At 42.6% G+C, this 57,671-nt stretch carries 55 protein-coding genes and 1 tRNA gene (2 of these 56 cut by a window edge); 25 read left to right on the forward strand and 31 right to left on the reverse strand.

Annotated elements, in window-relative coordinates; translation table 11 throughout:
- The 16 genes from FC093_RS01150 to FC093_RS01225 all read right to left on the reverse strand — a co-directional run.
- Positions 1-739, reverse strand: the 5' portion of a protein-coding gene (locus tag FC093_RS01150; protein WP_137259901.1) for a glycoside hydrolase family 5 protein. 401 nt of this gene lie to the left of the window's left edge; the window shows 739 of its 1,140 coding nt (coding positions 1-739); it begins with the start codon at positions 737-739; the stop codon falls past the left edge of the window.
- A 648-nt stretch (positions 740-1,387) separates the two neighbouring features.
- A tRNA-Phe gene (locus tag FC093_RS01155) sits at positions 1,388-1,460 on the reverse strand.
- 75 nt (positions 1,461-1,535) lie between these two features.
- Positions 1,536-2,972 carry an asparagine--tRNA ligase gene (asnS, locus tag FC093_RS01160; protein WP_137259902.1) on the reverse strand — a complete coding sequence of 479 codons (1,437 nt, stop codon included), beginning with the start codon at positions 2,970-2,972 and terminating at the stop codon, positions 1,536-1,538.
- 220 nt (positions 2,973-3,192) lie between these two features.
- A complete protein-coding gene (locus FC093_RS01165; protein WP_137259903.1) occupies positions 3,193-3,792 on the reverse strand; it encodes a nucleotidyltransferase family protein in 600 nt (199 codons plus the stop codon).
- Between the two features lie 10 nt (positions 3,793-3,802).
- Positions 3,803-4,927: an XdhC family protein gene (locus FC093_RS01170; protein WP_137259904.1), complete on the reverse strand. Its 1,125-nt coding sequence runs from the start codon at positions 4,925-4,927 to the stop codon at positions 3,803-3,805.
- 11 nt (positions 4,928-4,938) lie between these two features.
- Positions 4,939-6,126, reverse strand: coding sequence for a molybdopterin molybdotransferase MoeA (locus FC093_RS01175; protein ID WP_137259905.1), 1,188 nt, complete (start codon positions 6,124-6,126; stop codon positions 4,939-4,941).
- 107 nt (positions 6,127-6,233) lie between these two features.
- Positions 6,234-7,223: a GTP 3',8-cyclase MoaA gene (gene moaA, locus FC093_RS01180; protein ID WP_137259906.1), complete on the reverse strand. Its 990-nt coding sequence runs from the start codon at positions 7,221-7,223 to the stop codon at positions 6,234-6,236.
- Between the two features lie 52 nt (positions 7,224-7,275).
- Entirely contained in the window at positions 7,276-7,686 is a 411-nt protein-coding gene (locus FC093_RS01185) for a molybdenum cofactor biosynthesis protein MoaE (RefSeq protein ID WP_137259907.1), read from the reverse strand.
- 9 nt (positions 7,687-7,695) lie between these two features.
- Positions 7,696-7,932, reverse strand: a complete 237-nt coding sequence (moaD, locus tag FC093_RS01190) for a molybdopterin converting factor subunit 1 (protein WP_137259908.1) — start codon at positions 7,930-7,932, stop codon at positions 7,696-7,698.
- Positions 7,933-8,104: 172 nt separating this feature from the next.
- Positions 8,105-10,345 (reverse strand): xanthine dehydrogenase family protein molybdopterin-binding subunit, encoded by a 2,241-nt coding sequence (locus FC093_RS01195; RefSeq protein WP_137259909.1) that lies wholly within the window; start codon positions 10,343-10,345, stop codon positions 8,105-8,107.
- Positions 10,346-10,808: 463 nt separating this feature from the next.
- Positions 10,809-13,022, reverse strand: a complete 2,214-nt coding sequence (locus FC093_RS01200) for a xanthine dehydrogenase family protein molybdopterin-binding subunit (RefSeq protein ID WP_137259910.1) — start codon at positions 13,020-13,022, stop codon at positions 10,809-10,811.
- Positions 13,023-13,179: 157 nt separating this feature from the next.
- Positions 13,180-14,169 carry an FAD binding domain-containing protein gene (locus tag FC093_RS01205; protein WP_137259911.1) on the reverse strand — a complete coding sequence of 330 codons (990 nt, stop codon included), beginning with the start codon at positions 14,167-14,169 and terminating at the stop codon, positions 13,180-13,182.
- Positions 14,166-14,786, reverse strand: coding sequence for a (2Fe-2S)-binding protein (locus tag FC093_RS01210; protein ID WP_137259912.1), 621 nt, complete (start codon positions 14,784-14,786; stop codon positions 14,166-14,168). Before FC093_RS01210 ends, FC093_RS01205 begins: the two co-directional genes overlap by 4 nt.
- 214 nt (positions 14,787-15,000) lie before the next feature.
- A complete protein-coding gene (locus tag FC093_RS01215) occupies positions 15,001-16,167 on the reverse strand; it encodes an NTP transferase domain-containing protein (protein WP_137259913.1) in 1,167 nt (388 codons plus the stop codon).
- A complete protein-coding gene (moaC, locus tag FC093_RS01220) occupies positions 16,148-16,630 on the reverse strand; it encodes a cyclic pyranopterin monophosphate synthase MoaC (protein ID WP_137259914.1) in 483 nt (160 codons plus the stop codon). The genes FC093_RS01215 and moaC overlap by 20 nt, the downstream gene beginning before the upstream one ends.
- A gap of 289 nt (positions 16,631-16,919) precedes the next feature.
- Entirely contained in the window at positions 16,920-17,174 is a 255-nt protein-coding gene (locus FC093_RS01225) for a DUF4834 family protein (protein ID WP_137259915.1), read from the reverse strand.
- Between the two features lie 326 nt (positions 17,175-17,500).
- Here FC093_RS01225 and FC093_RS01230 point away from each other — a divergent pair, with 326 nt between their 5' ends.
- Both FC093_RS01230 and FC093_RS01235 read left to right on the forward strand, forming a co-directional pair.
- Positions 17,501-17,770 (forward strand): HU family DNA-binding protein, encoded by a 270-nt coding sequence (locus FC093_RS01230; protein ID WP_137259916.1) that lies wholly within the window; start codon positions 17,501-17,503, stop codon positions 17,768-17,770.
- 110 nt (positions 17,771-17,880) lie between these two features.
- On the forward strand, positions 17,881-17,997 hold the full coding sequence (locus tag FC093_RS01235; RefSeq protein WP_137259917.1) for a 30S ribosomal protein THX: 117 nt from the start codon (positions 17,881-17,883) through the stop codon (positions 17,995-17,997).
- 72 nt (positions 17,998-18,069) lie between these two features.
- On the opposite strand, the gene pdxH is transcribed toward FC093_RS01235, so the two are convergent.
- Together pdxH and FC093_RS01245 are read right to left on the reverse strand one after the other, a co-directional pair.
- Positions 18,070-18,714: a pyridoxamine 5'-phosphate oxidase gene (gene pdxH, locus FC093_RS01240; protein WP_137259918.1), complete on the reverse strand. Its 645-nt coding sequence runs from the start codon at positions 18,712-18,714 to the stop codon at positions 18,070-18,072.
- A 153-nt stretch (positions 18,715-18,867) separates the two neighbouring features.
- The gene (locus tag FC093_RS01245; protein ID WP_137259919.1) at positions 18,868-19,326 is read right to left on the reverse strand and encodes a hypothetical protein; all 459 of its coding nucleotides are present in this window, start codon (positions 19,324-19,326) and stop codon (positions 18,868-18,870) included.
- Between the two features lie 294 nt (positions 19,327-19,620).
- Between FC093_RS01245 and FC093_RS01250 the strand changes: the two genes are divergently transcribed.
- The 6 genes from FC093_RS01250 to FC093_RS01275 all read left to right on the forward strand — a co-directional run bounded on the left by FC093_RS01250 (position 19,621) and on the right by FC093_RS01275 (position 24,816).
- Positions 19,621-20,619 (forward strand): AAA family ATPase, encoded by a 999-nt coding sequence (locus FC093_RS01250; protein WP_137259920.1) that lies wholly within the window; start codon positions 19,621-19,623, stop codon positions 20,617-20,619.
- A 134-nt stretch (positions 20,620-20,753) separates the two neighbouring features.
- Positions 20,754-21,113, forward strand: a complete 360-nt coding sequence (locus FC093_RS01255; protein WP_137259921.1) for an endonuclease domain-containing protein — start codon at positions 20,754-20,756, stop codon at positions 21,111-21,113.
- Positions 21,103-22,032, forward strand: coding sequence for a DUF58 domain-containing protein (locus tag FC093_RS01260; RefSeq protein WP_170970955.1), 930 nt, complete (start codon positions 21,103-21,105; stop codon positions 22,030-22,032). The genes FC093_RS01255 and FC093_RS01260 overlap by 11 nt, the downstream gene beginning before the upstream one ends.
- Positions 22,029-23,111, forward strand: a complete 1,083-nt coding sequence (locus FC093_RS01265) for a protein BatD (RefSeq protein ID WP_137259922.1) — start codon at positions 22,029-22,031, stop codon at positions 23,109-23,111. The genes FC093_RS01260 and FC093_RS01265 overlap by 4 nt, the downstream gene beginning before the upstream one ends.
- Positions 23,083-24,090, forward strand: a complete 1,008-nt coding sequence (locus tag FC093_RS01270; protein ID WP_137259923.1) for a vWA domain-containing protein — start codon at positions 23,083-23,085, stop codon at positions 24,088-24,090. The genes FC093_RS01265 and FC093_RS01270 overlap by 29 nt, the downstream gene beginning before the upstream one ends.
- Before the next feature lie 93 nt (positions 24,091-24,183).
- Positions 24,184-24,816: an alpha/beta hydrolase gene (locus FC093_RS01275; protein ID WP_137259924.1), complete on the forward strand. Its 633-nt coding sequence runs from the start codon at positions 24,184-24,186 to the stop codon at positions 24,814-24,816.
- 57 nt (positions 24,817-24,873) lie between these two features.
- On the opposite strand, the gene FC093_RS01280 is transcribed toward FC093_RS01275, so the two are convergent.
- A complete protein-coding gene (locus FC093_RS01280) occupies positions 24,874-25,371 on the reverse strand; it encodes a hypothetical protein (protein WP_137259925.1) in 498 nt (165 codons plus the stop codon).
- 335 nt (positions 25,372-25,706) lie between these two features.
- On the opposite strand from FC093_RS01280, the gene FC093_RS01285 reads away from it, so the two are divergent.
- The 3 genes from FC093_RS01285 (at position 25,707) to FC093_RS01295 (ending at position 27,645) form a co-directional block, all read left to right on the forward strand.
- On the forward strand, positions 25,707-25,895 hold the full coding sequence (locus tag FC093_RS01285) for a hypothetical protein (protein WP_137259926.1): 189 nt from the start codon (positions 25,707-25,709) through the stop codon (positions 25,893-25,895).
- Positions 25,896-26,062: 167 nt separating this feature from the next.
- A complete protein-coding gene (locus FC093_RS01290; protein WP_206106480.1) occupies positions 26,063-26,590 on the forward strand; it encodes a VOC family protein in 528 nt (175 codons plus the stop codon).
- 245 nt (positions 26,591-26,835) lie between these two features.
- The gene (locus FC093_RS01295; RefSeq protein WP_137259927.1) at positions 26,836-27,645 is read left to right on the forward strand and encodes an SDR family oxidoreductase; all 810 of its coding nucleotides are present in this window, start codon (positions 26,836-26,838) and stop codon (positions 27,643-27,645) included.
- Positions 27,646-27,724: 79 nt separating this feature from the next.
- On the opposite strand, the gene FC093_RS01300 is transcribed toward FC093_RS01295, so the two are convergent.
- From FC093_RS01300 to FC093_RS01325, 6 genes are all read right to left on the reverse strand, one after another.
- Positions 27,725-29,515, reverse strand: a complete 1,791-nt coding sequence (locus FC093_RS01300) for an AMP-dependent synthetase/ligase (protein WP_240743143.1) — start codon at positions 29,513-29,515, stop codon at positions 27,725-27,727.
- A gap of 652 nt (positions 29,516-30,167) precedes the next feature.
- On the reverse strand, positions 30,168-31,175 hold the full coding sequence (locus FC093_RS01305) for a tetratricopeptide repeat protein (RefSeq protein ID WP_170970956.1): 1,008 nt from the start codon (positions 31,173-31,175) through the stop codon (positions 30,168-30,170).
- 7 nt (positions 31,176-31,182) lie between these two features.
- Entirely contained in the window at positions 31,183-32,415 is a 1,233-nt protein-coding gene (locus tag FC093_RS01310) for a DUF1015 domain-containing protein (protein WP_137259929.1), read from the reverse strand.
- Between the two features lie 334 nt (positions 32,416-32,749).
- Positions 32,750-33,016, reverse strand: a complete 267-nt coding sequence (locus tag FC093_RS24495; protein ID WP_206106481.1) for a DUF433 domain-containing protein — start codon at positions 33,014-33,016, stop codon at positions 32,750-32,752.
- Positions 33,017-33,217: 201 nt separating this feature from the next.
- Entirely contained in the window at positions 33,218-34,288 is a 1,071-nt protein-coding gene (serC, locus tag FC093_RS01320) for a 3-phosphoserine/phosphohydroxythreonine transaminase (RefSeq protein ID WP_137259930.1), read from the reverse strand.
- 371 nt (positions 34,289-34,659) lie between these two features.
- Positions 34,660-35,043: a DUF4783 domain-containing protein gene (locus tag FC093_RS01325; RefSeq protein WP_137259931.1), complete on the reverse strand. Its 384-nt coding sequence runs from the start codon at positions 35,041-35,043 to the stop codon at positions 34,660-34,662.
- Between the two features lie 113 nt (positions 35,044-35,156).
- Here FC093_RS01325 and gpmI point away from each other — a divergent pair, with 113 nt between their 5' ends.
- The 7 genes from gpmI to FC093_RS01360 all read left to right on the forward strand — a co-directional run bounded on the left by gpmI (position 35,157) and on the right by FC093_RS01360 (position 42,524).
- On the forward strand, positions 35,157-36,683 hold the full coding sequence (gene gpmI, locus FC093_RS01330) for a 2,3-bisphosphoglycerate-independent phosphoglycerate mutase (protein ID WP_137259932.1): 1,527 nt from the start codon (positions 35,157-35,159) through the stop codon (positions 36,681-36,683).
- Positions 36,684-36,902: 219 nt separating this feature from the next.
- Positions 36,903-37,448 carry a DUF4230 domain-containing protein gene (locus FC093_RS01335; protein ID WP_170970957.1) on the forward strand — a complete coding sequence of 182 codons (546 nt, stop codon included), beginning with the start codon at positions 36,903-36,905 and terminating at the stop codon, positions 37,446-37,448.
- Between the two features lie 10 nt (positions 37,449-37,458).
- Positions 37,459-38,100 carry a DUF4230 domain-containing protein gene (locus FC093_RS01340; RefSeq protein ID WP_137259934.1) on the forward strand — a complete coding sequence of 214 codons (642 nt, stop codon included), beginning with the start codon at positions 37,459-37,461 and terminating at the stop codon, positions 38,098-38,100.
- Positions 38,101-38,367: 267 nt separating this feature from the next.
- On the forward strand, positions 38,368-39,555 hold the full coding sequence (kbl, locus tag FC093_RS01345) for a glycine C-acetyltransferase (RefSeq protein ID WP_137259935.1): 1,188 nt from the start codon (positions 38,368-38,370) through the stop codon (positions 39,553-39,555).
- Between the two features lie 29 nt (positions 39,556-39,584).
- On the forward strand, positions 39,585-40,403 hold the full coding sequence (locus tag FC093_RS01350) for a class D beta-lactamase (protein WP_137259936.1): 819 nt from the start codon (positions 39,585-39,587) through the stop codon (positions 40,401-40,403).
- Between the two features lie 293 nt (positions 40,404-40,696).
- Positions 40,697-41,710 (forward strand): VWA domain-containing protein, encoded by a 1,014-nt coding sequence (locus tag FC093_RS01355; protein WP_137259937.1) that lies wholly within the window; start codon positions 40,697-40,699, stop codon positions 41,708-41,710.
- Between the two features lie 205 nt (positions 41,711-41,915).
- Positions 41,916-42,524 carry a tetratricopeptide repeat protein gene (locus tag FC093_RS01360; RefSeq protein ID WP_170970958.1) on the forward strand — a complete coding sequence of 203 codons (609 nt, stop codon included), beginning with the start codon at positions 41,916-41,918 and terminating at the stop codon, positions 42,522-42,524.
- Positions 42,525-42,787: 263 nt separating this feature from the next.
- Here the strand turns inward: FC093_RS01360 and FC093_RS01365 are convergent, their stop codons facing one another.
- The 3 genes from FC093_RS01365 to FC093_RS01375 form a co-directional block, all read right to left on the reverse strand.
- On the reverse strand, positions 42,788-44,947 hold the full coding sequence (locus tag FC093_RS01365) for a glycoside hydrolase family 3 C-terminal domain-containing protein (protein ID WP_137259939.1): 2,160 nt from the start codon (positions 44,945-44,947) through the stop codon (positions 42,788-42,790).
- Positions 44,948-44,993: 46 nt separating this feature from the next.
- Positions 44,994-45,344, reverse strand: coding sequence for a nuclear transport factor 2 family protein (locus FC093_RS01370; protein ID WP_137259940.1), 351 nt, complete (start codon positions 45,342-45,344; stop codon positions 44,994-44,996).
- Positions 45,345-45,509: 165 nt separating this feature from the next.
- Complete coding sequence (locus FC093_RS01375; protein WP_240743144.1) at positions 45,510-46,886, reverse strand: glycosyltransferase; 1,377 nt, start codon at positions 46,884-46,886, stop codon at positions 45,510-45,512.
- A gap of 217 nt (positions 46,887-47,103) precedes the next feature.
- Between FC093_RS01375 and FC093_RS01380 the strand changes: the two genes are divergently transcribed.
- Positions 47,104-47,529, forward strand: a complete 426-nt coding sequence (locus FC093_RS01380) for an iron chaperone (RefSeq protein ID WP_137259941.1) — start codon at positions 47,104-47,106, stop codon at positions 47,527-47,529.
- A 159-nt stretch (positions 47,530-47,688) separates the two neighbouring features.
- Positions 47,689-47,937 (forward strand): hypothetical protein, encoded by a 249-nt coding sequence (locus FC093_RS01385; RefSeq protein ID WP_137259942.1) that lies wholly within the window; start codon positions 47,689-47,691, stop codon positions 47,935-47,937.
- 390 nt (positions 47,938-48,327) lie between these two features.
- Here FC093_RS01385 and FC093_RS01390 read toward each other — a convergent pair whose 3' ends face one another.
- Positions 48,328-49,038 carry a DUF892 family protein gene (locus tag FC093_RS01390; RefSeq protein ID WP_137259943.1) on the reverse strand — a complete coding sequence of 237 codons (711 nt, stop codon included), beginning with the start codon at positions 49,036-49,038 and terminating at the stop codon, positions 48,328-48,330.
- 240 nt (positions 49,039-49,278) lie between these two features.
- On the opposite strand from FC093_RS01390, the gene FC093_RS01395 reads away from it, so the two are divergent.
- The gene (locus tag FC093_RS01395; RefSeq protein ID WP_137259944.1) at positions 49,279-49,830 is read left to right on the forward strand and encodes a GNAT family N-acetyltransferase; all 552 of its coding nucleotides are present in this window, start codon (positions 49,279-49,281) and stop codon (positions 49,828-49,830) included.
- A gap of 3 nt (positions 49,831-49,833) precedes the next feature.
- Here FC093_RS01395 and FC093_RS01400 read toward each other — a convergent pair whose 3' ends face one another.
- Complete coding sequence (locus tag FC093_RS01400) at positions 49,834-50,655, reverse strand: SGNH/GDSL hydrolase family protein (RefSeq protein ID WP_137259945.1); 822 nt, start codon at positions 50,653-50,655, stop codon at positions 49,834-49,836.
- Between the two features lie 128 nt (positions 50,656-50,783).
- Between FC093_RS01400 and FC093_RS01405 the strand changes: the two genes are divergently transcribed.
- Positions 50,784-51,515 (forward strand): DUF4230 domain-containing protein, encoded by a 732-nt coding sequence (locus tag FC093_RS01405; protein WP_137259946.1) that lies wholly within the window; start codon positions 50,784-50,786, stop codon positions 51,513-51,515.
- A 182-nt stretch (positions 51,516-51,697) separates the two neighbouring features.
- Here the strand turns inward: FC093_RS01405 and FC093_RS01410 are convergent, their stop codons facing one another.
- Entirely contained in the window at positions 51,698-52,705 is a 1,008-nt protein-coding gene (locus FC093_RS01410) for a polysaccharide deacetylase family protein (RefSeq protein ID WP_137259947.1), read from the reverse strand.
- Between the two features lie 283 nt (positions 52,706-52,988).
- On the opposite strand from FC093_RS01410, the gene FC093_RS01415 reads away from it, so the two are divergent.
- The 3 genes from FC093_RS01415 to FC093_RS01425 form a co-directional block, all read left to right on the forward strand.
- The gene (locus FC093_RS01415) at positions 52,989-56,177 is read left to right on the forward strand and encodes a PAS domain S-box protein (protein ID WP_137259948.1); all 3,189 of its coding nucleotides are present in this window, start codon (positions 52,989-52,991) and stop codon (positions 56,175-56,177) included.
- 147 nt (positions 56,178-56,324) lie between these two features.
- Positions 56,325-57,164 carry a 3-keto-disaccharide hydrolase gene (locus tag FC093_RS01420; protein WP_137259949.1) on the forward strand — a complete coding sequence of 280 codons (840 nt, stop codon included), beginning with the start codon at positions 56,325-56,327 and terminating at the stop codon, positions 57,162-57,164.
- A gap of 83 nt (positions 57,165-57,247) precedes the next feature.
- Positions 57,248-57,671, forward strand: partial view of a Crp/Fnr family transcriptional regulator gene (locus FC093_RS01425; RefSeq protein ID WP_137259950.1) — the 5' portion only. The gene runs 161 nt beyond the window's last position; only the first 424 of its 585 coding nucleotides appear in the window; its start codon is at positions 57,248-57,250; its stop codon lies off the right edge, out of view.

The raw sequence follows: 57,671 nt of genomic DNA on the forward strand, positions 1-57,671 counted from the left end.
CGCGGCAGCTTTGCGCTATGTCCAGATCGGTAATTTCGGGTATTACGTCGCTGCCCACGTTGTTGCCATCGGCAATTACCAACCGGTCGGGCGTTTCTTTACGAATGGCATCAAGCGCACCCTTCGCCACTTTGCGGTACACGTCCCCAGGCACAGCGCTACGCTTTGAGTGTTGATCGTTCATGTCTTCGCGCATACTGGGCTCGTTCACCAGGTCGAAGCTTACCAGCTTGTTCGATACATTTTTATACCTTTTTGCCCACATGTTCCAGTGATAATAAAACGCATCCTGCGCTGCTGCATCCCTCCACAGATTGAAAGGTTCATTAAAGCCGGCGTTTACACAATAACCGGGTGCCCGGTGCAGGTTGATGCTCGTGTGCAGGTTGTATGTATGCGCCATTTGCACCAGCTTGTCTATTTTATCAACGGCTTTGTCGTCGATCTTATAAGTATCTTCTGCGGTAATGTCTTTGGTTCTATCTATGTTGAGATAACAGGGATAAGCAATGGGAATGCGCACAAAGTCAAAGCCCCAGTCGCGCATCCATTTAAAGTGCTCTTCGGTAGTGGTATTGTGATTATTGGCAGGAGCCGGATTAAAGAAATCCAGCAGGTTAAAGCCACGCCACTCGGGTAGTGGATTAGTCGCTTTATTGGTAAAGGCAAGAGAGGCTCCGGCAGTAGCTACAGCAGCGGCTGCCATACTGGTGTTTTTGAGGAATGCGCGGCGTTGCATATCATTAGTGATGTTACAGGTAAATAAAAGTTGTTCATCTGCTTTACAGCAAGCGGGATAAAGATAGTGGGAAGGTGTAGTTTATCCAAAGAGCAGGCTTTCCTTTACCATTAAATAAGTACAGGTATCTGATGTGTTTTTCTAATGCGATAATAAGCGCTGGTTATAATTGCATCATTAGCCGGCAGATGATTGTGACTTCCGTTCCGGTGTATGTTCTGGATTACATTTTCCTGAATATCGGATATTTCTGGTTAAAAACGTCACGGTGTGTTTATCACTATTTGGTTTAAAAGTATAGCTACTCAATGGCTTCAACCGATGTGGTTAGCTACTTTACCTATTTTAACAGGATAACCTGGTTCAAATAATTACTTTCCCTTGCACTTCAATGGCTTAGGCTATACTGAAGTAGGATGGCTCCCATAAACCACCAACTATTTCTTAGTATGTTAGTTTTTTCTAAAAAGGAAAAGCGATGCATTAAGCCTTCGGAATTTGAGTATCGACAATTATAGGATTTTATAAGGAAGACGACGGATGCAGAAATGTTGATCCTGCGATAAAACTAATAGACATGTTTGACCACGGTTGTACCAAATAAAAAAGCAGCTATGAAAAACTATCATAACTGCCTGATTTAAAGCGTGGTGTGGGGCGGGATCGAACCGCCGACACAAGGATTTTCAGTCCTTTGCTCTACCGACTGAGCTACCGCACCATCCGTAAAGGGCTGCAAATATAAGCCGCATTTACAAATATCAAAATTCAATTTGCAAAAAATAGCAAGCCAGTGTTAAAACTCACAGTTTTGCGGGGTACGGGCAAACGGAATCACGTCGCGGATGTTGGTCATGCCCGTTACAAACTGCACCATGCGCTCGAAACCCAGTCCAAAGCCCGCATGTGGCACCGAGCCAAAGCGACGCGTGTCTAAGTACCAGCTCATTTCTGCTACCGGTACATGCATTTTCTCCATACGACTGATCAGTTTATCTAAGCGCTCCTCACGCTGGCTGCCACCCACGATTTCGCCAATACCCGGTGCTAAAATATCCATGGCGGCTACCGTTTTACTATCCTCATTTTGCCGCATGTAAAATGCTTTGATACCTTCGGGATAGTTGATTACAATTACCGGCTTTTTAAAATGCTTTTCTACCAAATAACGCTCATGCTCACTTTGCATATCTATGCCCCATTTCACCTCGTACTTAAACTTTTTCTTTTTATAAGCAGGCGATTGCAGCAAAATATCTATTGCTTCGGTATAGGTAATGCGTTCAAAATTATTATCCACCACAAAACGCAATTTTTCCAGCAATCCCATTTCGTTGCGCTCTGCCTGTGGCTTGCTTTTTTCCTCTTCTGCCAGTCGTTGGTCCAAAAAAGCAAGATCATCCGCATTGTTTTGCAACACATAATTGATGAGGTATTTGATGAACTCCTCGGCTAAATTCATATTGTCTTCCAAATCGTAAAACGCCATTTCCGGCTCTATCATCCAAAACTCCGCAAGGTGGCGGGTAGTGTTGCTGTTCTCTGCACGAAAGGTAGGACCGAATGTGTAAATGTCACTAAACGCCATGGCGCCCAACTCGCCTTCCAACTGACCGCTTACAGTAAGATTGGTACTCTTGCCAAAAAAATCTTCTTTAAAATCAATGGAACCGTCTTCTAAAGTCGGCGCACTATTCAGCGGCAAAGTGGTTACCTTAAACATTTCGCCCGCGCCTTCGGCATCCGAAGCAGTGATGATAGGAGTGTGCAAATACACAAAACCTCTTTCGTTGAAAAACTGGTGCACGGCAAATGCCAGTGAGTGCCGCACGCGAAACACGGCACCGAATGTATTGGTACGAAAGCGTAAATGCGCAATCTCCCGCAAAAACTCAAGGCTGTGTTTTTTAGGCTGCAACGGATATTTTTCGGCATCGCTATCACCCAGTATTTCTATGCTGTTGGCTTTCACCTCTACGCTTTGCCCTTTGCCAATGCTCGGTACCACTTCGCCCGTTACTTTCACCGAAGCACCGGTGGTAATACGTTTTAGTGTGTCATCGTCTGCTAATCCCAATGGTACTACTACCTGCAGGTTATTATTGGTGCTGCCATCGTTGAGTGCTATAAACTGGTTGTTTCTAAACGTGCGTACCCAACCCATTACGGTTACTTCCCTGCCTGTTTCGCCGGCATCGAGTATGCTTTTTATTTTTGTCCGGTTGTTGAACATACAAACTCCAAAATTTTTGCAAATAACCTAAAACTGCTACACAATTCCATATACAAATATTACCGCAGGCTTTAAACCGGGTACACCTAAGCTTTATTTTGCAACAAATTGAATTGATTTTTTGTTTGGAAATGCGCACACTACCGCTTTACAATACGGAAGTTTTGCAATTACTACAGATGAAAGTTTTAGTTCTATATTGAGCAATTATCCTTGCAAATTATTCTTTTCCTTCCCTAAACCGTTCTACATCTCTTATGGTATCAATATCAATTATACCTTTCTCAAAAGGTACCAAAGCCACATCTTCCTGGTGTTGAAGCATTATCTTTTTGGCGCCGGTATCTCCACTCAAATGCATGAGTGCATCAAAATACTTGTTACTAAATAAAGCTGGTACACCCTCTGTTTCAGCGTAGGTACTGGCAACAATGCCTCTACCTGTTTGTTCCTGTTGTGCTATCAACGTTCGCAGTAAAGCAGCATCTGCATAAGGCTGGTCGCAAACCATCATTATTGCAGCAGTAACCGTATTTTCAGCCTGCTGCAACGCTTTTATTCCAGCAGCAATAGAAGTGCCTATGCCTTGCTTCCAATGATCATTATGAACAATAGCAGTGGGTGAAAAATGAAAATGTGCTAAATGTGCCAGAATAGCATCAGCATGAGCGCCGAGCACCACTACAACCGGCTGGCAACCTGCGTCTTGTGCTGCAGCTACGGCATGTTGCAACAATGGCTTGCCTTCGTAAAGTATGGTTTGCTTAGGCGTGCCCAGCCTTACAGAAGCACCTGCTGCCAATATAACTGCACCAGTCATAATAATGTTGTTATATATGAGAGTGAATAGTATGTAGTTTGCTTCTTAACGGCGAACCATTGCTACCTGCCATTACTGCTTTTATCTCTGCCAAAACAGATAAAGCAATCTCTTCTGATGTTTCGGCACCCACATCCAGCCCCATTGGACCATAAACAGATTGAAGCTGCTGTGGTGTTATTTCCATGCCCTTTTCCTCTAATTCATGCAACATTCTGTCCAGCTTTTTCCTGGGGCCCAAAACGCCTGTATAAGGCAACTGCAAAGGCAACAATTGCTGTAATAAAGCTATGTCGTAATTGTAATTATGCGTCATTAATACAACAGCAGTTTTAGTGTCGAAGGATACGTGAGCGAGTGCGGTATCTGCTTTGGCAATGATTACCTGTTGTGCTAACGGAAAGCGCTGTTGGGTAGCATAATTACTTCTGCCATCAACTACTGTTAGCTGCCAGCCTAATACCGCCGCCATTTGCATAACCGGCAGTGCATCGTTACCGGCACCAAAAAGGATTAGTGCAACAGGTGGGCTTATCAATTCTATAAAGCCGGTAAGTATTGTATGACTACAATATTCTTTTATGGCAGAGCGATTTTCCTGCAGGGCTGCCTGCATATCGCGGAGCAGTTTTTCCTTTAATTCCGGTTGTAAGCAGGCACTCTTTATTACTCCATCTTCCGTAAGCAATAAGCAGGTGCCCGGCTGCGCAGCTTTGCGGTCTTGTAAGGAAAATAAGGTCGCAATTACTGCGCTTCTTCGTTTGCCGGTAACAATTTTCAGCAATTCAACCGGGTTGTTTTCATCTGCTGTATTAATTGGTTCAATCAATATATGCACAATGCCATTGCAGCCCAGTTGCACACCAAGTTTGGCATCATCCTCATCCGTGGTATCATACGTTGCCAGCATGGGCTTTTGCTGTTGCATTACCAGCAAGGCTTTGCGCAAAGCATCCCCTTCGAGGCAGCCGCCGCTAATGGCACCGGTAAGCATGCCATCATCGGTCACCAGCATGCGTGCACCTGGCCGGCGGTACGATGAGCCTTCTACACTTACTACCGTTGCCAGCGCACTTTGCCTGCCCGCTTTTACTGCTTCGTTATATGCCTTAATGATGTCTGTTATTTCTTTCATGCACTTTATGCTTAGCAATACGTTACTTCAAAAATATCACCTTCCTCAAAGGTATCCTTTTCTGCAGGTAATGTAATAATGCCGCCTGCATTGATAAGGCTTGGCATGTCTCCTGAGTTAGCTCCAATGATAGGATTTGCATAGCATATTCCTTCCTGATACTCCAGCGTAACCAATACATGGAAAGAGAGCTTGGGCTGGAAACTTATTGGCTTTTCTAAACGGGCTGTTATCTTTTTTGTTGCGCGATGCAATGAAGTATGCAGCCATGTTTTGAAGTGAATATGATAACATACAAAAGTAGAAACAGGATTGCCCGGAAAGCCAAATACCAGTTTGCCATTGGCAAAAGCACCAAACAAAAAAGGCTTGCCTGGCCGTTGCGCCACCCGGTGAAAAACAGTTTGCATGCCTAATGAAGTAAGTACTTCTGGTAAATAATCAAACTTGCCTTTTGATACGGCACCGGATAAGAGCAGTACATGACATTCATTGAGGATGGTTGTAAGCTGTTCCTGCATTGCCTCTTTATCATCCTTTAAGTGATGCAACTGCGCTGCGATCCCTTCCTGCTGCAATGCAGCCGCGAGCATATATACGTTTGATTTTCGTATCTGGTGTGGTAAAGGTGTTGCTGCGATATCAACCAACTCATCTCCGGTAGAACATATGGCAACAACAGGATTTTTATACACCATAACTTTATGCAAGCCAACCGTTGCCATAATACCAATATGTGCTGGTGTAATGACAGTGTCCTTTGGAATTAAAACAGTTTCTTTTTTACAGTCTGTACCTTGCAGATGTACATTTTGATATTGCCTGATACTTGGTGACTGTACCGTGGCAATGCCATTTGTTATATTACATTCCTCATAAGGAATTACGGCATCGGCACCACCGGGCAAAACAGCACCGGTCATTACTTCTATGCAATTAGCATCGTCTTTTAGTACCTGTAAAGGCGTTCCGGCGGCTTGTATATTTTCTATGTAAAAGTCTCTTTTTCCTGCATCAAAAGCTTTGGTATTAATGGCAATGCCATCCATGGTTACGCGATGATACGGTGGAAAATCGCGGTCGGCAATTACATCATCAGCCAACACGCTTGCTGTTGCTGATAATAATGGTATTTCTTCTTTTCCAAAATTTTTTGCACAGGCTGTAATCTGTGTAAGCGCTTCGTGTACGGTAATCATGAAGGAAGTAAATTGATTGAACTGCTAAAACAAGAAGTAAATATAAAAGGATAACTGCTTTATGCAGTTTTTTGCCTGCTTTCGGGCAGGTTTGCGGTTCGATAAAATTATCCCCCCAAAACAGACATAGAATCATGTACTGTTTTTGTATTCACCCTCTCTGCTGCAAAACCGTCTTTCAGCCTGTTGCTTACAGCTAATAAGATCATTTCCCTTATTGCCGCTTCATCAGCCCCGTTGCGCAGTACATCGCGCAAATTAGCAGCGGGTGCACCATACAGGCAGGTTCTTAGTTCTCCGGTTGCAGAAAGGCGTATTCTATTGCAGGTACCACAAAAAGTCCGGCTGAAAGAAGGAATAATGCCAAACGTGCCTTTATAGCCCGGAATGGCATAATTAAGTGAGGTGGAAGTTGGGCTGTTTTCCAGCGTAATCACTTCGTCGTAATGCTGACTTATATGGTTGTAAATATCTTTATAATTCCAGTTAATGTCATCAAAAGCAGCACTGCCGTTAAAAGGCATTTCTTCTAAAAAACGAACAGATAACGGATGTGCTTTAGTAAGCTCTATAAATGGAATAATATCATTCACATTTTTAGCAGCGGATAATACGCAATTCAGCTTTACTTCAAATCCCTCATTCAACAACGCAAATACTGTATTGTACACTGCATCAAAGCTATCGCGCCGGGTGATTTGATAAAATCGCTGCCGGTCCAAAGAGTCAAGACTTACATTAATTTTCCGGATGCCAGCAGCTTTTAACTGCTGAATATATTTGCCGGTTAATGTGGCATTAGTAGTAATGGTTATCTCCTCTAAACCTTCTAACGTACTGATGTTTTCTAAGAAAGGCATAATGCCATTTCTCACAAAAGGCTCTCCGCCGGTAATTCTTATTTTAGACACGCCCAGGCTGCAAAAAACAGCAGTGAGCATATACATTTCTTCAAAATTTAGCAAATCCTTTCGCTGTGCAAAGTGCATTCCCTCTTCGGGCATACAGTAGTAACACCTGAGATTGCACCGGTCTGTTACCGATAACCTCAGGTAGTTTAACTGCCTGCCATATTTATCAATCAGCGCCTGCTTCATTGCCTTACAACTTATTGCTTATTATTGTATACACTGTCAACTGTCAACTAATTCACGGGTGCGCATTCACCCACACACTATTGTCCTTAAAAAATTCATGTTTCCAGATGGGCACTGTCTTCTTTAACTCATCTATTAAAAATTCACATGCTTCAAAAGCTGCTTTGCGATGCACGGATGAAGCGCCTGTTATCACTACTGCTTCACCGGGCAACTTTTCACCTACCGCGTGTATCATCACTATTTTATCCAGTATCCATTTTTCCTGCGCAGCAACAGCAATTTTATGCATTTCTTTCAAAGCCATTACCTCGTATGCTTCAAACACCAGCTTTACCACTTCTTTTCCATGCGAATGATTGCGCACCGTACCTACAAACAAATTAACTGCGCCCGACGTTGGTGATTGTAAATATTGATACGCTTCAGCCAAATTTATATTATCAACAATTCTTATCAGCATATCTGTTTATTATCCGCCGCTTACAGGCGGGATAAGTGCAATTTCATACGCGTTCTGTAAACTTTGATTATCTTCTGCATACTCACTGTTTACGGCCACCGCTACGGAGCGTAGCTGCTGCAACTTTGGGTACTGCTGCGACAGCCATTGCTTCAATTCGCCTACCGTTGCAAAATCTTCAGCAGTAATAGATAGTTTATTACTCCCGATTATATCTTTTGCAACACCAAATAACTTCAGTTCCATATAACAAAGTAACAGCAATTGTATGAACCGGACGGGGATTTAGGGGATTTTTGGGATTAATGCGATGAATTACTAATCACTTATTTAAACACCACTTTTTATTTTGTTGACTGCTATATGTTCTCCCTCTTGGCGGCTGGGGAGAGCCGATCAATCGGGAGGCCGGGTGAAATTATATCAACTTATCCGGTGTTATCGGCAATTCTCTTATTCTTTTTCCGGTAGCATTAAAAATAGCATTGGCAATAGCAGGCGCTACCCCAATAATGGCTATTTCACCCAAACCCTTAGAGCCTATCGGATCTACCAGCAAATCGGGTTTATCTACAAACAATACTTCCACTTTCGGCACATCAGCATGTACGGCTACATGATAATCGGCAAGATCTTTTGTTATATAGCGGCCAAAACGGTCGTCTATTACAGCTTCCTCTTCCAGCGCCATACCAATGCCACCGCTTACGCCACCAATCATCTGGTTGCCGGCTGTTTTTTTATTAATAATCCTGCCGGCGTCAGCACAGGCAACCACTTTTGCAACCTTGGTTTGCCCGGTTACTGCATGTACATGCACTTCGGCAAAGTGCATAGAAAAAGCATACATGGCATATTGCTGCCGTTCACTGCCGGGCCGGGCGCCTTCAATTACATCAATATCTCTCGCGCCGCCACCTTTCAAAATATCTTCGTAAGCAATGCTGGTACTTTTATCCTTAGGGAATAATTTGCCCTCTTCAAACATTACTTCTTCCATTTTCGCATTGGCAAACTCCTGCTTATTCCTGCCCGCCATTTCCAACAGTTTTTGCTTAATGCTGTTGCAGGCAGCCACCACAGCCGGACCTACACTGTTTACTGTACTGGAACCGCCTTGATTACCCATTTCCGGGAAATCGGAATTGCCCCACTGGAATGTTACTTTCTCTACCGGAAGGCTCATGTTATCAGCCGCAATCTGTGTCATAGCGGTGCCGGTACCCGGGCCAATATCAGTAACTGCGCATTGCATCAGTACAGTGCCATCGCCATACAACTTGCCCCGCACTTTGGCTGCTTGCCGGTTGGCACCAAACATGCCTATGGCCATACCATAGCCAATCTGCCAGTCGCCATCGCGCAACATACCGGGCTGCTGTTTTCGGTTTTTCCAGCCAATAGCCTCTGCACCCATTTTGTAGCAATCTCTTATGTAGTTGCTGCTCCAGGGCTTACCATTATCGGGGTCTTTTTCCGGGTAGTTGCGGAGCCTGAATTCAATAGGGTCTATGTTTAAGGCATGTGCCATTTCGTCTATCGCACATTCCAGTGCCCAGGCACCGGTGGCCTCGCCCGGACCGCGCATGGGCGTTGGCGTGCTTACATGCAGCGGCAGTAAGCGATAGCGGGTGCTTATATTAGGGCATTCGTACAACGTGCGTGTTTGCTGTAAAGTACCTTCGGTGAATTGTTCATAGGAAGAGGTTTGTCCCACTACGCTGTGCGTAATGCCTACCAGTTTACCGTCCTGTGTAGCGCCCATGTTTATTTTTTGCCATGTGCGCGGGCGATAGCCTACCATATAAAACATCTGCTCGCGGGTAAGCATGAGCTTTACCGGGCGGTTGACCATTTTGGCAGCAATAATAGCTGCTGTTTCGTGCGGCCAATTGCGCAATCCATTGCCAAAAGCGCCGCCTACAAAAGTGGAAATCACCTTAATGTTTTCTACGGGTATCTGCCATTCTCTGGCAAAGTTTTGCTGTGTGGGTTGTGTGCCTTGCACTTTGTCGTATAGTGTAAGCCGGTCATCCGTTTCCCAATGCGCAATAATGCTTTGCAATTCCATGGGATTGTGAAACTCTGTTGGCTGAAAATATTCCGTTTCGATCTTTACCGGCGCCGATGCATAGCCATCCGGTGTGCCGCGGGTGTAGTCTGCCACCGCTGCTTTTGGGTTTTGCTTTGCCTGCTCCGGCACAATTGCCTTGTTCATATTTTCCTCAAAAGCGGTTTGCGGCGTTTCCTTATCGTATTGCACCTTCACCAGCGATGCGGCATACCGCGCCCGCTCAAAGGTGCCGGCAACTACTACAGCAATTGGCTGTCCGTTGAAATATACCTTATTATCATAGAATACTCTCAGGGGACGTCCGGCTGGCTTGGGTTGTCCGGGTTCGCCATGCTGCTCCTGGTAGCCCGGTACTTTTATGGAGTTTACGTGCGAGATAACAGCGATAACGCCCGGCGCGTTTTCAGCCGCTTTAGTATCTATATTTTTGATAGTGCCTTTGGTAATGGTACTGCTTACCAACACTGCATAAGCGATATTTGCCAGCTTATATTCTGCCGAGTAAGTAGCCGCGCCGGTTACCTTCAGCTTGCCATCTACCCGGTTCATCGGCTCTCCAATCACCTTATTACTTTTTGTACTCATCGGTTAGCTTTTTGTAATACAATTTATTCTTCTTTACCTGTTATTTTATAATGATTTGGACGTGCCCGCACCGCCAGTTCGTAGCTCGGAAACATTCAATTTCAAAATTATTTCAAAATAATTCAGCGGTGCGGTCGGGCTTTCTGCACTACTCCGGCACAGCGCCTTAGCGCAAAACCTTCACCGGGGTAGATGCTGCCAATCCCTCACGCGCTCCGCAACTACAGCTTTGTAACTTATAGTTTTATAGGCTATAATGCTATGTTTGAAAGATGAGCAATTATTGTTATTGCGAGCGGTAGCGAAATAATCTGTGAATGGTAGTATAATCAAAATGAGCCATCTGATAATCTAACCTGCCAAGTTTAAGAGCCTGACAGTTATACTTCAAACGAAGCCATCAATAATGATTCTTAATAAAACAACTCACAGATTGCTTCGCTACCGCTCGCAGCACGGCTTCTCACACCAGCTTATCTGGTGTAATAGGCAAATCGCGCACCCGTTTGCCCGTAGCATGGTACACCGCATTGGCGATGGCTGCAGCAACCCCTACAATGCCTATTTCACCCAAACCTTTTGCGCCGATTGGCGTAAGAATATCATCGCTTTTATCAATGAACAGTACTTCAATTGCAGGAATATCAGCATTGACCGGTACATGATAATCGGCTAAATCTTTTACCATCCAACGTCCATACCGGTCGTCTATAACCGATTCTTCTGTAAGCGCCATGCCAATACCCCAGGTAACGGAGCCGTACACCTGGCTACGTGCCGTCTTCTTATTCATGATTTTACCGGCATCAATTGCCGAGACTACACGGTTTACCTTTAGCTGATTGGTGAGCGCATGTACGCCTACTTCCACAAAAGTGGCGTTGTAAGAATAACTGCTGTATTTATCTGCTTCTTCGCTGCCTTTGGAATCTACGGTTACCTCAATAGAAGGCAAATGCTGCTGCTGTAAAAGATCTGCATACGAAATGCTAACAGCATCATCTTTTGTCTTAATCTTTCCATCACCAAATGCAAAGTTTTCAACAGGTGTATTTTGTAATGAAGATTGACTCTTCTTTAAATACTCAATAGCCTTTTGCCTCAATGCCACGCACGCATCATTCACCGCCGAACCAACAGAAGTAGTCGTTAATGAGCCAAACTGCCCAATAGCAGGGGGCAGGCGCGAATCGCCCAATTCAAATTTTATTTTTTCCACCGGGATACCCGTTGCATCCGCCGCTATCTGGCTCATGATGGTAGCGGTACCTACGCCTACATCTGCCGTCGCGCTTTGTACTACCAGCGTACCGTCGCTATTAAGCACTGCTCTCGCAGACGAAGGTGCTCGCCAGGCGCCGTAAATGCCCGTTGCCATACCATAACCAATCAGCCAATTGCCGTTGGTTGTGGAGCGCGGTTGAGGGTTACGCTTTTCCCAGCCAAACTGTGCTGCACCACGCTCGTAGCATTCGTTTAAAAATTTGGTACTCCAGGGCTGTTTGGTATCAGGGTTTTGCGCAGCATAATTTCTTTTGCGCAGCTCCAGCGGATCTATTTTTAGTGTATAAGAAAGCTCATCGAGCGCTGATTCCAAAGCAAAAGATCCGGGCGCTTCGCCGGGTGCACGCGTCCAGCAAGGCGTGCTTACATCCAGGGGTACCAGCCGGTATAGCGTGCTCACATTATCACAAGCATACAATGCCTGTGTAAGAGAGGTCATGTTAGCGGTGAACTGCTCATATGTGGAAGTGTTACCATACGCTTCATGGTGTATACCGATGAGTTTACCGTCTTTATCAGCACCTAATTTTATTTTTTGAAGCGATTGCGGACGATAACCTACCATGTTGAATAGCTGGTCGCGGTTGAATACTACTTTTAATGGTCTGCCAATCTTTTTGGCACCAATGGTAGCTGCCATTTCCTCCGGCCATACCCGCGATGCACCACCAAATGCACCTCCTACAAATTTGGATACAATATGCACGTTTTCTTTCTGAAGTTTCCAGGCTTTGGCTATATCTTCCTGTGCTATGGGCGACGATTGGGTTTTGTTGTAAACCGTAATGGCATCAGCTCCTTCCCAAACAGCAATCGCCGCGTGCGGCTCCATTGGGTTGTGCACCTGCAGCTGCGTTTGATATTCCTGTTCAAAAGTGAAAGCAGCATTATCGAAAGCATTTTTATCACCACGATTGTAATCCGGATCTGACTCTTTTGGTACAACAGCTTTATCCATATTCGACAGCATGTCTGTTTGGGGCGGCTCTTTTACATACTGCACTTTTACGAGGGATGCTGCATACCGTGCCCGCTCAAAGGTGTCCGCAATAGCTAAGGCTACCGGCTGGCCACTGTATAAAATAACATCGTTATAAAACACGCGGTATTCCCCGCCTTCGGTTCTCGGGTCGCTGCTTTCTTTGCCACCAAAGTAGCCGGGTGGTTTGGGTGCATTTAAATGGGTAATAATGGCAATGACGCCGGGTGCTTTTTCTGCCGCAGCCGTATCTATACTTTTGATGCGGCCGCGTGCAATAGCGCCCGATGCCAGCACACCATAAGCTAAGTTGGGAATAATGTACTCAGCAGCGTATTTGGCAGCGCCGGTGACCTTTAGCTTACCATCTACGCGACTTAGCGGCTGTCCTGCCATTTTTATGTCATCGCCCATAGCTGAATGTGGTATAAAAGGGTGAATGTTTGAATGGAATACAATGGATTATTGAACCATGAAGACAAAAAACACAAAGGTTCACTAAGAAAAATAAGCGTAAAAACTCTTTGTGTAACTTCTTCTTTTTTGTGCTTTTTTGGTTCAAAGAAAAATCTTACACGCTCTTCAATCCCGATGCTACACTCAATGCCTGTACAATGGTATTGGGCCCAAGCTTTAACTTATATTGATTATGCTTAAATGCCTTTGCTCCCTGAAAGGCTATTTGCGCTGCCTGTTGAAAGTTTTCTTCCGTTGCTGTTTTACTTTTTAAGAAGGTTTCTGCATCAGTTAACCGCCAGGGCTTGTGTGCTACGCCACCCATTGCGAGCCTTGCTTCTTTTATGGTATTGCCGTCCATATTTAGTGCGGCAGCTACCGATACGAGCGCAAAAGCATACGAATTGCGGTCGCGCACTTTTAAGTAATACGCATTTTTACTGAATGGCGAAATGGGAATAGTAACCGCCGTTATCAATTCATTTTTATCCAAGTTGGTGTCTTTCTCCGGTGTATCGCCGGGCAGGCGGTGAAAATCGGCTATTGGAATTTTACGCTCGCCCTTAGGACCGTTTACAACAACGGTTGCATCCAAAGCACGCAATGCCACATTCATGTCGCTGGGGTTTACGGCAATACATTTATCACTAAAACCAAAGATGGCATGCATGCGGTTGAAGCCTTCCAAGGCGCCGCATCCGGTACCTGGCTCGCGTTTGTTGCAGGGCATGGCGGTATCGTAAAAATAAGGGCATCGTGTACGTTGCAACAGGTTGCCGCCTGTGGTTGCCATGTTGCGTATTTGTGCCGATGCGCCGGCATTGATAGCCATTGCTAAAAGGGGCAGGTTTTGCAAAATGGTTTTGTCTTCGGCTATTTCGGTATTGCGTGTGAGTGCGCCAATGCGAATGATATTGCCTTGCTGCGTAATGCCTTTGAGTGGCAGGCGCGTAACATCCACGAGCTTTTCGGGCTGCATAATGTGGCGCTTCATGAGATCAAGCAAATTAGTGCCGCCACCTAAGAACCTGGCAGTTGGCTCGGCAGCAACGGCTGCGATAGCGGTTTTTTGTTCGGCAGGGCGAACATATTGAAACAGGTTCATACTTTTTGCCCTCCTTTTTGTACTTCTTCTATGGCGTCAACAATATTTGGATAAGCACCGCAACGGCAGATATTGCCACTCATATACTCGCGTATCTGATCGCGGCTGCTGGCATGTCCTTCGCGAATACAAGCCACCGCACTCATGATTTGTCCCGGTGTGCAATAGCCACACTGGAAGCCATCATGCTTAATGAAAGCAGCTTGCATCGGGTGCAATTCATCACCATTCGCCAAACCTTCAATGGTAGTAACTTTGCTGCCATCGGTAGTAGCGGCAAGCGTAAGACAAGACAGGACGCGCTCACCATTAACATGCACGGTACAGGCGCCGCACTGACCATAATCGCAACCTTTTTTGGTGCCGGTAAGGTGCAGATTTTCACGTAGCAAATCGAGCAGCGAAGTGCGTGGATCAATGTCCATCGTGTGCCTGGTACCATTAATTTCTACACTGAGCGATACATTTTCTATAGCAGCAGCAATATGCTCATCCCAGTGGTTGTTGGCGGCATTGATGGCGGCAGCCGGGGTGAGCGCAACCGCTGTAATAACGGTTGATTTTTTAAGAAAGCTACGCCGCGATTCGTTGGGACAAAAAGGCTCTTGTTCGTTCATGATCAGCGTTTTGTTTTTGAACCACAGACCTGCCTGCCGATAGACAGAGACACAGAAAACATAGAGGACTTAATGTTTACAGGTGTGGTTGTTTACAATTTAATGTGTAAAGTGTAATGTTGCTTAACTGTGTGCCATTTGGACACACCAGAATGAACTAAAAACAGCAACCATTAATAACACTACTAAAATATGGAAATTGCAAATAAAAGCATCAAGAATTATGCTTGTTGTGAAGAATAGTTAGTGCTTCGTTGTATTCTTCTGTAGTATTGACATTTTTAAAGGCGAATGCGTCGGGCGCTTTTAAAATTTTTACATCGGAGTTGATGAGTGCTTTGCGTGGACAGCTGTATCCCTGACTTAAAAATTGTAATAAAACAGGATAAGCACGCGGCTCCCAGATAGTCACCAGTGGTTCAGGAAATACACCTTCAGCATCTAAGAAGGCGGTAGCCATTTTGGAAGGATTGCGACTATTAATAAGATACTGAATAATATCTGTTGAGAGTAAAGGTAAATCGCAGGCGACGGTGAGCCATGCTACATTCGGATTCTGCTGAAAAGCGGATAATATGCCGCCTAAAGGTCCTAAACCTAAAAAACTATCTTGTATAATGGGTAAATCAGCAATGGTTTTTGCCTGCTCCCCATTGCAGGAAACAAACACCTCTTTGCAATGAGCAGCTAATAAGTTGAACACATGCCGGCGCTGTGTAGTGCCGTGATATTGTATCTCACCCTTATCGCTGCCCATGCGTGTGCTCTTTCCGCCAGACAACACCAAGCCATTGATAGCGGGTATTTGCTGCTGCAGAAAGCCGGATACAAAAGCAATAATCGCATACGTATCGTTGAACGAAAGCACCGGAATGGAAGAAAAACCAGGCAAATGATTGGTGATGTAATCAGGAATGGCTCCGGTATAACCTTTTAACAAAATGAGCTGCACATTGGTGAGCTTCTCTAATTTGTTTTGCAATGATTTGGCCGGGTCTAACACCAGGATTTGCTTAGATGCAGCAAAGTGATTACCGTTAATCAGCACCAGATCACAATCGTTGAGCATTGCCCTTTTTTGAAAAACATTGGGTTGCTTATTAATGTCTAAACGGGTAAAAAAAATTTTATTGATATACTCCGCATAACCGTTATTGTTAATAGCTGAGATACGTTGCCTACCCGATTCTGCGTTTTTGTGATCGGCATCCGCGTATGCTATTTTATAGGCGTTTAACTGCGAAATAATCTGATAAGCCAAATGCTGTATATTTTCGCAGGTAGTGCCTACAATACTTAATTCGTTGCGTCCAAATTCACCTCCTTCTGGTCGTGTAAGTTTTGCATGTTTCTGATATAGTTCATTTGCTGGTGAAGTCATTTTTACCTCCGGTTTTAGAAATGAGTTTGGTTTCTTTTATTACAATGGCATGGCTCATGGCCTTACACATATCGTAAATAGTGAGCGCTGCAACGGATGCACCAGTTAGCGCTTCCATTTCTACGCCGGTTTTGGACGTGATAGTGGTAGTGCATTGGATAACAACTTCATTCATTTCATTTATTGTAATAGTAATCTTGCAATTTTCCAATGCTAACGGATGACAAAGCGGAATCAAATCCCACGTCTTTTTTGCAGCCATCGTGCCGGCGATGATTGCTGTTTGAAACACGGGACCTTTTTTGGTGGGAATCTCATTTCCTGCTAAATGCTGCATAATTTCATTACCCAACACCACAATGCTTTGTGCTGTAGCGGTGCGCTTGGTGATTTGTTTATCGCTTACATCCACCATAGCAGCGTTTCCATTAGCGTCTATATGTGAGAGAGAAGGTTCGCTCATAAATTTTGCGTTGCTAATGGCAAAGTTCCGGATTTGTATCGTTTTTAAAGCAAGGAAAATAGAATCCAGTACAATACCAGAGTTTATCCACTATCTTTTCAACCACAGAATAACAGGAGTAAAGACATGGGGTAGGCACCGGGTTTAGTATTGAATATCACAGGCCTGGCGTAAACAGGTTTTACTCGTTAAGAAACTCCGTACATAAAACTTGCGTAAACAAGAATGCCGCTTGTTACGGCGGCATTTATTTATATAAATAATATTTAAAGCAGATATAAATAACGGATTACTTTACTTCCTCAAAATCTATATACTCGCCATCGGTAGTGGTACTGTCGTGGCGTTTGCCAGCCGAAGCAGTATAGCTATTGTTGGGCGGTTGCTGATAATTTTGCTGATTGCGCATTTGCTCCTGCTGCATTTGCTGCATACGGTTGCGTACTGTTGTAGTAGCCTTTGACACCGGTACAATTACGTTATACACCAGCTTGTACAGCAGGTATAAAATAAAGATGATAAAAATTAATTCACCAAGTTTCATAATGGGGCAAAGATACTTACATTACAGGTTGACGGGGTATTAATATTTTGATTTCTGCAAACCTTAACAGAAAGCAGGTAAATAGCTGATAGTTATTTAGTTAGGCGTCTTTTATCGCTCCGGATATGACTATAATTTGCTGTAAAATTGCACGCCTATATGCGGCTGCTGCAAGCTGCAATAATGAAGTGCTGCCGGCGCAAATGCAGGCAGGATAAGGCTTTCAGCAGTTTATAATACAGTTAAGGATGAGAAAATTTATTTTGCTGCTTCGCAAAAGCTAATAAATTTGCGACCATTAATTTATAAACAACAAAAAAACGATTATGAACAAAGCTGAATTGGTTGCCAAAATAGCTGAGGATGCAGGCATCTCTAAAACACAGGCTAACGATGCACTCGACTCTTTTGTAGATGCCGTAACCAAAACTTTAAAGAGCGGCGATAAAGTAACACTGGTTGGTTTTGGTACTTTCTCGGTGAGCAAGCGCCAGGCACGCACCGGACGCAACCCGCAAACCGGTGAATCCATTAAAATAAAGGCGAAGAAAGTTGCCCGTTTTAAAGCCGGTAAAGAACTTTCTGCAAAAATCTAAAAATAGTTTTAGTAATACACCTGAAAAGCAGAGGCAAGCACCCTTCTGCTTTTTTGTTGTACTACCTGCTATAATTTATTCAACTTTGTAACAAATAAATAAACAATACTATGGGAAGAGGTGATAAAAAGACGAAGAAAGGTAAAATCTTTAAAGGCTCTTTTGGCAAGAGCCGTCCGGCACGTCGTGCTAAGAAAGCCACAGACGCTGCAAAAAAAGAAGCTTAGCATTTTTTAAGTTGATATGAAGGCTGGTAAACATTGTACAAAAGCAATGCTTACCAGTGTATCAGCTTTTGTTTATGGCGCCAGCCGTTCTACTTTCCAGGTATTATTACCAGGCTGTAGTGTGTACAATATTCTATCGTGCAGCCGGTTACTGCGCCCCTGCCAAAACTCTACTTTTAAAGGCTTCACTATATAACCGCCCCAGTGCGGCGGGCGGGGTATGCCTTCTTTAAACTGCGCCACATATTGCTCTACATTTTCTTCCAGTACATGCCGGCTGGGTATTACTGCGCTTTGCGGCGATGCCCAGGCACCAATACGGCTGCCTACCGGCCGCGAGTTAAAGTACGTGTCGCTTTCTTCACTGCTTAGTTTTACTACATCGCCTTCTATGCGTACCTGCCGTTCCAGTTCTTTCCAAAAAAATACCAGTGCTGCTTTGGCGTTTGCTTCCAGCATTTTGCCTTTGACACTATTGTAATTGGTAAAAAAAGTAAAGCCTGTTTCATCGAAACTTTTAAGCAATACAATTCTTGCCGATGGTATGCCATTTGGCGTTGCCGTGGCAAGTGTCATGGCATTTACTTCATCTATCTCGCTGGTTACTGCTTCTGTCCACCAGCGGCCGAACTGCTGTATAGCGGTAGTAGCAACATCTTCTTCGTTCAATGTTTTTAGGCGGTAATCTTTGCGCAATGCAGCAATTTGTTCGTTCATAGTTGGTGTGATGATTATTGTAATTAAGCAGGCTGCTAACGGGTAAATTGGTTATTATGAGCCTGCAGCAAAGATACGTGCAACAAAAAACCCAAAGCTTACACTTTGGGCTCACACGTTTATAAGGAGGATTGTAAATTATTATTACTATTACTACTCTTTCACTTTGGTAAAATAGTAGCTCATGCCATCGTAGCCGGGCTCGTACATCACTAAAGTATCACTATAAATGCGGTCGGGCGACAGGTGGTGCATAATTTGGTCGTTGGCAAAAAACTCCATTACATTTATCTGCTTGCCAATCCATTCCTGCTTAAACCAAGTAATACTGGTATCTGCCCAAATGGTCTTGTCAATTGTCCATTTAATATGGCTGCTGGCCTGGCTGAACGTATAAAATTCGTTGAAGCGCTGGTATTCGCACATGCCGCAAAAGCCCCCTTTCAGAAAATGCAGTTGCCATTTGCCATTCAGGATAGCCCGCACTTCGGGCAGTGGCTTGTTGCTCAGGTTAATATTATGTGGTGTAGGAAGGTTGTGCGTTTTATCGCAACCAGCAATAGTGGCTGCAATAACAATGACAGCAAATGCAAAAAACAGGGCTTTTTTCATAAAACAGAATGGTATTTTTTAGTGTTGTGCATAATAGAGGCTGCACAAATCGCAAATGTTGCCTGCTAAGAAAAATTTTTTTATGGTTTTTTGCAGAGGAATAGTTTATAAAAAAATGAACATCAGCACTATTAGTCTGATCAGCATCGTTGTATTTAGCTGTTATTACTTTCCTATCAGTTATCCCTAACTCACCGTTAAATTCTGCCCTTGGGAAAGCCTGGTATCATTTTTTAGCTGTTGCTGCGTACATAGTTTGTATTTTCACGCGCAACAATTTATTATAAAGAGGACATGCAAACCGGCGAAGACATCCGCCTGCTGAATGAATCTATTGCGCAGCAGGCAACATTTATAGATATACTCAGGCACGAACTTAAAAAAGTAATTATTGGTCAGCAATACATGGTTGACCGGCTGCTTATCGGGCTGCTCAGCAACGGACATGTGCTGCTCGAGGGCGTGCCGGGGCTGGCTAAAACACTCACCATCAAATCGCTGGCGCAGGCGGTACAGGCAAAATTCAGCCGGATACAATTTACGCCCGATCTGTTGCCTGCCGATGTAGTGGGTACCGTTATTTACAACCAGCAGCGTAATGAGTTTACGGTGCGTAAGGGTCCCATTTTTGCCAACTTTATTCTTGCAGATGAAATTAACCGCGCACCTGCCAAAGTGCAAAGTGCCTTGCTGGAAGCGATGCAGGAACGGCAGGTTACCATTGGCGAAACCACCTTTAAACTGGAAGAGCCTTTTTTGGTATTGGCTACGCAAAACCCGCTGGAGCAGGAGGGCACCTATCCGCTGCCCGAAGCGCAGGTAGACCGCTTTATGCTGAAAGTAGTGGTAGGTTATCCCGATAAGCAGGAAGAGCAAATCATCATACGCCAGCAGGTACAGGGCGTTGACGCACCACAGGTAAAAGCGGCTATTAATTTGCAGCAAATTATTGCGGGAAGAGATCTTACCAGAAAAATTTATATGGATGAGAAGATAGAAAAATACATTATTGATATTGTATTTGCCACGCGCTATCCGGATGAATATGGACTTAGCAAAATGAAGAATCTGATAAGCTATGGCGGCTCGCCACGGGCCAGCATCAACCTTGCTTTGGCTGCCAAAGCCCATGCGTTTATGGAGCGTCGCGGCTTTGTAATACCCGATGATATAAAAGCTATTTGCAAAGATGTACTGCGCCACCGCATTGGACTTACCTACGAGGCAGAAGCTGAAAATATTAAAGCCGAGCAATTAATAGATGATATTTTGAGAGTGGTGCAAGTGCCGTAGGGAGGGGAGAAGCAGCCCCCAGCCCTAAAGGGAGCTTAGATACAGCCAAACAAGTTAAACTTTAACTACATGAAATCATTCTTTATACCAAATCACTTTCAATACTCCCCTTCCGGGGCTGGGGCTTTGGGGGCATGCACTATGGTGCTCATCCTCTGATATTTAAGAAAGCGGAAGATTTGAGAAATAAAATGACACATGCAGAGGAGTTGTTGTGGAATTATTTAAAAACAAATGAATGGGGTTATAAGTTTAGAAGACAGCATCCCATCTTTATGTATGTGGCAGATTTTTATTGTCATCAGCTAAAGCTTATCATAGAAGTTGATGGCAGCATACATGAATCAGAAGATGTAAAACGTGATGATGCAATCAGAGAAAATCACTTAAAAAACTTAGGCTTAAAAAGCTTTCGTTTTAAGAATGAAAAAGTAATGAATAATTTAGAAAGTGTACTCAATCAAATAAAACAAATCATTCAACATGAACAATAACTCCCCTTCCACCTCAGCAGCTACAAGCTCCCCTTCAGGGGCGGGGGGGCATGATGGTATCACTTCGCTTCTCAAGAAAGTGCGCGAGCTGGAAATCATCAGCAAGCGGCTCACCAATCATTTATTTACGGGCGAATATCATACGGCTTTTAAAGGCAAGGGCATGTCTTTTAAAGAAGTGCGCGAGTACCAGCCGGGCGACGACATCCGCTTTATAGAGTGGAATGTATCGGCGCGCATGGGACATACCTACAGTAAATTATTTGAAGAAGAGCGGGAACTGAGCGTGTACTTATTGATAGATGTAAGTGCCAGCAGTTTGTTTGGTACGTTCAGGCAAACAAAAAGGGATTTGATTACGGAAATAGGCGCGGTGCTGGCTTTTTCAGCCATCAGCAATAACGATAAGGCAGGACTGATTTTTTTTAGCGATAAAGTAGAAAAATTTATTCCGGCAAAAGGAGGTCGCGACCATGTACTGTATATGGTGCGCGAGTTGCTTACGTTTCAGCCACATTCTGCTAGTACTGATATTGTAAAAGCCATCCGTTTTTTAAATAATATTACGAGGCACAAAAGTATTGTATTTATCATGAGCGATTTTGCCGATGCGGGTTATAAAGATGTATTACGCGTAACGGCACGGCGGCACGATGTAGTAGGCATACAGGTGTATGACAAAAGAGATAGAGAACTGCCGCGCATAGGCTTGATACAGGTGCGCGATGCCGAAACCGGTAAAACCGTATGGCTCGATACCAACGATACGTACACAAGATTTCAATACAACAAGCAGTTTCACCAGATAATAGATGATGCAAAACTCACCTTTCGGAATGCCGGTGCCGACTTGCTGCAAATTGCTACCGGCGAAGATTATGTAAAAGTGTTACAACAATTCTTTATCAGGAGAGCATGAGAAGGAGAGGGCAGCTACAAGACACAAGCAATAAGCAGCAGGCGGCAGGCAATAAAAGGCAAATTGTAAGTTATAAAGCATTAGCTACAGGCTTGCTATTGTATGCTTTTTGCCTTCGGCTCACAACCCGCACTTCAAGGCTTATCACCCGCAGCTTGCCACTTGTAGCCTGTAGCTTCTTCTTTCTTTCCCTTGCTTCTGCCCAGCAGGTCTCTGCCTCTATTGACCGTGATAAGATATTGATTGGTGAACAAATTACGCTACAGTTGAAAGCAGAGGGAATTCGTACAGGGGACAACCCTATCGTTATGTGGTTTAACCTGCCCGATACCATCAATCATCTGGAAGTAGTAAAGCGCTCGCCTGTTGACACGCTGGATGTAGATGGCAGCACTACCTACATGCAAAATTTCACTATTACTTCTTTCGATTCAGGTAAATGGGTATTGCCGGCAATGCAGTTGAATTTGCAAAACAGCAATACTGTTTTAATTACCGATTCGTTTGCCATAGAAGTATTGCCGGTAGATGTAAGCAACCTGAAGCAATATCACGAGATGAAGGACATCATTCCGGTGGAAGTAAAAACCAACTGGTGGCGCGTTGCCATTTTTGCAATCATTTTGCTTGCAATGGCAATCTTCATTTATTATTTAACCAAAAGAAAAAAGAAACAACCTGCCGTAAAACAACTTACCGTAAAGCCTTCGCTTTTTGAAGAAACTATTGCCAAATTAGAAGCTTTGCAAAAGGAAAATTTACCTGCAACCATTTTTTATGCAAAGCTGGATGCTATATGCCGCCAGTATTTGCAGGAACAATTGTACATACGTGCCTTACACCTTACGCAGGATGAACTGACACAGCAACTAAATGTTTACCTGCAACAACAGGATGTTCGCATTACATTTTATCAATTGTTACGATTGATAAATGCAGTAAAGTTTGCAAAATATACACCGCCGGCAGCACAGCAAACCGAAAGTATCAACACGGCAAAGGCAACTGTTCAATATATACATTATCAACTGCAACGTACTACACAACAACATGCTCAATCACTGGTTTCAAAATATTGAATTTGCTTATCCCTGGGTATTTACGCTGCTTATTCTTATACCAGCATTGATATATGAATACAGCCTTAGACATAACCGGCAGCAGGCATCTATGCTGGTAACTACCACCCACTTTGTAGGCAATGCACGCAGCTATAAAACACTCCTGTTGCACGTGCCGTTTATGCTGCGTTGCCTGGCATTGATATGCCTGGTTGTAGCGCTTGCCCGACCACAACAGCGCTTTACCGAAAGTGAAACAACAGGTGAAGGCATAGACATTATTTTGTGCTTCGACATCAGCGGCAGCATGACCGAAAAGGATTTTTTGCCCAACCGCCTGGAAGCAGCTAAAGATGTAGCCGCCGACTTTGTACAGCAGCGCCCCGGCGACCGTATTGGCATTACTATTTTCAGCAGTATTTCTTTTACACTTTGCCCTATAACTACCGACCATAATGCGGTGCTTACGCAAATTAATAATATACAAAGCGGGTATTTAAACGATGAAGGCACAGCAATTGGCTCGGGGCTGGCTACAAGTGTGGACCGGCTGCGCAATAACAAAACGAAAACAAAAATTATTATTCTGCTTACCGATGGGGTGGACTTTGGCGGCACCATACCACCGGACATTGCCCGCGATATGGCAAAGCAATACGGCATAAAAGTATATACCATTGGTATTGGCAGTGAAAGGGAAATACAGCAAACCGTTGACTCGCCCTTTGGACCTATGACACAAACCAAAAAGCTGGAGTACAACGAAGCTTTATTGAAAAATCTGGCAGAAACTACCGGCGGACAATACTTTCATGCTACGGATAAAGATGCATTGCAAAAGATTTATGCCAGTATCAACCAATTGGAAAAATCGAAGATTGAAGTAACCACGTATAATCGTTTTACCGATAAATACTTGCCGTGGCTGATAGCCGGATTGAGTGTGCTGCTGCTGGAGATTAGTTTGAGATATACAGTGTTCAGGAAGTTTCCGTAAGGGAAATAATAAAATATTACAGTAGCAGAAAGTTATTAGTAATTTTACCTGGTGTTTTTCTAACCTATCATTAGTTTTAGAAATTACCATCACATGCGATTATTTGCTATTATTCTACTCACCCTCATTCCTTCCGCTATGATTTTTGGGCAACGATACCTGTTTTATTTACATGGGAAAATTATAGAAGACCAGGGTGTACATGCAGTTGATACAATCAACGGATTTGGAGCTTATCAATATGAAGACATACTGAATGCTTTTGCAAAAGCAAATTTTACAGTTTTGAGTGAAGTAAGGCAACAGAATACAGACGTTGTTGAGTACGCTCAAAAAGTGGTTAATCAGATTGATAGTTTGATAAAAGGGGGAGTGAATGCTAATAATATAACTGTTGTGGGTGCTTCCAAAGGTGCTGTTATTGCAATGCTTGTTTCTTCTTACCTGAATAATAAAGAGGTAAATTTTGTATTACTGGCAGGTTGTAATAAAAGTATGCTGCAAGCCTTTCCGGATCTGCAGTTTTGTGGCAACATTTTATCCGTCTATGAAAAAAGTGATGATATAGGACATTCCTGTGCCGAGTTTAAAAACAACACATCCGGGGCTATTCCACATTACAAAGAAATAGCGTTGAATACCAGACTTAAACACGGGTTTATTTATAAGCCTTTACCAGTGTGGCTGGAGCCTGCGATTCAATGGGCAAATGGAAACTATCAATAAAGTACATTAATAGGGGCCGTGTATGAATGGCATCAAGCAATAAATTAGTCTCATCTTTTACCAAAACTCCTGCTGAAACAAAATGGCATAATGCTGTTGCATCCGGGCTTGCTCATCAGGGCTTAATGAATCATAAGGCTTCCGGTATTTATCTTTTGCTATATAATTTTTCATATCGTTTTGTGCTTTCAGTACTTCGTCCATAATATCGCCCCGGGCGCCCATCATTACCGTACCTATATAGGTGATGTGCAAAGTAGCCGGCACACGGCGCACCAAGGTGTAAGCATGTAACCAGTTGTAATATAAAGCATGATACACCACATTCCGGCTTCGTTGCAATGCTGTTCCGTTGATGGTAATGTTTACGGCAGAATCCACCACCAGTTTGGTAGTATCCATATTGGCTAAAGTATCCGGTCCTTTGGTGTCGGTTACTACTGCATCGTTCCGGGCGGTGCTGTCGATAATTGCCGTTACGGAGGGCGAATTGCTGTCTCTGCAGGCTACTGCAAAAAATGTGGTTATTGGTAAGATGTATAAAAAAGCTTTCATGCTATTAACTTTGCATATTTGGTACCAGAGATTTCCCTCACAATGTCATACATTTATTTTGGCCACAACTATTACCATATATTGAGATAATAATTTAGTGCTATCCCCTTCTTTTATAAAAGCAAGATGTGCTGCTGCATTTTACAATACCCAAAGTGGTTGCTTACCTGCAATCAGTAGCTTAACAAGGACTTTACAGCAGTCGAAAACAAAGCTTTGATGTATAAAAAATATTCAACTTCCGGCATTCAACTAAAATTTCGTTGCTCAAGCATCCATTAAGTGGTTATAGCTTTGATTAGTCAGGCTTTCAAACGCAGCAGGTTATTAACAATATGCATGGAAAGAACAGAATTGCTTTTGACTATAATGGTAAGCAAATAACATTTGGTAACAACATCTATTCATGGGACTTTAGCGAGCCTGAAGTTTTGCTCTATGAAGTAACAGGTAATGACTTTAGATATGATAACGAATTTGAAAGAACATTCTGGCCGGATGGTGAAAACTATCGGGAAACATAAAGTTTGGCAAAAAGTTCGCTGATTCAAGTCATTCAGCTTTTGTAATTCAATTAATCTTTTGTACTATATTCGGCTGACGTATAGCTATTGCCATATCTTCACAAATGCTTCAACGTTAGTCAGAAGCATAACAAGTAAAACAGTAAATGCCAGAAACATTCAGACAAATGAGAAAAACATCATTGTTAATTTTAGTTATTGCGGCATCATTCTGTTTAGGTTTCGCGTTTAAGACCATAATTTCAAAACAATCTAATAAGCAGATAACAATGAAAAAAGTAACAGGTATTGGCGGCATTTTTTTCAAATGCAAAGATCCTAACAAAATGAAAGCGTGGTATCAAGAGCATCTTGGTTTAAGCACAAATCAATACGGGGCAGTTTTTGAATGGCATCAAGGTGCAGACAGCACAAAAAAAGGATTTACGACCTGGAGTCCTTTTAATGAAACAACGAAATACTTTGAGCCTTCGGCAAGAGACTTTATGATAAATTACCGGGTTGAAAACATAGAAGTACTTGTAGAGGAATTGAAGAAAAGCGGAGTAACCATTTTGGATACTATCGAAACTTACGACTACGGTAAATTTGTGCATATTCTTGACGCGGAAGGAAACAAGGTAGAACTTTGGGAGCCGAATGACATCGAATATGAAAAGTTAGGGAAAGAACTTGGTAGCGAGACAACCAAATAACAAACTGACAATAACGCCATACAGCTAAAGGTATTGCTAAAAACGGAGCGGACATTGGTTAATTCACCATTTGGTATCTATAGGTTAATAGCAAAATAATATAACCAAGGCATCAACTTATTTACCAAACTTTCATCAAATAAAAATCAGGATAAAACGCATAAGCTGCACTTTATTTAAGTATATAAAGAAAACGATTACCTTGGAATAACTTTTGGAACCAGTTATTTAACCTTAATAATAGTATGGACAAGAAACTTCGAGGACAGGTAGCCATTGTTACGGGCAGCAGCAGCGGCATAGGCGAAGGTGTTGCAAGAGCATTTGGCGAAGCCGGCGCTAAAGTAGTCATCAATCATACACGTATCTCTTCGGCAAACGAGGCAGAAAAGGTAAAGGAATACATAGAGCAAGCGGGTAGCAAAGCCATTATTGTAAGGGCCGATGTAAGCAGGGAAGAAGAGGTAAAAGATATGTTTGCACAGGCAATACAACAATTTGGAACAGTGGATATTCTGGTGAATAATTCGGGCATTCAAAGGGATGCACTTTTTCACGAAATGACATTGGAACAATGGAATGAAGTGATTGGGGTAAATCTTACGGGGCAATTTCTGTGTGCCCGCGAGGCCATTAAGGAATTTTTGAAAAGAGGTGTAGATGAAAAACGTTCCATTGCCGCAGGCAAAATTATATGTATGAGCAGCGTGCATGATGTAATACCGTGGGCAGGGCACGCCAATTATGCTGCATCCAAAGGCGGTATTAATATGCTGATGAAAACCATTGCGCAGGAATATGCATCCCAAAAAATCCGCGTCAACAGCATTTGCCCTGGTGCTATCAAAACGGCTATCAACCGTATAGCCTGGGAGACAGATGACGCATTAAATAAGCTGATGGAACTAATACCATATAAGCGCATTGGGCAGCCGGAAGATATAGGCAAACTGGCGGTATGGCTTGCAAGTGACGATAGCGATTATATAACCGGCGCCAACATTTATATAGATGGCGGTATGACGTTGTATCCGGGCTTTGCAGATAATGGATAAATTAATTTAGCTGCGAAGGCGCAAAGATACAAAATTGGAAAGTTTATACTTCTTCGTGCTTTTAGTTCAATTCAAAAAACTAATCGTAAATCCGCTCTATTGCAGCTTTGTATTTGTCCATTACCACCTTTCGTTTCAGGCTCATCTTAGGCGTCATTTCGCCGGTATCGATACCCCATTCTTTTGGCAATAATTCAAACTTTTTTACCTGTTCTACATGATTGAAGAAAGGGTTGTATTTATCGCGTATAGACCTGTATAAGTCCAGCACTTTCGGCTCTTTTATCAGTTGTTCATTGCTGGTGAAAGGAATGCCTTGCTGCGCCGCCCAGGCTTTCAGGTTTGCAAACGAAGGAACTATTAATGCGCCTACAAACTTTTGACCAGCGCCAACTATCATCACCTGCTCAATGTACATGCTTTCCTTCAGCTTGTTTTCAATAGGCTGCGGTGCTACGTATTTACCGCCGCTCGTTTTAAACAGCTCTTTCTTGCGGTCGGTTATTCTTAAAAACTTACCATCTTCCAGCACCCCAATATCGCCGGTATGCAGCCAGCCATCTATGATGGTTTCTGCTGTTAAATCGGGGCGTTTGTAATAGCCTTTCATTACACTGGCACCACGCACACATATCTCACCGTCTTCTTCCAGCTTTAATTCTACGCCTTTGATTACCGGCCCTACAGTACCAAATTTTCTGTCTTCATTCTTTCTGCGGTTAACGGCTATTACCGGGCTGTTTTCTGTAGGTCCGTAGCCCTCATACACCGGTATGCCCGCGCCGTTGAAGATGCGCAATAAACGCTCCTGGCAGGCAGCACCGCCGGTTACAATAAAGGAGATATTGCCACCCAATGCCGCGCGCCACTTGCTGAAAATTAATTTATTAGCAAGCTTTAGTTTGAGGTTATATATCGCGCCGCCATCTTTCAAATTATCGTATTGCGCCGCCAGCCGGACCGCCCAAAAAAACAGTACTTTTTTCATGCCTTTTAGTTGCGAGCCGGTGTGCATTATTTTTTCAAATACTTTCTCCAGCAGGCGCGGCACAGTAGTAAAGCCATCGGGTTTTACTTCTTTTAAATTATCGCCAATTGCCTCCAGGCTTTCGGCATAATAAATACTGTTGCCGCTAAACATATAAATGTAAGAAACACACTTTTCAAAAATGTGATTGAGCGGCAGAAAGCTTAATACTTTGTAATGTGGTGCATCTATAAACGGAAAAGTTTCTTTTGAGTACAGGACATTACTCACAATATTTTTATGCGTGAGCATTACCCCTTTGGGGGTGCCCGTAGTGCCCGATGTATAAATGATGGTAGCCACATGCTCTTCGGGGATAGATGTCTTTAATGTTTCCACTTGTAGCAGCAATGCCTCATTGCTCAATGCCGTTACCTCGCTCCAATGTTTAGCACCTTTTATTACATCAAACGTGTAAATTTCTTTTAACGAGGGCACCAGCGGTTTAATGGCACTTATTTTATCAAATAAATCGTCGCTGCTTACGAATATGTATTTTACCTCTGCATTGTTGAGTATAAATTCAATCTCCAGCGGGTTGGTAGTGGGATACAATGGCACCAATATAGCCCCAATCTGCTGCACTGCCATATCTGCAAATAACCACTCCGGGCGGTTATTACTGATGATGGCAATTTTATCGGAACCTTCGGGTGTAAAATCATTACCGCTCACACCCAATTGCAGCAATCCAGCCGATAGCTTGTTTACATTTTCTGCTACCTGTTGTGTGCTGTAGTGTTTCCAGGCACCCTTTTCTTTGGCATTCAGCATGTCGGGCTTTGGAAATTGTTGCAGTTGCCAGGCAATGGCATCAAAGAGGCGGCGCGGCTTATCCATCATATTTCAACGCTTTGTATTGTAGCGAAAACAAATATAATAGATAGGTTGGGATTTTTTCTTTTTGAACCATAAAGGCTCCAGGAAAGAAAGTTGCACGAAGTACCTTTTTGTTTAAAGCAGTCAGTTGCAAATATTTTAAATCGTCTTTTGGATTAAAAACCAACGTCATTGCGAATGGAGGGAAGCAATCTGTACTATACTGTAAGTCAATATAAGCGATCTGTTTTAAACTTCATAGTAGGGTTTAGTAATATACCATTTCGAATTGAGTTGTGCAGATTAATAAAATTATGCAACTCATTTATCTTTACTGATTAGCCGAACTATCTACGTTGAAATGGTATTAGTAGCAATTATTAATGAAGGAACATTTTGATTATACTACAATCCACAGATTGCTTCGCTGCGCCCGCAAAGACGTCCTTTCTCTGCTCCAACTCCTTTTACACTGTGGCTCAACAAACACGTAATCGCATAAATGCTCCATCTTTATTCTAAAGGAGTGTGCAATGTAACTAAAGTTTAATAGTAGCATGCAGTTCACCTCAAAAGAAGAATGCCGGTTTTTAAGCCGGCATTGCAAAGTAAAGAGATCTAAAATATTAGTAATTTTTCCTTCCTACCTATCCCAACAATCTCTCCAAATTTCCGTCTAATGTTGGAAGTATTGCCCTTCGGGAATTTTATACACTACGCTGCGCAAATATGTTTGCCAGTCTTTCATTTCCTGCGGGTGGTTGCTGGTCCAGTATTGATACGAACTGCTACTGGCAGATGCGCCAAACAGCCACTGGTTATACGCGTCAAACATACCCTGCCCCAGCAGCAAACGCTGATGGTCGAACAGGCGGAAGGCAAAAGGAGCGCTTCCATTGGCATACCAGTCCAAAATAAAGCGTGCGCGAACGGCAGTGAGCGCTTCAGGCGACAACTCCTCATCGTACATGCCGGTGTATTTGAGATAATTGTTGGCAACCGCTTTTTCAAATGGGCTGCCATCTTTTGACAATGACTGTAGTAGCTGGGTATTTAACAACTTGCGATAGTTACTCAGCAAAATATCTTTTATCTCTACAGTGCGTGGCGTAAGGCTTTCGATATTTACAAATGTTTCGCTGTAAATAACCGCCCAAAGCGGACGGTTTTTTGACGAATAATAACGCGCAGCGTAATAGTAATTATTGTTGTTATTAGGATCTACCTGTATGCCTTTTTCCCACAGCTTAATAGCATCGTCGGGACGGTTTTGCTGTGCCAGCAAATCACCATACTCGCTGTATATAACACCGCTGTTGGGAAATTGCTTTATCCCTTTTTTATACAGCTTTTCAGCATCAGTATAGTTGGCTATAGCTTTGTAGGCAAGCCCCAGTATCTGGTAGCTTTGCACATCGGCATCAGAGCGGCTGGTGATTTGTTTGCCTATTTCTATTGCTTTTGCAAAGTTGCGTTGCAGGTAATAAATGTAAGCTTCATCCTTTAGGATATCCTTATTACTCGCATCCATTTCCGCAGCATGGTTGAGCACCGATAAAGCATTGTCGTAATCGCCTTTAATAAGAAAAGCCTGCGCCCTTGCACGCAAGGTATCGGTATTGGCCTGTGCGTGTGCCACCAGTACACTGCAAAAGAGAAAAGCTATCAAAAAGTATCGCTTCATAAATTGTTTATTCATCAATAAGGTGCGTTAATAAGCCGTCGCGCAGCTTTGGTTCAAACCAGGTGCTTTTGGGAGGCATTACTTCGCCGCTGTCTGCAATATCAAACAATTGCTCCAAACTTACAGGATACAGGCTGAAGGCTACTGCCATTTCACCACTATTAACACGTTGTTGTAATGCCTGTAAGCCACGGATGCCGCCCACAAAATCTATCCGGCTGTCGGTACGCACATCTTTTATGCCAAGCAGTTTATGCAAAATGTTATTTTGCAGAATGGTTACATCCAGCAAGCCGATAGGGTCGTTGGTGTAAGTGCCTTCTTTGGCTGTAAGTAAATACCAGGTGCCGGCGAGGTACATGCCAAACTGATGCAGTGCCGTTGGCTTTACCGGTTCGCTGCCTTTATTTTCTACTGTAAAATCTGCTTCTATTTTTTGTAATAATGTATCTGGTGTAAACCCATTAAGGTCTTTTACCAACCGGTTGTAATCCATAATATGCAACTGCGAAGCCGGAAATAAAGTGGTTAAAAAGTAGTTGGATGCCGGTGTGGCTTTGCTGCCCATGGCTTGCCTTACTTTGGCAGCAGAAGCAGCGCGGTGGTGACCATCGGCAATGTAGGTGGCGGGCACCTCGGTTGCAAATAATTGTGTAATGCTGTTTACAATTTTGTCATCACTGATAAGCCAGATTGTATGCTCAATGCCGTCGTCCGAAGTAAAATTATACACGGGATTTTTGCTCATGCAATTGCTTAGCAAATCATTCACTGCTTCTACATCGCGGTAAGCAAGAAATACATTGCCGGTTTGCGCACCAATTGTTTTCATGTGGTTGATGCGGTCCAGCTCTTTCTCGGGGCGTGTAAACTCGTGCTTTTTAATGACGTTATTTTCGTAATCATCCACACTGCTTACACACACCAAACCTGCCTGGCTGCGGCCATTCATGGTGAGGCGATAAATATAGTAGCACTCTTTATTTTCTTTAAACAGCACGTCGCGCTTAATAAAAGCCTGCAGGTTCTCTTTGGCTTTGTCATACACCGCCTGCGAGTGAATATCTGTTGACTCCGGTAAATCAATTTCGCTTTTAGTGATATGTAAAAAAGAATAATGATTACCCTGCGCTTCTGTTTTTGCTTCGTTACTGTTCAGTACATCATAAGGACGACTGGCAACCTGCTTTGCGAGCTGCGCCTGCGGGCGAAGGGCTTTGAAAGGTTTAATAACACTCATTTTATTTTATATAATGGCTTCTATTTTATTTTGATAAATGTTTACAAGATTATAATTTTCTATTAATACTTCTACATCATGCCAGCAGGAATTAATAATTTGGAAGAATACTTTCAACTTCTTATTACCAAACTTTACATGAATAATTTTTGGCGGCGCTCCGCTTACAAATTGCTTTATTGAGAAATCCTCTTGTCTTTCGTTATAATAATTAAATGATGCTCCTTCTCATATTGTCAAATCCTTTCATCGGTCCACATGTCGTCAATATCTATTTGATGAATAAAATCCGGTGTATTCCATAAGGGAAAATAATAAGGCAGATTTACATTAATCAAATACTTAGGCATGTTGCTGTATTGGATGAATGTGATAATGTAAACCTGAAATTTTTGCAGCGAATACTAAACATGCTTCTATGTGTTTTTCTTCTAAAGAAGGATATTGATATAAAAGGATATTGATATAAAATATCTTCATGGCTGTCGCCTGCACTTAAGAATTCTAAAATAGTTTGAACGGAAATCCGCTTTCCGCGAATACAGGGCTTACCATCCAATATATTGTTATCAACCGTTATTCTTTTTAAAGGCTCTTCCATAGAAATTGTTTAGTAATTTTCCAAAATTAGGTTGATTTAAATTCATTCACAGATTCTGTACAAAGCCACAGATAGTTTGTTTGTAATAACACTTTCTAATTGGCGGCTTTGCGGAACGACAGCATTAATTACCAAATTTAATTTCAATCAACACATTCATCTAAAATCTTCGTGCAACTTCGTGTCTTCGCGGTTCAAAAACTATTGTTTATTCTGAAAATCCTTCATCAACTCAACAATAGCTTCCACACTGCTCAGCGGCATGGCATTGTACATAGATAAGCGCAAACCGCCTACACTGCGATGTCCCTTTACACCCACCATGCCGTTTTGCTTGCAGAGATCTAAAAACTGCTGTTCTTTTGCTGAATCTTCAATCACAAAAGTTGCATTCATCAGGCTGCGGTCTTCTTTGGCAACCAGCGGTTTGAAAAGAGGTAATGTATCCAGGGCATTATAAAATAAATCTGCACGCTCCTTTGCCCGCTTTTCCATTTCTCCCAGCCCACCTTCTTTTTTTATCCAGCGCATTGTAAGCATTGCTACATATACTGCAAACACCGGCGGCGTATTAAGTAAAGAACCAGCTTCTATATGCGGGCGATAGTCTAAAATGGTGGGAATGGCGCGTTGTACTTTGCCTAATAAATCTTTGCGCACTACCACAAGTGTAACGCCTGCCGCACCTGCATTTTTTTGTGCCCCTGCATAAATCAGTGCATGCTTGTTGTACGGAAATGGTTTGCTGAAAATATCACTGCTCATATCGGCAATCAACGGCACATCACCAGCATTTGGCAGTTGATGCCATTCGGTACCTTCTACCGTGTTGTTGGTAGTATAATGCAGGTACACGGCATCTGGTGGCACCGTAAAATCTTTAGCTATATAAGAATGATTTTTATCTTTTGTAGAAGACACTTCGGCAACATTGCCAAAGAGTTTTGCTTCTTTGATGGCTTTGTTGCCCCAGATACCGTTGTTGATGTAAGCCGCCGTTTTATTCTGAGGCAGCAGGTTCATGGGTACCTGCATAAACTGTGTGGTAGCACCACCATGCAAAAACAAAACGGCATACTCATCGCCAATTTGCATCAGATCTTTTACCAGACTTTGCGCTTCGTCCATCACCTGCTGAAACCACGATGTGCGGTGACCAATTTCAAGAATGGATAAGCCAATACCATTAAAGTTGTGGATAGCATCGGCAGCCTGCTGCAATACTTCTTTAGGCAGGATAGAAGGACCTGAATTGAAATTGTGCATCATCATATTTTGCATTTTGAGGCTGCAAAGTAAACGGATTTTTGGATGATGATGTTTCGGGATAATTTTTCTCCTGCCCTGCAGAAGCCATTCAGGCCAGGATTAAACCGCTTATCTGAACCGGGATGTATAGGATTTATGGCATTACCGTATTAAAGAAAGTTTTTGCGTCATGGTTCAAAACCTTTTGCTTTTAATGGTGAATTTAGACCTACTCTCTTATTCACAAGCACACAAGTAGGAGACACTTTGTATAGCAAAACTTCTCTATGCAACTTAGTATTTCATGCCTTCGTGATTCAATGCTTACCATAAAAAAATCCCACCGTGCGAAAGCGGTGGGATTATTATCAAAACTAACTGCCAAATGAACGATGTTATTTATTAACTCTTAAAGTTATAATAGAAAGTTTATCGGGCGAACTCTTAATCATAGCGGTGAGATTGTAATCGGTAGTGCCTATCAGCTTGCCGGTTACGTACATGGTGCCGCCGAGTTCGCGCTGCGAAGTAACATCAAATTTGGTAATGCCGTTATCTGCAAAAAAACTCCTCAATGTATTGGCAGCCTCTGTTTTCTGCACGCCTTTCATTTCATCGCTATCGGGCATTTTAATATCTATCGTATTATCCAAATATTTAATAAACTGCTCTGCATTGCCTTGCTTCAGGGCGGTAATCATTTCTTCCCTGCCGCTCTGAAACAGCGTAAAGGACATCAAAGAAAAACCTATCAGCAACAGGGGTAAAATCTTTTTCATAATTGTAAATTTATTGCAACTTGGTCAATAAAACTAATTAACCAGGCTATAGATCTGACCTTCTTTTAACGTACAGGTTAAAAAATAATGTTGTTTTGCTGTAGTTTTAACAAATGGAAAAGAAAGTCATACTCATTATTATGGACGGCTGGGGACTGGGAAAAGTAAAAGCCGCCGATGCGATTCAGCACGCTAATGTGCCTTTTGTAACCTCTTTGTATAGCAAGTACCCAAACACTACGCTGGTGACTTGTGGTGAAGCCGTAGGTTTGCCCGAAGGGCAAATGGGCAATAGTGAAGTAGGCCATTTAAACCTTGGTGCAGGACGAATTGTATATCAGGAATTACAACGCATCAATGTGGCTATCCGTGATGGAGAATTTTACCAGAATGAGCAGTTGCTGGCGGCTATTCACACCGCAAAAAACAGCAATAAGCCGCTGCATTTGCTGGGTTTGGTGAGCGATGGCGGCGTGCACTCGCACATTAATCATCTGAAAGCTATTACTTCTTTGTGTGCTACAGAAGGAGTGGAGAAAGTATATATCCATGCCTTTACCGATGGACGTGATACCGACCCAAAAAGCGGCCTTGGCTTTATTAAGGGTTTACAGATGCATTTAGATGAAACGGTTGGCAGGATTGCTACCGTAAGTGGCCGCTATTATGCTATGGACAGGGATAAACGCTGGGACCGCATTAAGCTGGCGTACGATGCTATGGTAAATGGCGTAGGTGAATATGCCACTAATCCTTTAACCGCAATAGAAGAATCGTATGTAAAACACGTAACAGACGAGTTTATTTTACCAACAGTAATTACGGATGCGAGCGGCCAATCCATTGCTACTATACAGGATGGCGATGTGGCCATCTGCTTTAACTTCCGTACCGACCGCTGCCGCGAAATCACGTATGTGCTTACGCAGGCAGATATGCATGAGTTTAACATGCACAAGCTCAACCTGCATTATACTACCATGACGGAGTATGATAAATCGTTTAAAAATGTGCATGTGATTTTTGAAACAGATAACCTCATTCATACGCTGGGCGAAGTAATAAGTACAAATGGTTTAAAGCAGATACGCATTGCCGAAACGGAGAAATACCCGCATGTGAGCTTCTTTTTTAGCGGCGGACGTGAAGTGCCGTTTGAAGGGGAAACCCGTATTATGGTGCCTTCGCCCAAAGTAGCTACTTACGATTTGCAGCCGGAGATGAGCGCCCTGGAAGTAACTGATAAACTGGTTGCAGAAATAGAACAGGAATATGCCGGTTTTATTTGCCTCAACTTTGCCAATACGGATATGGTTGGGCATACCGGCGTGTGGCAGGCAGTGATAAAGGCAGCCGAAACAGTTGACCAGTGTGTTGAGCGCGTAGTAAAAGCAGGGCTGGCACACGGCTATACCATTTTGCTTACTGCCGACCATGGCAATGCCGATTATATGGTAAATGAAGATGGCTCGCCCAATACACAACACTCGCTCAATTTAGTTCCGCTGTTTATCATCAGCAATGATTTTAACGGCACTGTAAAGCCAGGAAAACTGGGCGATATAGCACCTACAATTTTAAAGATTATGGGCTTACCTATACCGGCAGAAATGAAGGGAGAACCGTTGATTGATAAGTAAAGTTGCTTGTTATTAATTAAAAGGCAGTACGGTAGCTCCTTACTTAATTTTTGAAAAAATATTTATTGTTAATAAAAGGCAGCAGCTTAGCCGCTGCCTTTTATTATTCTCTTCCTCACCTGTAGATAAGGATTAAGGGCAAGGCAAAAGTGGGCACAAGCTTGGCATATTTATTTGTGCCCATTCTACATGTATCTTTTTTATTTATCAAAGACCTGTTTGCTTATCCTCCTTATCGCACTTCTCCTGTTTGCATCTGCCTGCAGGCAAAAAGAAAAAGAACGCGATTTGCCAGCCACTATCTTAGCCATCCAGCAAACAGGCAAATTGGCTACTGCTGAATATACGCTCACCAAAATCATTCGTGCCAGCGACGACCAAACCTGGTATAAAATAGGCGACCGTAAGATACTCATGCATTGCGAAGCACACCTCAAAGCTGGCATTGATTTGCAACAGGTCAGTAGAAACAATTTTGAGGTAGAAGGGGATAGCCTGATTACAGTAACATTACCTCATGCACAGCTATTCAGCATAGCTATTCCGCCCAATAAAATACAAGTGGCGTATCAGGATATTGGCTTATTAAGAGACCCTTTTTCGGCAGCAGAGCGCGAACAGCTATTGGCGCAAGCCGAGCAGCAGATAAGGAAGCTGGCAACCTCACTTGGTATTTTGCAAACCGCCGAGACGAATGCCGTTACCTACATACAGCATCTTTTGCAGCAGGTAGGTTACAAACATGTAAGTGTAATATTTGAGTAAACATAACAGGATGAAACGGGTAAGAAACATATTGATGATTGTTGTAGTATTAATAGTAGCATACTGGCTGTTTACTAAATATAAAGCATTGCCTTCAGTCGGCAGTTTATTTAAACCCAAACCTGTAACCATTGAAAACACACCAGTGGTAATAAAACAAATACAAGCTATCGCACAGTTAGTTACTATATCGGCTTACGAAGAAATGGTGGCAGATACCACCGTTGCCGATACTAAAACCATCGATATTCCATTACTGCCTGCTATTGAACTGCCGGCGTCCACCCGCAAGCTGGTGATTATTGGCAAATCTACTACCAACGTTGGTATTGATATGCAGCAGTTGCGTGATACGGATATAAGCGGCACCAAAGATTCTATCCATATCATCTTGCCCGCGGCACAAATACTCGATGTAATAGTTAATCCATCAGATGTAGAAGTGTTTATAGAAGTAGGCGCATGGGATAATACTGCCGTTGCCAACCTTAAAAATAAGATACGTTATTTAGCCATATCCGATGCGATGAGCAGAGGCTTGCTGGCACAATCAGAAAAGAAAGCAGTGGATGTATTGACTAGTTTTTTCAAAGCTGCCGGATACCAAAAAGTGATAATACAGTTTAGAGGTAATGCCATAAAAATGGAGTAATATAAGATAAGCTGCAAGCTTCGGGTACGGAGTACTGAACAGTACTGAATAAAAACGGTATAGAGTACAGTATGTATATTTTAAAAGAATAAAAATACTTATGGTGTGCTTTTAAACCACAAAGCTATTAGTAAGGAAGTGGCACAAAGCATAATTATCTATTTCAACAAATCCCTTCATACACCTTAGCGGCTTCGCGACTTTGCGGCTCAAAAAAATCTTTGCGCTTCACCTTACCTTTGCTCCACATACAACAACAATTAAACTATGAACGAGCAATTGGTAAGCCGTATTAAAAATGAACTGCAAGGCATAGAAGACGCAGGCTTGTATAAAAATGAAAGGATTATCACCAGCGAGCAAGGCGCGGAAATAGAAGTGAATGGTAGAACTGTATTGAATTTTTGTGCTAATAATTATCTGGGTTTATCTTCCAACCCCAAAGTGATAGAAGCTGCGCATAAAGCTATAGATACACACGGCTATGGCATGAGCAGCGTACGTTTTATTTGCGGTACGCAGGACCTTCACAAAGAACTCGAAGATAAAATATCAGCCTTCTTAGGCACCGAAGATACCATTTTGTATGTTGCCTGCTTTGATGCCAATGGTGGTGTATTTGAACCCCTTTTTAATGAAGAAGATGCCATCATCAGCGACGCATTAAACCATGCTTCCTTAATTGATGGTATACGGCTTTGCAAAGCACAACGCTACCGCTACGAGCACAACAATATGGAAGACCTTGAAAATAAACTGAAAGAAACACAACACCTCCGCAGCCGCATTATTGTTACCGATGGTTCGTTTAGTATGGATGGTACCATTGCACAGTTGGATAAAATTTGTGACCTTGCTGATACATACAACGCCGCTGTGCTGGTGGATGACTCGCATAGTACCGGTTTTTTAGGTAAAAATGGTCGCGGTACGCATGAGTACCGTGGTGTGATGGGCAAAATTGATATTATTACGGGCACGCTTGGCAAAGCATTGGGCGGCGCTAATGGTGGCTTTACTTCGGGACGCAAAGAAGTCATTGAAATGTTGCGCCAGCGCAGCCGGCCTTACCTGTTCTCCAATAGCGTGGCGCCTAATATTGTAGGTGCTTCTATTGCTGTGCTGGATATGCTTACCGAAACTACTGCCTTGCGCGACAAGCTGGAGTACAACACCAGGTGTTTTCGTACCAAAATGACCGAAGCCGGCTTCGACATTAAACCCGGCGACCACCCGATTGTGCCCATCATGCTGTACGATGCGGTAGTGGCGCAAAACTTTGCCGCACAACTGTTGGACGAGGGGGTTTATGTTATCGGCTTTTTTTACCCTGTAGTACCCAAAGGCCAGGCACGCATACGTGTGCAGTTGAGTGCAGCGCACGAGCAGGCACATTTAGATAAAGCTATAGCAGCCTTTACCAAAGTTGGCAAAGAACTCGGCGTACTTAAATAATTTGAATAAGTAAGATTTAATATAGAATAATGAAAGGACATACATTCATAAATATTGGTATAGCACTGTTGGTAACCATTTTATTCAGTGCCTGCATACAAAGCAACGTTTCGGTAAATAACGATTTAAAGCAATACTTCGATAGTAATGGGGTAAAGGGCTGTTTTGGTATGTTTGACAACGCACATGGAGAATTTACCGTTTACAACTTGTTGCGCTTTAGAGACTCTTCGTATTTGCCGGCTTCTACTTTCAAGATTGTCAACTCGCTCATTGGTTTACAAACCGGCATCATCAGCAGCGAAAAAATGGTGATTCCCTGGGATGGTGTTGTACGCAGACCTGAGTGGGATAAGGATCTTACAATGGAAGAAGCTTTTAAGGTATCTGCCGTTCCGTATTACCAGGAAGTAGCAAGGCGCATTGGTAAAGATACCATGCAGCAATGGCTCGACAGCCTGCATTACGGAACAGAAAAAATAACCAGTGCTATTGACACTTTTTGGCTCGATAATTCACTGAAGGTAAAACCGGATGAACAATTAGGGCTGGCAAAAAAGCTATATTTTGGACAACTTCCTTTTGATAAGCGCCCACAAAGCATTGTAAAAAAAATAATGCTGCAGGAAAGCAACGCCAATTACCAATTGAGCTACAAAACCGGCTGGGGCTATACGGAAAATGGCAATTCACTTGGCTGGATGGTAGGCTGGATAGAAGAAAACGTGCATGTTTATTTTTTTGTGTTGAATATAGAAGGTCCGCATAATATGGACATGGTTGCCGTACGCATGAATATACTGAAAGGCATACTAAAGCATCAAGGTTTTATGCAGGGAAAAAAATGATACGATGTTGGATGTCAGATGTGTGATGTACGATGTATTGGAATGTAAATTCATCGTCATTGCGAGCGGAGCGAAGCAATCTGCGGTATTATTACAATCAAAATAAGCCTGTAAAAATGATTCAGGTTTTATCATTTTAAGTTCTAAGTAAGTCATCAATAATGATTTACAGCATAGCGCAGATGGCTCCGCTCTGCTTATAATGATGGCAATTTGCTAAACAGAACGTGAAAATTGTATAAGCTGGCGGTAACTTTGCATAGTTCAATTGTTACTGCTTTATTTTTGAACAGATGCTGACATTTGAATACACGACATTTTTACTTGGGCTGCTGGTATTAATACCATTGGCATTGCTGTTTGCAGGCGTGTTGCGCTGGAAGCGTAATACGCGCAAGGCACTCGGCGACGAGCAATTGATTGATGCCCTCACGGCTAATTATTCTCCACGCTTATACAACATCAAATTTGTACTGGTTGCCATTACACTCGCATTGGGCATTTTGGCAATGGCAAATCTGCGCAAGCCAAAAGCCGGCAGCAGCAACGAAAAACGCGGCGGCATAGATGTAATGATTGCATTGGATGTAAGTAAAAGTATGCTAAGCGAAGATGTAAAACCATCAAGGCTTGAAAAAGCAAAGCAATGCGTAAACATGCTGATAGATCAGATAGATAACAACCGCATTGGGCTGGTATTATTTGCCGGCCAGGCTTACTTACAAATGCCATTAACATCGGATATTACTGCATCTAAACTATACCTCAGCAATGCCTCTGCCGATGCGGTAGCGGTGCAGGGAACAGATATTAGCAGTGCCTTGCAATTGTGTCAAAACTCACTGGATACAAAGGAAAAAAAATACAAGGCAGTGGTTTTGATTTCGGATGGTGAAGACCACGATCCAAAAACGAAAGACATATTGCAGGACTTGTACGATAATGGCGTGATGGTTTATCCCATTGGTATTGGCACGGCTGCCGGTTCACCCATTATTGAAGCGGGCAATGTATATAAAACCGACATCAACGGGCAAACGGTGATTTCTAAACTTAATGAAGCAGAATTGAAAATGATTGCTGAAAAGACCGGCGGCGTTTATTATCATTTAGACAATTCACTTACAACAGCCGGTGCGGTAGCTGCACAGCTTAACAGCATGGATAAAAAACAACTCGAAGGCAACGGCGGTGCGCGGCAGTACACTTCGTTTTTCCCGTATTTTATAGCTTTGATGATTGTTATTTTAATTGCAGAAGTTTTTATTCCTGAAACAAAGAAGCAGTTGGTATATGGAAACAAATGAAAGTAAAGTTGCAAGCCACAAGCGGCAAGCCTTGAGCTTTGAGTTGTGTGCCGGGAGCAGTGAGGAAAAAACTGTAAGCTGCAAGTTGCAAGCTGCAAGCAATAGGGGGCGAGTTGTAAGCTATAAAACATTAGCAACAGTCCTGCAACTTCATATCTTACGCTCACTACTCAAAGCTCGTAGCCCGAAGCTCACCGGTTGTAGTTTGCTGCTTATAGTTTGCAGCTTCTCTTCTTCTTTTGCTCAGCAAAATAATAAAATCATACAGCAAGGCAATGAAGCATATAAAAATGGTAATTATAATGCAGCTATAAAAGATTATTCCAGGGCATTGGAGACCGATAAAAAAAATACGACTGCATGGTTTAATATGGGTAATGCCTTGCAAAAAACAATGAACTCCGAAGATGCTGCTAAAAGTTATGATGAAGCTATCAATAATGCTACAGATGACGACCTGCGCTCGAAGGCATACTACAACAAAGCATTGGCCATGTTGCAGCAAAAGAAGTTGCAGTCTGCCATCAATGCATTGAAGCAGTCGCTGCGCCTTACACCAGAGGATAATGATGCGCGTGAAAACCTGCAAAAAGCATTGAACGAACAAAAAAAACAGCAGCAACAACAGCAGCAGCAAAATCAAAAACAAAATAACACACAACAACAGCAGCAACAAAAACAAAAGCAGCAAAAGATGATGGATAAGCGAATGATGGAACAAAAATTTCAGGAGCTGCGCAATCAGGAGAAGGAAATACAAAAACAACTGCAACAACAAAAAGCCAGCACACAACAGCAGGAGAAAGACTGGTAAGTTTTTTCTTTGGATCGCCCGATGTTCCTGATGAGGAAATAGTTGTGATTTTGCCTGATATGCCTTACTGATAAAACTGATGGAAGAAGCGCTGTGTTCCTCTGTGTACGCTTGTGCCGCTGTGGTTCAAAAAAAGTACCCGCATAAAGCCTAATTCTTGCACTACAGCCCGCCCCTATAAAAAAGAAAAACACTGCCAGGTGTTTTCTTATACTATCTTCAAAAATAATCTTTGTGCTTTAGCAACTTCGTGGCTACAACCATTACTTCACCGTGAATGTTTTTTGTAAAATGTACTCATTGGCATTCTTTGCAATAGCAATAGTGTAAGTGCCTTTATACAACTTCCAGCCATGTTGTTGTGCGTCCCATTTTTGCAATTCGCTCATAGGTATGTGGAGTGTTACATTGGTAGTGCCGTTTTTACTAACAGCCACTTTTTTAAGTGCCTTTAATTCTTTCACCGGCATGTCCTTGCTATTGGGATAGGCTATGTATGCCTGTACTACTTCGTTGCCATCCATAGCGCCGGTATTGCGCACTTGTACAGCAAACCGGATTGTATCTTTTAAAGTATAAGCAGCCAGTGGCTGTTGCTTCCAGGTATAATCAAATGAAGTATAGCTTAAGCCATAGCCAAACGGATACTGCACCGGCTTAGTAAAATAGCGATACGTTCTGCCCTGCATATTGTAATCTTTATAGTCGGGCAAATCGCTCAATGATTTATAAAAAGTAACCGGCAGCCTGCCCGAAGGCGATACATTGCCAAACAGAATATTAGCGAGTGCGGTGCCACCTTCTTCGCCGGGATACCACGCGAGTATAACTGCATCGGCATATGGCGCTATAGCAGCTATGTCCACATCGCTGCCGGCAGTTACTACGGCAACAATGGGTTTTTTGGTAGCGGCTCTTAATTTTTGCAAAAACAAAATATGCGGCTTAGGCAAAGAAAGCGTGGCTTTATCACCACCGGAAAGCGATAAAAAGGCATCTCCTTCCTCACCTTCCAGTACCGGTGTTAAGCCAATAACTGCAATTGTTATATCGCTGTTGCCTGCCGCCCAAATGCCACCAAAACGCGCAGTATCGGTATAGTCACTTCCCTGGTCGTAGTTCACGGCAGTGGCCGGCCCGGCGGCTTTGGCAATGCCTTCTACAAACGTGTGCATATTGTTGTTTACACCATGATAATTACCAAACAGCACTTCGCTGGAAGCTGCATTAGCACCTGCCACCATAATGGATGCATAATTATCTTTTTGCAACGGCAGTATGCCATCATTCTTTAATAATACCATACTTTCTTCTGCCATTTGCAGTGCCAGTTTTCTGTGGTAATTATTGTTTACACTATCAGCGCCATAACTGCTATAGGGATTGGTAGCCGCACTATCGTAAAAGCCCAGTTTCATTTGTGTGCGCAGGTTGCCACGCAAAGCATTGTTTACATCTCCTTCGGTAAGCAGTTTTTTATCCAAAGCAGCTTGTACATCGCTTTGCAAAATAGAGCCACATTCCAGGTTGATGCCGGCTTTAATAGCTGCTGCGGCCAATGCTGCTTTATTATCAAACATTTTGTGCCCGTCTATTATATCATTCAGGGCACCGCAATCAGTTACCAATTGCCCTTTGTAGTTCCATTCTTTTTGCAGGATGGTTTGCAGCAAGGTTTCGCTGATACAGCAAGGTTCGCCATTCACGCGGTTGTAAGCACACATCACCGAAGCTACCCCAGCATTCACCAGCTTATGAAAGGCATACAAATACGTTTCTCTTAAATCCTTTTCATCTATTATAGCATTAAAACTATGGCGGTCTGCTTCGGGACCGCTATGCACAGCAAAATGCTTGGCACAAGCAGCTACTTTTAAATAGGTTGGATCGCTGCCTTGCATACCGGTTACATAAGCCGTGCCCATGGTAGCAGTAAGGAACGGATCTTCGCCGTAGGTTTCCTGGCCACGTCCCCAGCGTGGATCGCGAAAGATATTAATGTTGGGCGACCAGAAAGTTAAGCCCATATACCATAAACGCCGGTTCATAGCAACCGATAAGTTGTATTTGGCTCTTGCTTCGGTGGAAATTGCTGCCGCCACATCGTGCAGTAAAGAATCGTTGAATGAAGCTGCCATACCTATTGCCTGTGGAAACACTGTTGCTTCGCCGGCACGTGCCACGCCGTGCAAACCTTCATTCCACCAGTTGTAAGCGGGTATATCCAGGCGCTGTACACCAGGACTTACATACCCCAGCATGTCTATTTTTTCTTTCAGTGTAAGGGTATGCAATAAATCATTTACGCGGGCATCTTCTGGTGCGTTAGCATCGTGGTACAGCGGTGTGGTTTGTGCGCTGGAGAAAGTTATACTCAGCAATAACAAAACAGCAGTAATAACTTGTTTGATCAGGTAATTCATAGGTGTGAAAATAGGATATATGATTACAGGGCAAATTAAATGAAAATCAGTACTCAATCTCCATGCTTTTGATCAAGCCACTTTCGATGGTATAAATATGTTTTACCATTCCATTAAACAGTGGTTTTCCATGCTTATCTTTTACTTGCTGGCGTACATTTACTACTATTTTTTCATCTTCTCTCTGGTGTATGGATATAGGTTGCACGTATGGGTCAAGTTCCTTCCATTGTCTCGTCCAGTAAGCCCTTACATCATCATGCCCTTCTACATATCCGCCTTCCCAGCCGTTTGGCCAATGCACATCAGGTGTCATTAACATCAAAACAGCATCTATATCTCTGTTGTTAAAAGCAGTGTAGGCTTGTTTGATAAGCGTTTCGACAGTGGGCCTCATTTGGAATATATTTACCTAAAGATAGTAATCAAAAAAGCTGCTCTTATAAGAAGCAGCTTTTTGCATGTATATAGGTTGTAAGTATGTAAGTGAGTGGGATAAATTAGTTTTTATTAAGGCAGCATGCAGCAAGGTAAAGCCTTCCTGCATTCCGTCTGATCTACTTTAAATCAATGCTGCCTCTTGCAGTTTTTTTACAACATTTTTATACTTATTTTCCAATGCCTCCGCAACGTAATGCGCACCTAATTGCAATGGTTTGTATTCGCTAAATTCTTTGCAGAGATGTTCAATGTTATTTTTATATGCATCATTATCCAATACTTCCTGCACCGCTTTTCTTAGCTGTAGTACAGATGGCGTTTCAGTATGCAGATTGATACCCAGATTAAAGTAACCAACCCGCGCATTAATCTCATTTTTGCCTTCGTGCACGCCGGCTACTACGAGTGGCAACCTGTTGGTGATAGACAGCAACACACCGCCATAGCCACCATTGGTAATGTACACATTGGCATAAGGCATCACATCGCTAAAGGGAATAAAATCTTCGATGATGATGTTATCGTACGGATATTGTTTTCTTAGTTCTTCGGTATGCGAGCCCCCTGTTGTAACAATCAATAAAGCATTTGTTTGTTTAAATGCCTCGAGTGCAGGCTTTATCAGCTTATTGATGTCTTTCTCCACTGTGCCTTGCGTTACAAGAATTACTTTATTGTATTGCTCTACTTTTTTGTTATACCAATGTGTTGTTTTGTGTTTGATATAGGGTAATAATGGTCCAACAAAGCGGATATTAGGTGCCAGATTTTTACGCTTGTATTCAAAGCCGGGTGTGCCTATCTGCAACAGCAGGGTTGATTTTTTAATAATTACATCAAACACGCCCTGGTTCTCGCTGCTCACGTTATGCTTTGCAAATGTTTCGTGCATGCACTTATTTGCTTTGGCAAACAAAACATGATCTGCCAGAAAGTGCAACAATCGCTGTTTTATTTTGCCGGTGAATGTTATAGCCGGCGTTAAACCTAAGCCGGATGGCGCTACTTCCCTGGAAGTCTGGCACAGCGGAACAACACCTACCGAAATCACCGGAATATTCATTTTATCCTTAATAAACGGGATGCCGGTAAAGCAATTATCTGCCACTATAATATCAAAACTAAACTCCTTATCATGTATTGATTTGATGTCTTCGTAATATTCCGGAGCACGGTTGATAAAGCAATTAATCATATCGAAGTTCAGCTTGGTCACTTTATTTTTTATCCTTTTTCTTTCAGGAAAAACCTCATCTATCCTGGTAATGTCCACTTCCTTTGCTTTATCAAAAAGGTAATAGGGAATGTTGAGCTTATCAAGCCTTGCAGCAAAATATTTGCTGGCATACCAGCGTACATCGCAGCCAATAGCAATGAGGTGTTTGGCTAAACCGGTTAGTGGATTAAAATGTCCATCTGCCGGAAAACAAGCAAATAAAATTTTGGTGCCGGGTGCAGGCGACTGATACATAGTTGTAAGGGTTTGGGTTGAATGCATGGGTTTAAGGTTGAATGTTTTTGCTAACGAATACGAAAGTAACAGGTACGAAAAACAGTGTCAATGCGGTTTTGCATCAATTGATAATTATGAAGGATGAACGGAGCAGGAAAGCATGTTTTACGGTAATAAGGGAGCCGCGCCTAATAAAATACAGGTACATACTTTAAATGTTTATTTTTATATAGCTATACTTACTTCAAACAAAACACACTATATGAAAACGAACCCGGTAACGCCCGGCACTATTGATGCGTATATCATCAGCTTTCCCGAAAATATTCAGCAAATGCTGGAAGTAATGAGGATGACTATCCGCAAAGCAGCGCCCGATGCGGTGGAAATAATCAATTACGGCATACCTACTTTTTATTTAAAAGGTAATCTTGTGCATTTTGCTGCTTACAAAAACCATATTGGCTTTTACCCGTCGCCATCAGGCATCATAGCTTTTAAAGAAGAAGTATCCGCGTACAAAAGCTCCAAAGGTGCAGTGCAATTTCCTGTTGATAAGCCATTGCCATTAAGCTTGATCAGCAAAATAGTAAAGTACCGGGTAAAGGAAAATCTGGAAAGAGCGGAGGTGAAAGAGAAGGCTAAAAAAGTAAAGAGCAAACGAAATAGTGAGTCGATGAGTAAGTAAGTGCGGTTTTAATTAGGTTAACTCATACAAGCTGCATGCGTTGAGCTAAGCGCATATTATGCCATCTATTTGAAACCGGTATAGGATAAAATAACAAACCATTCTTAGTACTTTTTCGTATAATTTAAGCTGCAACAATATCTCTGTAAAAGAGTTGCAATGGAAAAATGCCAAACTAAGAGGCCGCTGCTTGCTTTTATACTGCTTTGTACAGGCCTTTCCACAAAAGCGCAACTATTGTTAAACATCAATACACTCAATGGCGATACTATTGTCGGCACATCATATCAGATGCTTCGTACCGATACATTGGTTGGTGCGACAAATGAGCAACCGGGTACTCATAGCAGTAATAAAGTTTGTAACATAAAAAGAGAAAAACACCTTATGGTGTTTTTACACGCTTAAAGAAAAGGAGTATCATACAGGCACACAGTACTATAGCAGCAACATAAATGCACTTTTGCCGCTGTAACGCATTATAAATTAACTTCAATAAAAGGAGCTGATTGTTATCTAAATCAGCAATAGCCCAACGCCCAGTAAATGATACAAAATACAATAATAGTTCCCAGGCAACCGCCGCCCCAGCGATAAGCGCCATAGCCTGCAAGTAGAGTTCTTAGCCAGTCACGCATATAATTGGTTTTTTTGAATAAGTATAAGATGATGATAACAGGGTAGGTAAGACAAGTATTGTGCTAATAATTTATTATTGAGCGATTTACCTGCAAAAAATATCAATTATCTTTTGCAACACGGCTGGTTGTTTGGCGGTAACGAAACAAAAGCTGCTTGTTAATGTCCTCTCGATTCACCGGAAGGATAGCGGCGGTGTGAAAGGCCTGCCCTGCCACCAGGCGAAAGTATTGTTCTTTCGGTAATGATGGCTCCCGTATGGGCATTTTCCGGTACGCCTGTACTACCGGCTTCTTCATTTTCAGACGATTTTATGCTATCTACATCCCAGCCTTCGGGTATGCCTTCTTTGTTAAGTGCAGCCGTTGCCAAAGCAGTCAATAAATCATCCACATCGTATTCTTCATCCAGTGTTTCGCGCAGCAACTCCGCAGTTTTGTGAAGATGCAGTTGCATGGCGTAAGCAAGTGCAGTTCCGTAAGTGCATATCTCGTAGTGCTCTATCTTTTGCACACAACCAATAATGGCAGCATCGTTTACCGTTTTATTAATGTCTTGATGCAGCAGGTCATTCGCCTCATTTATTAGTCCTGCTATTCCACTGCTTACAGCACTTTCGTGTATGTTTGTTTCCTGTTCATTTTCTCCGGCTGTATCGCTTGTATTTTCATTAAGCAGCGCAATTATTTTTTGTAGGCGGCTGCAATGTTTTTTGCTGATGGTAAGATGGTGCTGTAGTGCATTTTTAAGGCTTTGATGCTGTGCCTTTTCTACAATAGCCGGCATAGCGGCGGCTATCTGCTTTTCGGCAGCATACAGGTTTTTAATGTAGTACGTAAACAAATCTTCAAGTCCTTCAATTAGGTGCATATAAATGAGTTATAAGAGTTAAAAATGGATGCCGATGACAGAGTACTATAGTGTGTGAAGTAAGATACAGTGCGCTTTGTTATTGTAGCATATATCTTGTATTTATAACATTTTTTATTCTTTAAAAATAAGCTTTACCCGAGAAACAAACAATCGCTTTATGTATGTTTAAGAACTTTTCTGTACAAAAGTTGTAAGGCACTTGCTTGCTAACCTCATTACCCTATTTTCGCTATTATTATGCCTGCTTTTTCCAATCTGCATATTGCTGTTGCTACAATGGACGATATTCCTGCTATTACATTGTTACTCAATCATGCTTATCGTGGTGAGACATCAAAACAAGGCTGGACTACCGAAGCGCACCTGATAGCCGGTGATACGCGCACTGATGAAGCCAATACAAAACAGGTAATGGAACAGGCTGGGAGTGTTTTTTTGAAATACACCAACGAACAGCAACAGCTTATTGGTTGTGTAAACCTGCAACAGCACCAAAATAAATTGTATTTGGGCATGTTTAGCGTAGCACCAGAGCTACAGGGCGGCGGTATTGGAAAACAATTGTTGCAGGCAGCCGAAGAACACGCACAGCATTTACATTGCATTGCTATTTACTTGTCTGTTATTTCCGTTCGTACCGAACTCATTCAATGGTATCAGCGGCATGGCTATCAGGATACCGGCGAAAGAAAATTCTTTAAAGAAGACGACCTCACCGGCAAACATCTGCAACCGCTGGAATTTATGATAATGGAGAAAGTGCTGGCAAAAAAAGCTATTAGCCAATAGCAATTAATACCTCTTCATCACCGCTACCAGCATATCTGCAATAATCTGATAACCTTTATCGGATGGATGCAGCCCGTCATACGTCATATCAATCGCATCTACAGGATAGGGATATTCGTCCGTTTCGGGGTTGAAGGGTACACCAATATAAGCGGGATAAGCGTAGTTTGTATAATTGCCCGTTTGCGGATCTTTCAGTCGCTTGTACTTTACTAAGTTGGGCAATGTCATGCCGCTTTTATTGTACAAGTCTATTACTGCTGCATGCTCATACTTACCTATCGCATCTACGGCTGCGGCAAACTGTGCAAGGCTTTGTCCGTTTTTTTCTTTATAACAACCATAGGCATTGTTTTTATAATTGGCGATATATATAAAATCGGTTCGCTGCATGGGCGTTATCAGTATCAGCTTTGCATCTTTATTAAGTGCATGCAGCTTGTTGATAATAATACGAAAGGAGCCATACACGGTGCCATTGCCAGTGTTGTTTTTGTAATCGTCAAATGTGCCCAGTGGCCTGCCTGCCCACCAGTCGTTGGTGCCAAGAAAAACGGAATAAATATTGGCTTTGGTGATTCCTAAAGTATGAATGCTGTCTGCAATACCACCGGCTGTCCAGCCATTATGGCCCTGGTTGATGTAATGCAAGCGTGGCAATTGCTCGGTTACACGTGTCATGTATCCTTTAGTTACACGGTTGCCTGTTTCGGCAAGATGATCGTTTAAATAGGTGATGGAATCGCCGATGGCAACCCAAGTTTTTTCTTTTGGGGCAAAAGAAAAAAACAGGCTTACAGCAATAAGGATTAGCAGTTTATTCATACCTGGGTGAAATAAGTAATGACCGTATTTAATAGCCGCATAAAGATAAAGCGCTCCATTGTAAAGCATGATTAATTATGTATGAGCATGGAATTTGTAAGTTATATTCATAATTAATACTTTATTCAATGCTGCCAATGAATGCCTCTGTAAAATATGTTGGTATAGTTGGTGGAATTTTGCTGCTGTCTATACAACCGGGTTGTGTAGCACCTCCCAGCCAGTCTGCCGTTTCCGGTATCACCGGACTGCTGGTGCTGGGGTTGATACTGGGTGCTGTAATTATGTTTTTTATCATGTTTTACATCAACAAATTTACCCGCCGCAACCGTAAAGCAGAAGTAGGAAAAGAAAGCTCGCATACAGTAGTAGAAAGTATGCGCCGGGTGTTTAAAATTGTGTTTGCCGAAGGTCATTTCAATGAGATATATACGTTTGAAGACACAAAAAAATTATTTGGTTTTATCCCATCCACCCGGCGCGCACTCGTTATTATAGAAGCCAAGGTGCTGGTAGGATATGATTTTCAAAAATGTGCGTGGGAAATTGATGAACAAAACCAAAAAGTAAAGCTTCTTTCTTTTCCCGAACCCGAGATACTGAGTATAGAACCAGATTATAAATACTACAATTTTGATGAAAATATTTTCAATCTGCTCAACCGCGAAGACCTTGGCCGCATACAAACGAATGGTAAAAAACAGGTAGAGGTGGCCGCCATGAAAAGCCATTTGCCAAGGATAGCAGCCGATCAAATGCGTACACTACTGCTGGAGGTGGTACAATCTAAAAACTGGCAGTTGGAAAATATTTATAAAATTACCGAAAGCGAAGCCAAAGTGATTACTGCCAATAAGTAAATGATCGTCATTGCGAGTAGAGGGAAGCAATCTGTGGATGGTGGTATAATCAAGGTAACTATCTGAGTGTACCACCTATCAGGTTAATGAATCTGACGGGTGAATGTTTTCCAAAAGAGAGCCATCTGTATTGATGTACAGCTACTCACAGATTGCTTCGCTGCGCTCACAATGAAGGCATCTTACTTCACCTGCCGCCGCCGCTCCATCAGCTCACGCCAGGTAGTGAGAATAATATGCTGGTCGTTTAATGCTTTTTTAAAAACAGGATCAACCATTGCCAGCATATCGGCTTTACGTAGTGGGCCAGAATCGGAAATGTACTGAAATACTTCGGAAGGAGCCGTGCAGTGCATAATAACCATCGTAACACCGGGCTGCAGCATTTTAAAAGATTCGATATATTTCCCCGTTCTCCACGCCTGCAGCTTGCTGTCATCATTCTTTATAGCATCCGGCACTTTCCAGTCGTAGCTATAATTGTGCAGGTCGTCCAGCACCGGCAAGCCCGCATCCCACAATATTTTTCCCAACTGCCGTAGCCCTTGCACTAAGGTATCCGGTGCGTGCATTTCATCCTGTATCAGTTTATCATTACCGCCGGGCAGCATTACGGGTATGCGGTTTTCCACTCCCAGCCGTATGTATTGCTGTAAGAAGGCTGGCGAGCCAAATAAAGTACCCATGTGACTGTCTAAATGAGTAGGACTAAAACCTATGGTAAGGGCACGGTCAAGCTGCGCTTTTATTTCGGTGTACACTTCCCCGGGGCTGGCATGTTGCACTACATCCCGCACCGATGGCCAGAGGTCGCCTTCTGTATCGGTAAGACCCGGCACTGCAGGTTTGCCTGCAAGCGGTCCCCAGCGATACGCTTTCCACTCCGAAGTGAGTGTAAGGTGCAAGCCGGCATCGGTTTGCGGGTGTTCTTTTAAGTAATGCACAAAGGCAGGCACCCACGGGCAAGGCATCATCACAGAGGTAGAATTGGCGGCACCTTTGGTAAGGGCAGTCATCACACCTTCGTTGGAGTCCCAGCTCATGCCAGCATCATCTATGTGCAGAATGATCACTTTTGAACCTTTTGGAAAGCCCAGGCGTTCAGCATAAGTGGTATCGGTGGTTTGGGCAACTACGGTAATTGTTATGATAAAACATAGAAAAAAGAGAATGGCTTTTTGCGAATACATGGCAGTAGTTTTTTAAGAGTGAATGTAGGGAGAAATTTGTTGGTGGGAATTTTCTATTCTGTTGCCAAGCTGAATCAAGCCCCCGCGTATACCGGCTATACACAAGCGTCTGTTTTACAATAAACAGCTATTCTGTTGCCTTATCATCAGCTTGCTAACGCGCTGCATCTACAAAAAACCACCACCCACCATCAATCAAGTCAGAATTCTATAACTTCATACCCGCTTACAACACAATAAATAGCCCAATAAAAAAATCTATATAGAAAAAACGGCGGCAACTATGTTTGAGAAACTCGAGTTTACATTTCTTCCGGCGTATGCAGCATATTTGCTGGATAACAAATTTGAGCTACTGGTGGATGAGCAAATACGATTGTCTTATGAGTTGCAACTGCCACTGCTGGAATATTTTAAACACCTGGGCAGGGAGGAGCTAAAGGAGCTGAGCAAACCTGCCATGAGGAATTATTTAATGCACATTATTGAAAACAGGCTCGACAAATTTATTCAAACCTCTATTAATAACTGGAAGCAAAACCAGTTGCCTTCACTTACCAAAAACCAGATAGTAACAAAAGACATCAGCCTGACTATTCTCATACGCAAAAAAGTTTTTCTTAAATATATTACCGATTATACAAAAGATGCGGCAACCATTGTTGCCATTGTAGAAGAATTTGACGCATACACTTCTAAAACAGAATTGCTGATGTTTGCCTGTTATACAGATATTCAGCAGGAAGAAATTAACCGGCAACTGCACCTTGCCAGGCAAAATGAGAGTTATTATAAGCGGGCAGAAAAACTGGCACATATAGGCAACTGGCGGTGGGATGCTGCATCTGATAAGCTGGAATGGACAGATGAACTGTACAGAATATATGAATTTGACTTAAGTGAAGAAATAACGTACGAAAAAGTGGCCGCATATAACCACCCGGAAGATAATGGGATGGTGCAGGAGCATATAATGCAATCATTGAGCAGCGGTGCGCCTTTTAATTTTCATTACCGTATTATAACGGATGATAACAGAGAAAAGGTACTCCATGCAGTGGGTGAAGTATTAAAAGAGAATGATAGAAAACCCATATTACTGGGCACATTGCAGGATGTAACAACTCAAAAATCGGTAGAGAAATTACTGATAGAAAACCAAAGCTTTATTCATAAAATAACAAAACTTACCCCTTCTATCATTGCAGCATACAACGTTAATACCGGTAAATATATTTTTATAAACGAAGCTATAGAAACGCTGCTCGGCTACGACCCGCAGCAGATAATGGACGAAGGGGTTACCTTCTTTATGCGGCTGGTACATCCTGATGATCTGCTGGTGATGGCCGAAAAGAATGCACTGGCTTTGCAGGCTGCCAATGCCGTGGCAGAACAACCGGACAAAGAGATGATTACAGAGTTTCATTACCGGATGAAACACCAAGACGGGGAGTACCGCTGGTTTCATACGTTTGGAACTGTATTTGACCGCAACAGTGATAATAAAGTAGAGCATATCCTGAATATAAGCCTCGATGTAACAGAAGAATATAAGCTTCGCCTTGCGCTGGAAGAAGAGTATGCTTTTGCCGATATGCTGATAGAACACAGCCCCGATATACTGGTAGTGCTTGATAAAGAATTGCGCATTGTAACATGGAATAGAAAAGCAGAAGAACACAACAATCTTAGCAAAGAGGAAGCAATTGGTAAAGGTTTTTTTGAGCTATTTCCACAATACAACTACGAAGGCTGGAAAAACAATTTACAGCGTGCTTTAGGAGGAGAGTTAGTGTATTATCCTAAACTAAAGTTTACAGTAGATAGCGGCTATGGAGAAATATTTTTGATACCCTTGCGTAATACGGAACAGGAGATCTCAGGCATTTTATGTATTACAAGAATTATAACAGAACTGGTAACCACTACTGAACGGCTTCAGGAAAGTTATAAAGAGCTGCAACGAAACGAAGAGCGCCACTACCGCATGATTAACGAAGTGCAGGATTATTCCATTATCTTATTGGATGAAGAAGGTAATATAGAAAGCTGGAGTGCCGGTGCAGAGAAAATAAAAGGTTATACGGCCAATGAAGTAATGGGTAAAAATTTCGGCATGTTTTATACGCAGGCAGACAGGGATGCACAGCTTCCGCAGCAACTAATCCGGCAAGCGATAAACGAAGGAAGAGCTACGCACGAGGGCTGGCAAATGCGAAAAGATGGGTCGGTATTTTGGGCTAACGTAGTGGTCACTGCCCTGCACGATGAAAGTGGGGAAATAGTAGGTTTTTCAAAGGTGGCTAAAGACCTTACCGAGCGAAAAATAGCAGAAGATAACCTTCGCAGTTATGCAGAGCAACTGGAGCTTAAAAATAACGAGTTACAGTTGTCTAACAAAAAATTGCAGGATGCCCGCGAGCAACTGGCAAAGAACCGCACACGCTATCTGATAGAAGCTATGCCACATATAGTGGCTACTACAGCGAGTGATGGTACACTGGATTATGCCAATCAGCACCTTATGGACTATTTGGGCTTAACCTTTGAGGAAGTGCAACATGAAAAATGGATAGATGCTGTTCATCCGGCTGATAAAAAGAAACTGCTTACCATCTGGATGAAATGCCTGGAAACAAAGCAAGACCTGCAGATGGAATTCCGCTTCAGAAGGTCGGACGGAGAATATCTGTGGCATCTTGCCATTGCAAAGCCCATTGTGAGAGCGCAGGAAGAGCTATTTGATATGTGGATTATTACCCTCACTAATATTCATGACCAGAAGCTGATGGATGAAAAGAAAGATGAATTTATTGGTATTGCAAGCCATGAATTAAAAACACCACTCACCAGTGCAAAAGCATATGCACAAATGCTGCAGATGCTCCTGAAGAAAGAACGCAATGCAGAAGCCCTGATGTACGTAAAAAAAACAAACCTGTTTATTGACAGGCTTAATAACCTGATTTCTGAACTGCTGGATATAACAAAAATTCAACATGGCAAATTGCAAATGTCCTTTGCGCCTTTCAACTTCAATGAGATGATGGCAGACACTATTGAGTTAATACAGCATACAAAACCCAAACAGCGTATTTATTCAAAAGGAACAGCAGCATACCTTATTAATGGAGATAAAGAGCGTTTGCAGCAGGTGCTCACCAACCTGCTTTCCAATGCCATTAAATACTCACCCGAAGCCGATCGTGTAGAAGTTGCCATTACCAATTGCGAAGACCACCTGCAAGTGGCGGTAAGAGATTATGGCATTGGTATTCCTAAGTCGGACCAGCAAAAGATTTTCGAACGCTTTTACCGGGTAGAAGACAAAGCAACTAAGTTCCAGGGGTTAGGAATCGGGCTGTTTATTTCGGCAGAAATTATCAGGCGCCATAACGCGGATATTTGGGTAGAAAGTTGGCCCGGCAAAGGCTCTGTTTTTTACTTCACATTGCCGTATGTGGGGTAAAAAGTATAATAAATACCTGAATTTTACAGGCTTTAATAAGGTCTGCAAAACAAGAATAGAACATTCTCCATTTACTAAATAACTATCCCTAATTTCACCTCTTCTTTATCGCGTAAAAAAATGATACGGGCGTAATAAAATTATCACATGAAAAATTACCTTACACTGCTGCTTTTATGTCTTACACAAACAAAACTACCCGCTCAGCAAGATTCGCTCCATTGGATACAACTCTTTAATGGCAAAGACATGACCGGCTGGGATATTAAGATCACTGGCTATGATTTAAATGATAATTACAACAACACCGTACGGGTAGAAGATGGCATTATGAAGATTGATTACGATAAGTACACCAACTTTACCAACCAGTTTGGACATATCTACTACAAAACACCTTATAGCTACTACAAGCTGGTAGTAGAGTACCGTTTTGTGGGTAAGCAAATACAAGGTGGACCTTCGTGGGATGTGCGCAACAGCGGCGTTATGGTACATTCGCAATCAGCTGCCAGCGTGCGCAAAGATCAGGAGTTCCCCGTATCGCTGGAGTGTCAGTTGCTGGGCGGCTTAGGCGATGGCGAGCGCACCACGGCCAACCTGTGCACACCCGGTACGTATGTGGAAATGAATGATAAAGTAAATATGCAGCATTGCATTAATTCCACTTCTAAAACATATAACGGAGATCAATGGGTAACAGTGGAAATGATTGTGCTGGGTGATTCGCTCATTCAACATCTCATAGATGATAAAGTAGTATTGGAGTACCGGCATCCAAAGATTGGCGAAACCGGCGACGATATCAAGCGGTACCTGGATGAGGATTTTGTAAAGAAAATGGGTACACCTTTGAAAGAAGGATACATTGCCCTGCAGGCAGAAAGCGCACCCGTGCAGTTTAGAAAAGTAGCTTTGTTGAATCTGGAACAGTATAAAGATGACCCCGTTGCACTGAGCAAAGCACTGGCTACACCGTACAAGTAAAATCAATCTTTTGAGCATCTGCTTGCACTAGTTTAAAACCTGGTAATAACAATAATAATTTTGAACAATTAGAATCGAAGAACGTGGCCGATGTATTAATTCAACATATCAGAAAATTTGTAGCCATTGACGAACAGGATGCACCAACAATCTTGTCTTTTTTTCAAAGCATAACGTTGCCCAAAAAAGAAAACCTGCTTAGGGAAGGTGAATTATGCAAGTCTAATTATTTTGTAGTAAAAGGTTGCCTGCGGCTGTTTTTTATAAATGAAAAAGGTATTGAGCAAACAACGCAGTTTGCTATTGAAAACTGGTGGCTTACTGATTATATGGCATTTCAAAACCAACAATCTTCGGGCTTTTTTGTTCAGGCTGTGGAAAAAACAGAGGTGCTGGCACTGCATTTTCATGTGGAGGAACAGCTTTTAAAGCAGTTTCCGCAACTGGAAAGATATTTCAGGTTAATCTATCAAAAAGCTTATGCTGCTTCGCAAATGCGAATGAAGT

Source organism: Ilyomonas limi (assembly GCF_005233845.1).
Taxonomy (GTDB): Bacteria; Bacteroidota; Bacteroidia; order Chitinophagales; family Chitinophagaceae; genus Ilyomonas; species Ilyomonas limi.

Bases quoted from the DNA above. Each gene is read 5' to 3' on its own strand.
- FC093_RS01290 (WP_206106480.1), top strand. From the start codon at position 26,063: ATGAGAAAAACATCATTGTTAATTTTAGTTATTGCGGCATCATTCTGT.
- FC093_RS01405 (WP_137259946.1), top strand. From the start codon at position 50,784: ATGCTGCCAATGAATGCCTCTGTAAAATATGTTGGTATAGTTGGTGGA.
- FC093_RS01185 (WP_137259907.1), bottom strand. From the start codon at position 7,686: ATGCTGATAAGAATTGTTGATAATATAAATTTGGCTGAAGCGTATCAA.
- FC093_RS01305 (WP_170970956.1), bottom strand. From the start codon at position 31,175: ATGAAGCGATACTTTTTGATAGCTTTTCTCTTTTGCAGTGTACTGGTG.
- FC093_RS01230 (WP_137259916.1), top strand. From the start codon at position 17,501: ATGAACAAAGCTGAATTGGTTGCCAAAATAGCTGAGGATGCAGGCATC.
- FC093_RS01300 (WP_240743143.1), bottom strand. From the start codon at position 29,515: ATGATGGATAAGCCGCGCCGCCTCTTTGATGCCATTGCCTGGCAACTG.
- FC093_RS01205 (WP_137259911.1), bottom strand. From the start codon at position 14,169: ATGAACCTGTTTCAATATGTTCGCCCTGCCGAACAAAAAACCGCTATC.
- FC093_RS01390 (WP_137259943.1), bottom strand. From the start codon at position 49,038: ATGCACCTAATTGAAGGACTTGAAGATTTGTTTACGTACTACATTAAA.
- FC093_RS01250 (WP_137259920.1), top strand. From the start codon at position 19,621: ATGCAAACCGGCGAAGACATCCGCCTGCTGAATGAATCTATTGCGCAG.
- FC093_RS01255 (WP_137259921.1), top strand. From the start codon at position 20,754: ATGCACTATGGTGCTCATCCTCTGATATTTAAGAAAGCGGAAGATTTG.
- FC093_RS01420 (WP_137259949.1), top strand. From the start codon at position 56,325: ATGAAAAATTACCTTACACTGCTGCTTTTATGTCTTACACAAACAAAA.
- moaD (WP_137259908.1), bottom strand. From the start codon at position 7,932: ATGGAACTGAAGTTATTTGGTGTTGCAAAAGATATAATCGGGAGTAAT.
- FC093_RS01340 (WP_137259934.1), top strand. From the start codon at position 37,459: ATGAAACGGGTAAGAAACATATTGATGATTGTTGTAGTATTAATAGTA.
- FC093_RS01235 (WP_137259917.1), top strand. From the start codon at position 17,881: ATGGGAAGAGGTGATAAAAAGACGAAGAAAGGTAAAATCTTTAAAGGC.
- FC093_RS01365 (WP_137259939.1), bottom strand. From the start codon at position 44,947: ATGAATTACCTGATCAAACAAGTTATTACTGCTGTTTTGTTATTGCTG.
- pdxH (WP_137259918.1), bottom strand. From the start codon at position 18,714: ATGAACGAACAAATTGCTGCATTGCGCAAAGATTACCGCCTAAAAACA.
- FC093_RS01295 (WP_137259927.1), top strand. From the start codon at position 26,836: ATGGACAAGAAACTTCGAGGACAGGTAGCCATTGTTACGGGCAGCAGC.
- FC093_RS01375 (WP_240743144.1), bottom strand. From the start codon at position 46,886: ATGCATTCAACCCAAACCCTTACAACTATGTATCAGTCGCCTGCACCC.
- moaC (WP_137259914.1), bottom strand. From the start codon at position 16,630: ATGAGCGAACCTTCTCTCTCACATATAGACGCTAATGGAAACGCTGCT.
- kbl (WP_137259935.1), top strand. From the start codon at position 38,368: ATGAACGAGCAATTGGTAAGCCGTATTAAAAATGAACTGCAAGGCATA.
- FC093_RS01275 (WP_137259924.1), top strand. From the start codon at position 24,184: ATGCGATTATTTGCTATTATTCTACTCACCCTCATTCCTTCCGCTATG.
- FC093_RS01200 (WP_137259910.1), bottom strand. From the start codon at position 13,022: ATGGGCGATGACATAAAAATGGCAGGACAGCCGCTAAGTCGCGTAGAT.
- serC (WP_137259930.1), bottom strand. From the start codon at position 34,288: ATGATGATGCACAATTTCAATTCAGGTCCTTCTATCCTGCCTAAAGAA.
- FC093_RS01280 (WP_137259925.1), bottom strand. From the start codon at position 25,371: ATGAAAGCTTTTTTATACATCTTACCAATAACCACATTTTTTGCAGTA.
- FC093_RS01210 (WP_137259912.1), bottom strand. From the start codon at position 14,786: ATGAACGAACAAGAGCCTTTTTGTCCCAACGAATCGCGGCGTAGCTTT.
- FC093_RS01285 (WP_137259926.1), top strand. From the start codon at position 25,707: ATGCATGGAAAGAACAGAATTGCTTTTGACTATAATGGTAAGCAAATA.
- FC093_RS24495 (WP_206106481.1), bottom strand. From the start codon at position 33,016: ATGGAAGAGCCTTTAAAAAGAATAACGGTTGATAACAATATATTGGAT.
- moaA (WP_137259906.1), bottom strand. From the start codon at position 7,223: ATGAAGCAGGCGCTGATTGATAAATATGGCAGGCAGTTAAACTACCTG.
- FC093_RS01215 (WP_137259913.1), bottom strand. From the start codon at position 16,167: ATGACTTCACCAGCAAATGAACTATATCAGAAACATGCAAAACTTACA.
- FC093_RS01355 (WP_137259937.1), top strand. From the start codon at position 40,697: ATGCTGACATTTGAATACACGACATTTTTACTTGGGCTGCTGGTATTA.
- FC093_RS01415 (WP_137259948.1), top strand. From the start codon at position 52,989: ATGTTTGAGAAACTCGAGTTTACATTTCTTCCGGCGTATGCAGCATAT.
- FC093_RS01265 (WP_137259922.1), top strand. From the start codon at position 22,029: ATGAGAAGGAGAGGGCAGCTACAAGACACAAGCAATAAGCAGCAGGCG.
- asnS (WP_137259902.1), bottom strand. From the start codon at position 2,972: ATGTTCAACAACCGGACAAAAATAAAAAGCATACTCGATGCCGGCGAA.
- FC093_RS01410 (WP_137259947.1), bottom strand. From the start codon at position 52,705: ATGTATTCGCAAAAAGCCATTCTCTTTTTTCTATGTTTTATCATAACA.
- FC093_RS01380 (WP_137259941.1), top strand. From the start codon at position 47,104: ATGAAAACGAACCCGGTAACGCCCGGCACTATTGATGCGTATATCATC.
- FC093_RS01225 (WP_137259915.1), bottom strand. From the start codon at position 17,174: ATGAAACTTGGTGAATTAATTTTTATCATCTTTATTTTATACCTGCTG.
- FC093_RS01350 (WP_137259936.1), top strand. From the start codon at position 39,585: ATGAAAGGACATACATTCATAAATATTGGTATAGCACTGTTGGTAACC.
- FC093_RS01270 (WP_137259923.1), top strand. From the start codon at position 23,083: ATGCTCAATCACTGGTTTCAAAATATTGAATTTGCTTATCCCTGGGTA.
- FC093_RS01325 (WP_137259931.1), bottom strand. From the start codon at position 35,043: ATGAAAAAGATTTTACCCCTGTTGCTGATAGGTTTTTCTTTGATGTCC.
- FC093_RS01165 (WP_137259903.1), bottom strand. From the start codon at position 3,792: ATGACTGGTGCAGTTATATTGGCAGCAGGTGCTTCTGTAAGGCTGGGC.
- FC093_RS01400 (WP_137259945.1), bottom strand. From the start codon at position 50,655: ATGAATAAACTGCTAATCCTTATTGCTGTAAGCCTGTTTTTTTCTTTT.
- gpmI (WP_137259932.1), top strand. From the start codon at position 35,157: ATGGAAAAGAAAGTCATACTCATTATTATGGACGGCTGGGGACTGGGA.
- FC093_RS01170 (WP_137259904.1), bottom strand. From the start codon at position 4,927: ATGAAAGAAATAACAGACATCATTAAGGCATATAACGAAGCAGTAAAA.
- FC093_RS01310 (WP_137259929.1), bottom strand. From the start codon at position 32,415: ATGAGTGTTATTAAACCTTTCAAAGCCCTTCGCCCGCAGGCGCAGCTC.
- FC093_RS01260 (WP_170970955.1), top strand. From the start codon at position 21,103: ATGAACAATAACTCCCCTTCCACCTCAGCAGCTACAAGCTCCCCTTCA.
- FC093_RS01370 (WP_137259940.1), bottom strand. From the start codon at position 45,344: ATGAGGCCCACTGTCGAAACGCTTATCAAACAAGCCTACACTGCTTTT.
- FC093_RS01175 (WP_137259905.1), bottom strand. From the start codon at position 6,126: ATGATTACCGTACACGAAGCGCTTACACAGATTACAGCCTGTGCAAAA.
- FC093_RS01385 (WP_137259942.1), top strand. From the start codon at position 47,689: ATGGAAAAATGCCAAACTAAGAGGCCGCTGCTTGCTTTTATACTGCTT.
- FC093_RS01245 (WP_137259919.1), bottom strand. From the start codon at position 19,326: ATGAAAAAAGCCCTGTTTTTTGCATTTGCTGTCATTGTTATTGCAGCC.
- FC093_RS01395 (WP_137259944.1), top strand. From the start codon at position 49,279: ATGCCTGCTTTTTCCAATCTGCATATTGCTGTTGCTACAATGGACGAT.
- FC093_RS01195 (WP_137259909.1), bottom strand. From the start codon at position 10,345: ATGAGTACAAAAAGTAATAAGGTGATTGGAGAGCCGATGAACCGGGTA.